This is a genomic window from Brevibacillus sp. SYP-B805 (genome assembly GCF_011059135.1).
Lineage (GTDB): Bacteria > Bacillota > Bacilli > Brevibacillales > Brevibacillaceae > Brevibacillus_F.
In genome coordinates this window covers 1-57671 of the sequence record NZ_JAALGD010000014.1, presented here as the reverse complement: position 1 = coordinate 57671, position 57671 = coordinate 1, and the positions used below count along the sequence as shown (strand labels likewise).

Sequence of the window (57671 nt, the reverse complement as noted above, 5' to 3'; positions counted from 1 at the left end):
ATCAGCACTTCCTTTCCTTCCCGGTTCCATGTTTTGACCGTCACCGCCCGGGCCCTTTTCACGTATCCAACGATCCCGGGCAAGGACAAGCACGCTTCCGGGCCGGTCTGCACGCCTTTTTGGCGGACAATCTGCGGATTGATCAATTCGATGAGACCATCCCCCATATCCAGCACGGCCACGCGTTTGGGTATGCCCACCTGCGGTGCTGCCAGACCCGCCCGCCCCGGTGCGGCATACAGCGTCTCCGCCAGATCGTCCAGCAGCTTGATAACGTTCGCGGTCACGGCGGGGACCGGTTTGCACACTTCCCGAAGAACCGGGTCGCCCAGCTTGCGGATGCTCCGTTCCGCCATGTTGCATCACCTCTCCTGATTTTACGGCGCCGATCATTAAATATACCCGGTACCGCCCGTCAGCGATTGAACAAAATCTCGTTCTGACAGAGAAAAGCGGGGATAACCCCAATTCCACGTGTTCGTCCGTGAAAGGGCATCCCCGCGTTACAACCTGAATCTTCTTCGTCCTATTCCTTCTTCGGAACATCCGCCCCATGGGCGCGCCGCGGCCGAACCGGCTGGGATTGACGCACCTCCGTGCCGTCCGGCCGGTACAGCCGGTCGCGTTCGTAGCGCCATACTTCCCCTTCCGCCGTCCGCAATGTCATGACATCCCTCTTGTCGTCATAGTCAATGGATGTGAGCCGGACATCGCCCAGCGGCAGCCGGGTGATCCCGTCCACGGCATCGTACTTGTATACTTCGCTTCTCTCACCGTTGCGCATCTCCAGGTAAAGAAACTCCAGATAGGGGGAGAAATAGATATGCTCGACCTCCCGTCCGGAGCCATACCAGGTATACATGTGCGTCGGTTTGGGCGCATTCACGTGAAAGATATACCCGGACAGATTGCGGCCGCCAATGAAATAAACAAGCGAGTGGGATTCGCCCAACCACTGGAAATACGTGACCCTGCCGACGGTGTCGCGAAAAATCTCACCGGCGGTGCCGACGATCACCAGCTCGTTTCCTGCTGTCGTATAGGCCGCATATTGATTGTCCGGACTGTACGTGTACCGGACGGCGCCTGCCGGCACATCCGGCCTGCTCGCCCCGGCCGCCTGCGCGAAACCGGCATCATCCCCCTGAGTGAGGGAAGGCGGGCGCAAAAATTGATCAACCCCGAACAGCACGGCAACCTGGAGAAAGGTAATCACGCCCCACAGGACGACAACTCCCCTGCTCTTTTGCCAAAAGGTGTGGATCTTCTTCACCCCCTGCTCCCTCCATCCACCACGAAACTGGTAGCCACGTACCGCTCGCCGAGAGGGTTGGACGGGGAGACCAGAAACCGTCCGTTATAATAAAGTTCCGAACTGTATCCCCCGTCCAGATTGGCGGCAACGTACGCGCCGTGCTGCAGCATCACTTCTTCGACGTCCAGCAGGGTGGCGCCGATCCCGTCATGGCCCCTGCCGGACAGCGCCAGCAGCAGAATCGCCCCATCCTGCCGCTGCCCGATGGCCGACCGCGGCGCAACGCCCCAGGAGCCGTCCGACTCCTTCAGGTACGGCTTGCCGTCACGGACCAGCTGCGGACCAAAGGAGATGGCGTCGGTTACCCCAAGCCTCCGCAGCTCTTCATACGTGTATTTCCCGACCACCAGGGCCCCCTCTTTGGTGATCCCGATCACGGGTTGGGGAGATGTCCGATCTCCGCTGACATAGGTGCCCCGTGAAATCGTGATGCCAAGCGGTGTCCCGCCGGTGCCGCGGCCGCCGCCATCGAAAAAACCGCCGGCATTGATTCCGGCTATCGCATGGGCATCCTTCACCATGTCGGTCACCGTTTGGCCGACGCTGTTCAGATATTTGGTTACCGCCACATGCACCCGCTTCGGATCATGCACCACCAGCAAGCTCCCCGCATATTTGGCGGTCTCGATCGGGATCACTTCCACCCCGTCATCCCGAATCGCGGAAAAGTCGCCCGCCGTCATCCGCCCCTCGCCCATGGCATCCAGTCCGACCGGCCGATATTTGGCAAGCGTGGCCGCCGGGTAGAACGGCTCAATCACCCAGGGATGCCGGCTGGTGAGAATGGCCCCGATCAGGGTGCTCCGGATATTTTCAAACGGCCCGTACAAAACCAAGGCGGCCGTCGACAACAGAACATAGAGGAAGAGCGCTCCCGCCGTCAGGACGATGCGCCCCGCACGGAGCCGCTTCGTCCTGCGGCTGGCCGTCGCCGCTTCCGTGTGCCCCCATTCCACTCCTGTCATACGCTGTGATCATCTCCATGCTGTCTTGCAGAGTAAGATTTTTCTCACCGGATATTGTAGCGGAAATACCAGACGAGTCAATGAAAAGTGGCTGGATACCATCTTTTTACGACAGCGGGGAACCTGCTTCTTGTAAACGTTCCTGCCATAAGAAACAGGCGGGGATCTTCCCGTAACTTCCTGATTTGTCACCCTCGATCTGTCACCGTTTCCGCAGTCGTTTTTTCGTACTTTGCCATTCGCTTCAAGCAGATCAGCAAGAACGTCATGAAAGCCGCAAGCATCCCGAATGCCAAGTCGAACCCCCAACGATCAACCAGTACGCCAAATGCGGGAAACAGAATCATCGTTCCAAGGCTCGTGGCCAGACTGATAAATGAGAAGAAGGTGGCTCGTTGACTGGAAGCGATTTTCGACTGTACATAATGGGAGAATATCGGGTCCAAGACTACAGATAAATTCCCCATGAAGAAAAAGGCTGCAACTGCACTCCACCCGTGCAGAACGGCAAACAGTCCCATGAGGCAGCAAATCAACAGATAAATGGATACCAGCAGTTTCCCAAACGTCCATCGCCTCTCGATTCGATAAGCGAACTTGGCGACGATAACAGCCAGGAGTGATTCCACGGTAAAGATCAACCCGATTTCACTTGAGCGAAATCCCATTCGGGAGAAGAATGCTTGACCGTAAAACATGACGATTACCATTGCGCATGACAGTGTAATAAACAGGATCAAAGGCGACCTCAGCGTGTACTCCTGTTTCCATACACGCCAACTCTCTGCAAATTGATTTTTCCACCGCTGTCTGACAGGAATCTTTTCTTGGTGATTCGGTGACGCTTGGCTATCTCTCGGTGGTTCTTTCATCAACAGTAAAGGAATGAACAGCAGTCCGTTGACCATTAGCATGCCAAGGTAAACCCAGTTCCAGCTAAATTCAGCCACCACACCTCCTAACCACTGGGCTGCACTCATGGCAACCAGGGAAATGGCCAGCATGTTACCTGAAACTTTTGTATAATCCTCCGTTTTCCCGGAATGAAGAAGCGTATCGTAAAGCAGGGCGTTGTCAGCCCCGGAACGGAAGGTACCAGCCAGACCAGCGAGAGCGAAAGCAAGAGAAAATACAAAGAAGTGTCCACCAATCATCATGAGTAAAGCATAGAAAAATGAAAGCAGGCTCCCCATCAGCAAGCTGTGCTTGCGACCATAAAGATCAGCCACCATGCCCGTCGGAACTTCAAAAAGAACAATGACCGCATGAAACAACGATTCAATCAATCCAACCTGAGACATATTTAACCCGCGTTCTACCAAGTAAAGCATCCAAAGGGCACGGTCAAATCGCATGGCAGAAAGAAATGCGAACAGATAAAGCAAACCAATGTTGCCAAATAACTTATTCTTCATAAGCGATTCCTCCTGGTGAACAGAAAAAGAGCCGCAAATGGGAATCAACCCCCATCTACGGCTCCACGCATGAATCAAATCATATGCATTCGCCGCGCTTTAGCTATTCGGTGAGCGTGTAAATCATCCCTTTCCCTTGGGCACATTTAATTCTCTCCTTTTATCTCTACGACAAAAGGAAATGCCCTTACTTTACCGTTTTGTTGAAACTCCGCCCATATTTTATAGATGCCCGGTTGATTGAACTGCGTTTCAAATACCGGTTCGTGATCATTTGCCGGATGCACATGGAGATAATTCTGCGCGTATTCATCCAGAATGACGACATGCCCCATCGCACCCAAATAAGGGGTCAAATTGGTTTGATCCAGGTCAAATGACAAGGTGACGGGTTGATTGGTCTGAAAAGAACTCATATGCAGGGTTACGGTTTCTCCATCCACCTGTTGGATCAGCGCGGTGTCCGGCTGAAGGGGCTGGTGGTTGGCCGCTGCGCTCGGATGGCCGACTACAAACGGAACCGGTGCTGCATGATAAGCCAGGTTTTTCGGCTTGATATCGATAAATGCCTTATAAAACCCTGCCGGCAGGGGATTTGCAATGTGAAATTCCCCCTTCCCCGTCTGTTCCGGATGCAGGTGATAATACTTCTGCAGGGTTTCATCCACAATGATCAAATGAAGAAGCTTCTCATGATTGACCGCCAGCTCGTCAACGGGATTTCCCGCTTTATCTTTCAGGAAAATCTTTAACTCATCCTTATCCGCTTGAACAAACGCACTTACCTCGCTGCTGCCCTCATGCTGCGAATCGCTGCCATGTTCATGACTGCTGCTGCCATTCATGTCAGCGTGGGGCTCCTCATTGTGATCCATTTCCGCAGCTGCCGTTTGTTTGCCATCCGCCCAAAATTGATCATAGACGGTAAACCCTCCGATCAGCACAGCCACATATAACATTGCAGCCATTACCCATTTATCCATGTCAATCACCGCTCCTTAGCATAATGTCCAATCAACTTTTTCCTCAAAGCGAACGCATTGGCTCAACCACATAATACGGTACCCCCCTATAGTATGTCAAGCATAAAAAAGAAAACCCCTAACATTGTTGTTAGGGGAAAATTGGGTAGTTGTGAAAAAGGTTGTTATCACTAGTGATAATCCTATTATAGTACAGCCGTCCTATAAAATCATATATGTTTTGATGGCATTATTGCCAATTATTTATGGCTCCGGTTTCACATGGGGAGAATCGATGTCCTATGCATACGAAAGACATTGATACGGAAATATTAAGCAAAAACCGTAATGAAACAAACGATTGTTATGTCCACTGCCAGAAACGAAAGGGGATACGATGAGAAACATCGCCGCTTTATTTTCAATGCTGATGCCGGGGGTTGGGCAAATATATAATGGTCAGTTCATGAAAGGTGTCTTCCTGATCATCGTTGAACACTTTGATAATGTATTTGGAAAAATCAACCAAGCCATTCATCTTGATTTTAACGGATTCCATCAACAAGCCATCGAGGTGGCCAATTTTGAGTACGTGTTATTTTACCCTGGATTTTATGTTTATTGTGTATGGGATGCATGGTATTACGCCAAACCGAATGCTGACAAAACAAAAACCGCCATTCCTTTTGTGATTGGTGGTTTCCTTGGAGAGATAAGTGCCATATTGGCGAACCGGTTGCCGATACCAACTCTAACCGTCGCCATGTACATGATCATTCCAATGATTTGCGGCATGATTGTATTTCGACATCAATAAGCGCATCTTAGAGCATACTAAAGGATAAACAAATCAACCATAGGAGACGGATGAATCCATGGACAGAATTCTTTTATGGGCATTGCTGATTATTGGCATGGTCTTATTGTTTATTAGTTTACGAAAACCGCTAATCAAAGATATGGTTTTAGTGTACTTAATGAAAGGCTATATTTCCTCATTTTTTGGCATTATCGTTGCAGAAGAAAAATGGGTTGAATACCCTGTAAGGTTTTTAGGTCAATATTTCAAAACGAGCATTATTTTTGAATACTTTCTATACCCGATTATGTGTGTTTATCTTTATCGAACCTCTTATCGTTCCAGCTTTCTAGGCATTATTGTGCAATGTGCATTATATGCTTCTGCTATGACGATCCTTGAGGTTGTTTGTGAAAAATATACGAATTTGGTGAAGTACCATACATGGACGTGGATGTATTCGTTTTTAACCATCTTCCTCCTATCGTTTATGGTGCGTATGCTGATGCAGTGGATCAACAAAAGGGAACAGCAATTAAAAGGCTAGGACTCCTTTCGAACGAAAATGGTGCGCCCACCTTGCCAGAAAGGAGTCCTATTATTTCACGGTTTTCCCGCCCTCACGTTACAAGGGCAGCAAGGCGATTCTCTCTTTCGCCTCCAGCTGTTCCACCATGTCATGCCACGTCTTCGGCTTGTTGGGGAGCACGCTGTAATAACGTTTCAGAAACTTGACGATCAGCTCGGCCGGCAGTTCCTGGAGATCGTCGTCCGTCGGCAGGAAACAGAGGTCAAGACCCGTTACCGCCTCCCCGTCATTGCTCCAGGACGGGTGAACATAGGCGAAATCAAGCCGTTTGTAGCCAAGATGGGACAGGACTTCGCGGCGAACGAACGGGTCCATCGGCTTGATGCCGCCGAATTCATGATCCCCTGCCCGGTACGGATCATAAATTTCCGCAAACATGCCGGTAAGCTCGCTGTTGCTTGCCGCCGCCAGGGAAAGCAGGTCCTCCTGCCTTTTTTTGTAGAGGAAGCGGCCGATCCCCAGCCCCGGCTTTCCGATGATCGTGAAATCGGTCATCGCCACGCGGAAGTCTTCATAGAAACGGTATTCCGTCGCCCCCACGACCTCTCCCTCATGAACGGCGACAAACACACGGATGCCCGGGTCCTCCAACGGCTCTTTCCACAAATCGAATGCCAGCACTTCCTCCGGAGGAAACACCTCTTGCATGAGCTTGTGCATTTTTGCAAACAACGGGTCTTCAATGCTTGTGATTCTGCGGTATTCCATCCTGTATATGCTCCTCCTTCCACGTCATTCATCCTTATTTCCAGTCCGGATAAAGATCGGTGCGGCGATCCCGCCACGTCGTCACCGAGCCGCTTTCGCGCACCTGATACAGCAGGGACAGATCCAGATCCGCCGTGATCACCATATCGTCGTTGATTTCCCCTTCCGCCAAAATGCCGCGGGGTGGGAACGGAATGTCGTTCGGGGTGATAATCGCCGCCTGGCCAAAATTGGCCCGCATGAAGTCGACGGTGGGCAGCGAACCTACCGTTCCCGTCAGCACGACATACACCTGATTTTCCACGGCTCTGGCATGGCTTGTGTAGCGGACGCGGTAAAAACCGTGGCGGTCATCCGTGCAGGACGGGCAGAAGATCACATCGGCCCCTTTGGCCTTCGCCATGCGGACGATCTCGGGGAATTCGATGTCGTAGCAGGTCAGGACGGCAATGGTCCCCTTCGCGGTCTCGAATACCTGCAGGCCTTCACCTGGCGACATGTTCCACTCTTTCACTTCCGTCGGCGTAATGTGCAGCTTGGGCTGTTCCGCCACCCTGCCGTCCGGATAGAACAGATGGGCCACGTTGTATAACCGGTCGCCCTTGCGCAGGACATGGGTGCCGCCGATGATATGCATGTTCGTTTCCCTGGCCAAACGGCTGAACAGCGAACGGTACTGCTCGGTAAAATCGGGCAGATCCTGGATGCTCAGGGCCCTGCCTTGTTGATCGCCGATGGACATCAGCTGGGTGGTGACAAATTCCGGAAACAGGACAAACTCAGAGCCGAACTCTTCGGCGGTTTTGACATAATGTTCTACCTGATTGGCGAAATCGTCAAAGGTCTGGATCGTATGAAGATGATACTGCACCGCAGACACTCTCAGTTTCATAAGCGCCTCCTCCTGGACACAATGGCGATCTTGCTTGACAGCAGATCTCGATATGGTCATTATTCACTATAGAGGTCCCAAAAACAAGTACACACTTATTCGTAAGATAGTATCTTTTTTATACCAAAGGAGCAAAACAGATGGGAGATGCGGTCTTCAAAAAATCGGTGGAAGCTACCTTGAAGGTGATCGGCGGAAAGTGGAAACCTGTCATCCTGTGTCATCTGACAGAAGGGACGAAACGCTTCGGGGAGCTCAGCCGGGACATGCCCGACATCACGCAGAAAATGCTGACCCAACAGCTGCGCGAGCTGGAGCAGGACAAGATTATCCAGCGCAAAGTGTATCACCAGGTTCCCCCCAAAGTGGAATATTCCCTCACCGAATATGGACAAACCATTAAGGAGGTGCTGGATGTGATGGCACATTGGGGCATGAAACATCTGGAGAGAATCGACGAAGAAGATGAAAATCTGCAGGAGGATGTGGAATAAACCAGCTGCCCGGCCGCAAAGTCTTTCATGCCAACCACCCCCACTCTGATCAAGAATGGGGGTGGTTTCGCAACGTGTTCGATTCTGCCGGTTACGCCAAATAAAACACTTCCCTCATGGGCTTGATCGGCTCTGCTTCCCGGAAGTCAAAGGAGCCTTTCACCATCCGGGACGTGATGGCGTTCCAGCGGTTGCACACCTCGCTCCTGGCGATATAGGCGAAAGCGGCTTCCACATCGTCGCACTCGAAACAATAGAAGAACTGCGTGCCGTTCTGGAAGATCGAATAGTTGCGGATCCCCGCCTTGCGGTGTTCCTCCAATACCTCCGGCCAAGGGTCCAGATGCATCTTGACGTATTCCTCCAGACACTCTTCCTTGATCGTCCACGTCCAGGCAAATTTGTTGCTGGGCGTCATAGCTATTCCCTCCCTGCAAACGGCCCCCGGCAATCCATGCCGGGGGCGACCTTGGCTTGTATTTGCATCAGTAAATTTTCTTCCATTCGGCGATGTTGCTCGGATCAAACTTGAACGGATCGCCCAGCATGATCTGGCTGCCTTCGCCGTCCTGGATCACTTCCTTGTCGCCCAGACGGCCTGCCTTGAACTTGTCGCCCGGTTTGCCGGTGATGGTGCCTTTGACGAGAGCGTCGGCCGCATACCCCGCCAGATAGCCGACATCCACCGGATTCCACAGGTACATCCACGGGCAGACACCGCTTTCAATATATTCCGCCATCTCGCTGGGAAGTCCCAGGCCGGTCAGCATTACTTTCCCTTTCAGTCCTTTGTCCGTCAACACCTTCCCGGCCGCCGCGATCCCTACCGTTGTCGGCGCGATGATCCCCTTCAGATCCGGATAGGATTTCAACAACGCTTCCGTCTCGGAGACGCTCTTGTCGCGCAGATCGTCGCCGTAGGCCACCTTGACGAGCTTGATATCCTTGTATTTCGGATCTTCCAGCTCTTTTTTCATCCATTCGATCCAGGTATTCTGGTTGGTGGCTTGGGAGGTGGCGCTCAACACCGCGATCTCCCCTTTGCCGCCGATCATTTCGCTGATCGCCTGCACCTGCACGCGGCCGATCCGCTCAGGGTCGGCCTGGTTGACGTGCACCATCCGGCTCTTGGCATTGACCGCCGAGTCCAGGGACAAAACCTTGATGCCGGCATCCATCGCTTTTTTCAGCGCGGGCTGCAGCGCATCCGGATCGTTGGCCACCACGGCGATGGCATCCACTTTTTGCGAAATGAGTTCTTCAATCATCTGAATCTGCGCTTCCGCCGTCGGTTGGTCAGGCGCTTTCAGAATCGCTTCCCCGCCCAGCTCTTCGATGGCGATTTTAAACCCTTCCATCTCCTTCTCGCCGTACGGATTGCCGGTGTTTTTGAAAATAATGGCAAATCGCTTCTTTCCGCCGCTTGCCCCGCCGGCTTGATCGGACGATTTGGGCGCCGAGGTGCTGCATCCGGCCAGCACAGTTAAGGCCAGGACAAGCGCCATACAAGTTGCAAACCATTTTCTCACTCTGTTCTCCCCCTTTGAATGCATCATCTATACCAAACAGTCGGTGACTGTTGAGTATCTATATCGCTTCCTTGATGCCCGCATCCTCCTTGCGAACGTTCGCCGCCGCGCTCCGCTTTCTTTTCAGGTTGGGTACCATGACGGCCGCGATCAGCATGAGCCCGATGATCACCAGGAGGACTTGGGCGGGGACGTTGATAAGCCCCAAGCCGTACCGTAAAAAGCCGATCAGAAAGACGGCGATGACGGCTCCGATCATTCTGCCCTTGCCGCCTGCGGTGCTGATCCCGCCGAGCACAACCATGGCGATGACATCCAGTTCGTAACCCATCGCCACATTGGGCCGGGTACTGCCCATCCTGGATGTGAGAAAGAGCGCGGTGACCGCTGCCATCAATCCGGCCAAGGTAAAGACGATGATCTTGATCCGGTCCACCTGTACCCCGGAAAACCGGCTCGCGACCGGATTGTTGCCGATGGCGTATATGCGCCGCCCAAACGTGGTCATGTGCAGCAACAGTCCGAAGGCGATGGCGCACACCGCAAAAGCGATCAGGATAAACGGAATGCCAAAGACGTACCCCCACCCCAGAAAGCTGAACCATTCGGGAAACTGGCCCGCCGCCTGATCCTCCAGAATCATGTAGGCGATTCCCCGGTAGATGATCATGGTCGCCAGGGTGACGATCACCGAGGAGAGTTCCTTGAATCGCACGAGCAGCCAGCCATTCAGGAAGCCGCACAGGGTGCCGACCAGCAGGCAGATGACCACCGCCGCTTCCATCGGCACGCCTTTCGCATGCAGGTCAGCCATGATCACGGCGGACAAGGCGACGGTCGAGGCTACGGAGATATCGATTTCACCCAGAATCATGATGAGTACCATGGGAAGGACGATGAACGCTTTGTCGAGAAACGTCATGGTGGCGTCCCGCAGGCTGTCGTAGTTGAAATAGTAGGGTGACAAAGAGACATTGATCGCGTTTACAAGGAGAAAAATCAGCACCAACATCCATTCCCATTGCAGGAAGAAGCGTTTCAGGGAAAATTCCTTTTTACTCATGAGCGCCCGCTGTTCCATAGGCTAGATCTTCCTCCTCGCCAGGTTGTTCCGTTCCACGCCTCTCTTGACGACCGCATTGATCAGGACGGCCAGCAGGATGATGGCGCCTTGGATCGCCATCTGCCAGAACGGCGACACATTGATCAGCGGCAGCGCATTGTTCAGGATGCCCAGCAGGATCGCCCCCAGGAGCAGGCCCGAAATCTTGCCGGAACCGCCGGCGATGCTGACGCCGCCGAGTACGCAGGCCGCAATGACGCTCAATTCGTATCCCATGGCCGTATCGCCCTGCGCGGAGGCGAACTTCGATACCCACAAGACGCCGCAGAGACCGGAAAGCGCTCCCATGATGGTGTAGACCAGCCACAGGATCCGCTCGTTGTTGATCCCGCTGATCGCGGCGGATTCCGGGTTGCTGCCCACCGCATAGATCTGTCTGCCCGTGCGGGTATGGTTGAGAAAATAGAAGAAACACAGGTAAATCAGTATGGCGATAGCGATCAGGGTGTTGACGCCCCAGATGGAACCGGTTGCAATTTCTTTAAAGCTGGGCGGCATCTGATGGGCGCTCACCCATTTTCCCCCGCTGACCATAAAGGTAAGGCCGCGATACGCGTTCATCATGCCGAGTGAGGCAATGATGGGAAGGACCCCGCCTTTGGCGACCAGAAACCCGAGCACCGCGCCGCACACGACTCCGATAAGGGTTCCGAGCAGAATGACCAGCAGTGGATGAAGATCCGGGTAAGCGCCGACCGTCTGGGCCGAAATCATCCCGGACAAGGCCAGGGTCGCCCCGATCGACAAATCAATGCCCCTGGTGACAATCACCAGCATCATGCCCACGGCGAGAATGCTGAGAATGGCCGTATTCGTCATCAGGTCTGAAATATTTTCAACAGTCAGAAAGCTTGGGTTGCGGATCTGTACCGCGATGGAGAGCGCGATGATCACGCCCAACAGCCCCGCTTCCCGGAACCTGGCTATGTTCGCACTGGTTGTTGATGGTTTTAACGCTTTTTCCGTCATACGAGCCTCCGCGTTTTTGATGAAACGGCCTTGTGGGGAAGATCGGGCGGCGCTTTTTTCATCATGGCCGCTTCCAGGATCGCTTCCTGCGTCGCCTCGTCCCGGTCGAGAATCGCCGTTACCCTGCCCTCTCTCATGACGACGACGCGATCGCTCATGCCGATCACCTCCGGCATTTCCGATGACACCAGCAGAATGCCGTACCCCTGCCTGGCCAGGTCATGAATCATCTCGTAGATAGCGGACTTGGCGCCCACATCCACGCCTTTGGTAGGTTCGTCGAGAATAATGACATCCAGTTCGGCCGTCAGCAGCTTGGCGAATACCACCTTTTGCTGGTTGCCGCCGGACAGGGAGCTGACGGGATCAAAGATGCTCTTTGCTTTGACCTGAAGCTTTTCTGCCAGCATCCTGGCCGCTTCTTCTTCCTTCCTGCGGCTGAGCCAGCCTTTTTTGGCATATTTGCCGATGGCGGACAGGGTGATGTTTTCGGCGATGCTCCAAGGCAGCACCAAGCCTTGCATCTGCCTGTCTTCCGGAAGGTAGCCGATTCCCAGCTCCATGGCATGCAGGGGGTTTTTCACGCGCACCTCCGCCCCTTTGAGATAGACCTTGCCCGTATCATAGGGGTGAATGCCGAAAATCGCCTGGCATACCTCGCTGCGTCCGGCACCCACAAGACCCGTCAGTCCCAGGATCTCCCCCCGGTGAAGGGTAAAGGAGACATCTGCGAACAAGCCGGTTTTCCCGAGCCCTTCCACCCGCAGCACCTCTTCCCCGATCTTCGCGTCCTTTTGGGGATACAGCTGGGTGATCTCACGGCCGACCATGGCCATGATCAGCTCTTCCCGGGAAATCTCGTCAATTCCCCAGGTGCCGATGTATCTCGAATCCCGGAACACGGTGACCTGGCTCGCCAGTCGGTACATATCCTCAAAGCGATGGGTGATGAAAATAACGGAGACGCCCTTGTCCCTCAGCTGTTCGGTAATTCTGTACAGCTCTTCGCTTTCCCGTTTGGTCAGCGCGGCTGTCGGTTCGTCCATGATAATGATCCTGGCGTTGGTGGAGAGCGCCTTGGCGATTTCCACGATCTGCTGCTGGGCCACGCTGAGCGCGCCCATCTGCGTTTTGGGATCGAACGATGCTCCCAGTTCCGCCAGCAGCGCTGCGGCCTGGGCGTGCATCTCTTTCCACAGGATCCGCTTCGTCCCCGGCTGGATCCTCTCGTGGCCCATGAAAATATTTTCCGTCACGCTCAAATCCGGGAAGCAGGTAACATGCTGATAGATGGCGGCGATGCCCAGCCGTTGGGCGTCTCTCGGATGCTTGATCTCCACCCGCTGCCCGTTCAGATAAATCTCGCCTGCGTCAGGCTGGTGGACGCCGGTGATGATCTTGATGAAGGTGGATTTCCCGGCGCCGTTTTCTCCCATCAAGGCGTGAATCTGGCCCGGCTTCAGCTGAAAATGAACCTGGTCCAGGGCCCTCACGCCCGGGAACGTCTTGGTGATCCCTCTCAATTCCAGTACATACTCCGACATACTCTGCCCCCATCCGTACGGCAGCCGTCCGGCGCTCTGTTACGCCCTGCCCGCCACCGTTACTTTTACCGCCTTTTCCTTCAATTCCTGAAGATGCAGCGGATCGATCTTGTCATCCGTAATGATTTCATCGATCTGATGCAGTTCGGCGAAATAGGTAAACGCCTGCAGGCCAAACTTGCTGTAATCGGCAAGCAGATAGGTCCGATCGGCAATGGCGATCATCTTTCGTTTGACCAGGGCCTGCATCTCGTTCGACTCGCTGATTCCCCGGTCCAGATGGATGCCCTTGCAGGAAAGGAACGCCTTGCCTACGTGGTATGGATCAAGCGACCGTTCCGCGCTGGGGCCGACGAACGACAGGGAGCGAGGAGCCAGCACACCGCCGGTCGAAATCACCTCCACTTTCTCCTTGCCGCTTAATTCCATCGCCACCTTGATCGAGTTGGTCACCACGGTCAGCGGGATGTCCGGCAGGATGGAGGCCATGTACCAGGCCGTCGTGCTGGCGTCGAGAATGATCCGGTCGTAGGCCTCGATCAGTTTGACGGCCTCCTGCGCGATACGCTTTTTCTCTTCCATGTGGGTGATTTCGCGTTCCATATACGGAACCTCCGGCTGCTGGTCCAGAATGCTGACGGCACCGCCGTGGCTCCGAAGCAGCCGTCCCGCCTGTTCCAGCCGGTCGAGATCCCGCCGGATGGTTTCCTCTGTCACGTTGCAGATTTCACTCAGCTCGGAAACGCGAATGCTTCCCCTCTCATTGACAAGGCGGACAATTTTTTCGTGCCGTTCTGCTACGAGCATCTTCTTCCTCATTCCCTTGCTTGTTTATCCCAGGCCGGTTACGCGCAGAAAACGTCCATATGCCTCGTCCCACAGGGATTGTTCCTCGGGTAAATACGTTTGGACGGGGAACGAATCCCGCACGATCTTCCGGGCTTCCCGGATTCCGGAAATCCGGCCCAGCGTCATATATTGTACCAAGATGTTGCCGATCGCGCTTGCTTCGGCAGGCCCCGCCCATACCGGCCGTTGAATCGCGCTGGCGGTGAATTGGCACAGCAGGGGGTTGTGGATCCCGCCGCCCACCATGTGCAGGCCGGAAAAGCGTTTGCCGGTCAGCGCTTCCGTCCGCTCCAGCACGTACCGGTACTTCAACGCCAGGCTTTCAAACGCGCAGCGCAGGATGGCACTGCGATCCGCCGGCACCGTCTGTCCCGTCTCCCGGCAGTACGCCTGGATTTGGGCGGGCATGTGGGCCGGATTGAGAAACATGAGATGGTCCGGATCGATGAATGATGTAAAGGGTTTCGCCTGACCGGACGCCAGAACCATCTCCTCCAGGGAAACGGGCTCCCCTTCCTTTTCCCATTCCCGGCGGCATTCCTGCACGATCCACAGGCCCATGATGTTCTTCAACAACCGGAACGTATCGCCCACGCCGCCTTCGTTGGTGAAATTGAGCTCCAGCACGCGGTCATTGATCAGCGCTCCCGCTGTTTCCGTCCCCATCAGCGACCAGGTGCCGCAAATGAGATAGGCGAAGTCGCCGCTTTGCGCCGGGACGGCTGCCACCGCCGAGGCCGTATCATGTTCCGCCACCGCGATGACCGGCATCGGCGGAACGCCCAGTTCATCGCAGACGGAAGGCAACAGGCTGCCCACCACGGTGCCCGGCCGCGCCGGCTCGCCGAACAGATGGCGGGGAATGCCCAGCCTATCCAGCAGCGTTCCGTCCCATGTGCCCAGCGCGGGATTGTACAGCTGCGTCGTGGTCGCGTTGGTAAACTCGTTGCGTATCTCCCCCGTCAGGAAGTAGCGGAACAAATCCGGAATCATCAGAAAACGGTTCGCCCGCGCAAGCAGGGACGGATTGGTTTTGACCAGCGCGTACAGCTGGTAGATCGTGTTGAACGGCAAAAACTGAATGCCTGTCTGCCGAAAAATCTCGTGCCGGGGAACGAGGGCGAATACCTCCTCCATCATCCCGTCCGTCCGGTGATCACGGTAATGGCGCGGATTGCCAAGCAGCTCGCCTGTGCTGTCCAGAAGTCCGAAATCGACCGCCCACGAATCGATGCCCATGCTGGCGGGCGAGCATCCCAGCAGCTTCGCTTTGACCATCCCCTGTTTGATCTCATGGTACAGGCGGAGAATATCCCAGTACAAACGGCCTCCCACCTGCACCGGCTCGTTGGGAAAGCGGTGGATTTCCTCCACAAGCAGCCGCCCGTCCGTCAGCGTCCCGATCAACGCCCTGCCGCTGCTTGCCCCGATGTCAAATGCAAGGACGCTTGTCACCAGCTGGCACCGCCCTTGCCGCGCGACAGGATCTTCTGCGGATAACTGCTTTCCAGGTAGGCCTGCATCGGATCGACGGGGACTCCCATCTCCTCCCGCACGGCATGCAGCAGCGGCGTGACGTCAATTTCGAAGGCCCTCCTGACCGCATCCTCCGCGGCCAGCACATCCTGGGCTTCCTGGGCCGCCGCCACCTCATCCAGGTTGATCAGCAGCGCTTTGGCATACTGGGTTTGCACATTGAGCACCGATCGGATCATCGCCGGGATTTTCGGCTCGATGTTATGGGACTGGTCGATCATGTAAGCGATGTTGCGAACGGTCTCCCTGATCCCTTCGTCGGCGTCCGCCGATGCGCTGATGATCTGGTAGAAGATGAGGAAGAGTTCATAAGGATTGATTGCTCCCACGATCAGATCGTCATCGGCATACTTTCGGCTGTTGAAATGAAACCCGCCCAGCTTCTTCTCATCGATCAGATAGGCGACGATATGCTCCACGTTGGTTCCCGGGGCGTGATGGCCGGTATCCACCAGCACCTGCGCCTGGGGGCCCAGCTTGCATGCCATGTTAAACGCCATGCCCCAATCCGCCAGGTCGGTATGGTAAAAGGCCGGTTCAAAAAACTTGTATTCGATCAGCATCCGCATGTCCGGCGTCAACGCCTTGTACATCTCCTGCAGCGCCTCCAGCATCCAGCCTTTCCGCTTGCGCAGATCCGCCTGTCCCGGATAGTTGGTGCCATCCGCAAACCACAGGCTGAGATCCCTGGAACCGGTCTCCTTGGCGATGTCGACACATTCCAGCAGATGCGCGATCGCCTTTCGTCGCACGGCGGGGTCCGCGTTGCACACACTGCCCAGCATGTACTCGTCTTCCTGGAACAGGTTGGGATTGACGGCCCCGATGGAGAGCCCCAGATTCTCGGCATGCGCCCGCAGCGCCCTGTAATCGTCCACCTTGTCCCAGGGGATGTGGATGGCGACGGAAGGACACAGGCCCGTCAGCCGGTGAACCTGCGCGGCGTCCTCCAGCTTTTCGAACGGATTGCGAGGAACGCCCACCTTCTGAAAGGTTTTGAAGCGTGTGCCGGAGTCGCCGTACCCCCAGGACGGGGTTTCGATGCGGAGCGCTTTCAGTTTGGCTTTCACCTGTTCCACATCGATGCCCCGGGCCTTTTGCTGCTCCTCAAACCACGCATAGGCTCGATCTGTCATCTTCTCATCACCTGTTTCCTCTGGTCGTTATCGGCTGAAGGCGGCTGCTACCCCGCCGTCCACCGTCAGCATGCAGCCGGTCGTTTTCTCCGAGCGGGACGATGCGAAGAAGGCGATGCTTTCGGCGATATCCCGCGGGTATACATTGACAAGCAGGGTGGTGCGGTTGCGGTAGTACTCTTCCAGCTGTTCCGGTTCGATCCCGTAGGCGGCGGCCCGTTCCCTGCGCCAGCTGGAATTCCAGATGGCCGATCCCTGCAGGACGGCATCGGGCAGCACCGAGTTGACCCGGATCCCGTATTGGCCGCCTTCGGTTGCGATGCAGCGGGCCAAGTGGACTTCCAACGCTTTTGCGGCGCTGTAGGCGGAAGCGTTTTTGCCGGCGTAGACGGAATTTTTCGAGCCGACAAAGACCATGCTGCCCCCGATTCCCTGTCTTTTCATCTGTTTGAATGCTTCCCGGGCGACCAGGAAGTACCCGGTCGCAAGCACATTCATGTTCAAATTCCACTCGTCCAGGGTCGTCTCGTCAAACGGGCTGGAAGTGGCCAGCCCTGCATTGTTCACCACGATGTCAACGCCGCCGTATGCGAGTGCGGCCGTTTCAAACGCCGCCTGCACCTCGCTTTCCCGGGTCACGTCCATGTTGACGGCGATGGCCCGCCCTTCGCCAACGCTTTCATTGATCTCTTTCGCCACCTGCTCGGCCCCCTCCCGATTGAGGTCCGCCACGACGACATGCGCCCCCTCGGCAGCCAGACGCCGGCACGTTTCGCTGCCGATGCCGCCCGCCCCGCCGGTGACGAAAGCAACTTTGCGGGAGAATTCCGCTTCGGGCGGCGCAAGCGTCAGCTTGTACAGCTCCAGCGGCCAATACTCCACCTGGTAGGATTCCGCTTCGCTGAGGGACACGAAGTTCCCCAGCGTGGTGGCACCGCGCATGACGGCGATAGCCCTGCGGTAAAGGGAGCCGCTCACCTTGGCATTGGACAGGCTTTTGCCCGTGTTGACCATCCCGATGCCGGGAATGAGGATGACCCGCGGACCGGCTTCAAACATCCGGTCCCCTTCGCTGCGGTTGCGCTCGAAATATTGGGTGTACGCTTCCTTGTAGCGGGCGATGCCTTCCCGCAGCGCCCTAGCCAAAGCCTGGGCGTCACGGCTGGCGGGGTCCCACTCGATGTACAGCGGTTTCATTTTGGTGTGAACCAAGTGATCCGGGCAGGCGGCGCCGATCTGGGACAGGACTCCCGCTTCCGCGCTGTTGACAAACTGCAGGATATCCGCCTCATCGTCATAGGAGAGGATCATGCGGGCCTGATCGCTGACCGCCCCGCGAATGACAGGCATCACCTCAGCCAGCAAGCGATGCCGCTCCTCCTTCGGCAGCGGTTCGTATTTGGGCCCGCCAAACAGGGTATCCTCCTTCACCCGCGCCTCGATATACGCTTCCGCCTCCCGAATGATGGCGATGGTTTTCTGGTAGCACGCCTCGGACGTCTCTCCCCAGGTGACCAATCCGTGCTTTTCCATCAGCACCAGCTCGGCTGCCGGATTCTGCCGGACGCCCTCCGCAATCATCTTGGAAAGCGTAAAGCCCGGGCGCACATAAGGCACCCATACGAAGCGGTCGCCGAAAATTTCTGCCGCCACCTCTTTGCCGTTATCGGCACAGCAGATGCTGATGATGGCATCCGGATGGGTATGGTCCACATGCGGGAAAGGAAGAAAGGCGTGCAGCAGCGTCTCGATCGATGCCCGGGGCTGCTTGCTGTCCATCATGCAGTGGGAGAGATAGGCAACCATTTCCTCATCTGTCATCGCATCCCGTTCATAGAGCGGACGGATGTCATCCAGCCGCAGGCAGGTAAAATTGCCCGCTTTCATCGTCGCAAGATCGGAGCCGCTCCCCTTCACCCACATGACTTCCACTTCGCGGCCGCGGAAATCTGTTTCCACCGTCTTCATCGACGTGTTACCGCCGCCCCAGTTGCAGACCCGCCGATCCGTGCCGAGCAGATTGGATCGGTAGACCAGTTCGTCCAGTCCTCCCTGGAGGCGCGCCGCTGTCGACCGATCCCACAAACTGTGCACCATTGTATACCTCCTGAATGTTGCGTCTATTCAGTTTCTTTTGTTTGTTTTTGATTATATATATTTGTTTTTGTTTTGTGAATATATTTTTTTTGTTTATGTTTGATTTTTTCTGCAATATCCTCGATTCAGAGCGTAACGGATTGGCAGCCGAGCAGTTCCGCCACCTTCTCCAGCAAGCCCGCATGATGCCCGACCGCCATAGCGCAGTGGTGAGTCGGGGCTTCCCGGAACCACTGCTCCATATATTCATCCGGATGCTTGCGAAACTTGACCGGCGTCTGGGTGTTGCCGATTTTCATGATCGGCCCGTCCGTCGATTCCCCTTCGCTGATAATCATTTTGAGCCTGCCATCCCCGGTTTGCGTGACATTCAGGGTCGTGACCGGCCCTGTTTTTACCTTCGCCTCTACGGAAACACCCGTGCCCTGCTTGCCGTGGTACAGTCCCATGCCGCGCAGGATCGGCTTTCCCGCCGAGATGGCGATGTGGAAGGGGCCGTCATGGCCAAGCAGGATGGTTTCCGCGTCGTAATCGACAACGACGATTTCCGAGAAGCTGCCGCCGATGCCGAGAATGTCGCAGATCTTCATGGCGACGGCGGTCTTCAGATCCCCTTCGCCCGAGCAGGGGATGCCGCGCGCGGTCAGCAGGGAGTGGCCGACAATAAAGCCGCCCTGCAGTTTTTCATACTCGCTGTCGGGGGCGCCGTGGTAATAGTACGTCAGGGCGTCGAGATCGTATTCCCTGACCAGCTTCTCCTGCGCCGCAGCCACCCGGCAGGACCATTCCATCTGTTCCGCTGTCGGCTTCTTGGCGATCGGGTCCGATGGCGAATCTCCGCTGATCTCAAACATCTCATGGACTTCCGCCAGCTTCTCCTTCACCTCCGCGTCCGTTACCTCCCTGAACAGCCGGGCCAAATCGCACATCTCCAGCACTTCCACATGCAGGCCGGTTTGGGCCTGGATCATGGTAAAGTCGCTGTACATGTCCAGCATCCCGCTGTAGGTGTTGCCGAGAAAGCCGAAGCGGCTGTGGCGAAGCGTCCTGGATACGGAAGCGGCGCGTATCCATTCCTCGATGCTGAGCCATGCCCGGATCGCTTCCTTCCGCTCCCTGGTATGCTCATTGGTCAGGGAGATGGCGGGCGTATAGTCGAGACCGAGCAGCCCGTTGACCACACGGAAGGGGATATTTGCCCGCTGGAAGGCATTGGCGATCTCGGGCACGGGGCAGGCGCCGCAATGGGACAGCCACTCTCCTGTCGTGGTCCTGTCATAATCGATTCTCGCCGCTGGCTGCAGGTTCAGCACGACGACGGGAACCTTGCAGATCTGGTGCACCGGCAGCACGGCGGAACTGGTGCAGTAGGTGCCGGAGTGGCAGAAGACCAGGTCCACGTTCCGGGCATTGAACCACTCTCCCGCTTTTCTGCCTTCCCCTTCCGCATCGACCAAGCCGTAGTTAAACACCTCTCCGTATTGCGACATGCGCTGTTCCAGATAGCGGCCGTATTCGATCAACCGCTCCCGCAGCCCGGGAAACTGGTTCCAGTAGGCCTGCAGACCGATGGTATACAACCCCACACGCGCCCGCTTTGCGGGTTTGATGGGCGTCAATCTAGCCATGATGATCCACCTCCGCGAAATAATCATAACTTTATGACCGTATTGTATTCGCTTACAATAAAGGAAACATCCCAATATCTTGTTCAATCATCACAGAATCTTGCGGGGAGGTGTCCGATCATGAAACCGTATTCGGAAAGAGCGGCCCACGCATGGACGGAAGACTCCGTGCGGATTATCGCCACCCCGAGCGTCACGGCGAAATCCACGTTCTATTACGTCCAGGAAGTGGGCTGGTTCCGCACGCGGCCGCCGTATTTCACCGAGCGGGAAAATCTGAACTCGTACCTTGTGGTGTGCACGCTGGCGGGCAAGGGATACCTGCATTACAAGGGAAAATGGTATACGCTCGGAGCCAACCAGGTATTTTTCATTGACTGCATGGAATACCAGTTCTACAAAACCGACGAACACGAGCTGTGGGAGATGGTCTGGGTCCATTTCAACGGCAGCGGAAGCCGCGGCTATTATGAGCAATTCATGAAAAACGGCTCTCCCGTGGTAACCTTCGAGAAGGGGTGCGACACGGTCGCGTCCATCATCCGGCAGCTGATCGATATCCACCGGCAAAAAGACGTGCGCACCGAACCGCTCTCCTCTTTTCTTCTGGTGCATCTGCTGACCGAACTGTTGCTCGCGGCCAATGCGCCAAGCCATTCGGCCGGGCTGTTTCTGCCTTCCTATCTGGAACAGATCCTGCGCGATCTGGACAAGCGCTTTCACGAAAAAATCTCGCTCGATCAGCTGGCCAAACGGCATGCCGTCAGCAAGTTCCATCTGGTCCGGGAATTCAAGAAATACACTGGCTTTACTCCCAACGAGTACCTGATCAACCGCCGCATCACGTATGCCAAGGAGCTGTTGATTTACTCCGATCTCACCGTTTCCGCCATTGCTTCCCGAGTCGGCATCGACAACGTCAGCCACTTCATCAATCTGTTCAAGGACCGCGTCGAGATGACGCCGCTTGCTTTCCGCAAAAAATGGCAGCGTCCCAGGCAGGAGGCGGACCGGTAAAAGCGATCCTGCATCCGCTCTCATGCGAATGGGCCGGATTGCATCGGCACAGGCACCCCGGCAAGGAAATCAGGAAATGGCAAACCCTAGATCCGAGCGCCTCCTGTATAATAAATGGAGGAACTGTCCTTCCATCATGCAAAAACGAGGTGGCAAACGTGAATCTCACTACCCTGCCCTCCATGCTGGACATCATCGGCGAACTGTTCCCGGAGCACACGTCCATCGCGGTCTCGGACGCCGATCGATACATCTACTACAAGCCAAGCCGTACCATCGATTTGCAGATCCGGCCCGGGGACAAAATCAAGGAGGGGACAGCCACATACAAGGCCCTGACGTCGAGGCAGAAAATCTCCGCCTACATTGACGCCCGGGTGTTCGGCATCCCCTATTTCGGCATGTCCGTTCCCTTTTTCGAGCAGGGCCAGCCAGCCGGCTGCGTGACGGCCATCCTGCCGGCCAAGCCGTCCCCGCTTCCTTTTTTGACGGTCAAAACATCGGACCGCTGGGTACCCGTTTCCTTTGAAACCATCATGTACGCAGAGGCCCAAAACCGCAAAACCCGCATAAAAGCAGAGCGGGTGGAAGGGTTTCACAAGGCGAACCTAAGCGAGCTGGAGTTCCTGCTGCCGGACGATCAGTTCCTGCGTGTCCATCGATCCTATCTGGTGAATCTTCATTATATCCGGGAGATACATCCCGACTCCCATTCCACCTTTTTGCTGTTGATGCACGATCAGAGCAAGATCCCGGTCAGCCAAACCTACGCCAGCTCTTTTCGCCGGAAGCTCCGGTTCTGAATTTGCTGCTTCCCGTCGCAAAATCGCTGGCCTGCTCCCGTTTTGGTGCCTTTCATGCCAAAACGAATGAGTCCTCCTCCAAAGGTTGATAAAATGTTGAAAAAAAAGAATGTTGAAAAACAGCTAAGAGGGGATCATTGTGGAGAAACATCTGTCAACCCGCATACGGATGGCCGGCTTGCTGGATCGGATCGTCTCTGCCGAAGAGGCGGCCTCATGGATTGAAGATGGGATGACTCTCGGACTGAGCGGTTTTACCCGTGCGGGGGATGCCAAGGCGGTACCCATGGCGCTGGCGGCGCGGGCGCACGGCAAACCTTTTCAGGTAAACGTTTACACAGGCGCTTCGTTGGGCTCTGACATCGACAAGGTCATGGCGGAAGCGGGCATCGTCAAAAAACGGCTGCCCTTTCAGGCAGATAGCACCATGCGTCAGAAAATCAACCAGGGCGACCTGCTGTTTGTCGACCAGCATTTGTCACACACCGCAGAACTGATCCGCGCCGATATATTGGAGGAGATTGATTTTGCAATTGTGGAAGCGGTTTCAATCACGGAGGACGGCCTCATCATCCCGACCACTTCGGTGGGCAACTCTTCCATCTTTGTGCAAAAGGCCAAAGCGGTGATCGTGGAGCTGAACCTTGCCCAGCCGCTGGCCTTGGAGGGCGTACATGACATTTACGACGTCGGCCCTCAGGGAAGCCGCAAGCCGATCCCCCTGTGCAAGGTGGACGAGCGGATCGGATCGATCGGCATTCCCGTCGATCCCGCCAAGATCAAGGGGATTGTGGTCACCCAGGCCATGGACTCTCCGTCGACAATCGTCCCTCCGGATGAGGAAACGGCCGTCATGGCCGGTCATTTGATCGATTTCCTGCGCCGGGAGATCGAACGGGGACGGCTTCCCCGCAACCTGGCGCCGCTCCAGTCGGGCATCGGCTCCGTGGCGAACGCGGTGCTGCACGGGCTGCTGGCATCGGGGTTCCGTGACCTGGAGGTATATTCGGAAGTGCTGCAGGACGCCGTTTTCGACCTGATGGATGCGGGGGTGGTCCGCTTCGCATCCGGCTGTTCCATCACCCTCTCCGCCCCGAAGATGGAGGAGGTCTTTTCGCAGCTTGATCGCTACCGGGATCGGCTGGTCCTGCGGCCGCAGGAAATCTCCAACCACCCTGAACTGATCCGCCGCATGGGCCTCATTTCGATCAACACCGCGCTGGAAGCGGATATTTACGGCAACGTGAACTCCACCCATGTGGCTGGAACCCATATGATGAACGGGATCGGCGGCTCCGGAGATTTCGCCCGCAACGCCCGCCTCGCGATCTTCGTGACCAAATCCATTGCCAAGGGCGGCAAGATTTCCAGCATCGTTCCCTTTGTTTCCCATGTGGACCACACCGAACACGACGTGGACGTCCTGGTGACGGAGCATGGCTATGCCGATCTGCGCGGCCTGGCGCCCAAGGAAAGAGCGCCGCTCATCATCGAGCGCTGTGCCCACCCGATGTACCGGGAGCAGTTGCTTGCCTACTACGATGATGCGTGCAAACATGGCGGCCAGACGCCGCACGATCTCGAAAAGGCTTTCTCCTTTCATATCCGCTACAAAAAAGAAGGAACCATGCTGGCTAAAGAGGGAACCATGCTGGCTCCGCTCTGATGCAAACAAAAATGCTGGCAAGCTACTGGCTCGCCAGCATTTTCGCTTTTTTCCAGCTGCCAAACAGGTAATAGACGACGGACAGCACCACCGCAATGGAGAAGCTGATCGGGAAGCTCCACCAGATGGCGTTGAAGCTGTAGGCGTCCGCCAGCCAGTAAGCAAGGGGAATCCGCACGCCCCACAGGGCGATGAAGGTGACGAGCAGGGGAATCATCACGGCGCCCGTCGACCGGATCACCCCCGCCACCACAAAGTTGATGCCGAACAGCACAAACGACCATAGGGTTACCGCGTTGATATGCAGCCCGATGGAGATGGCGGTACCCTCGTCCGGCAGAAACAGTCCCAGGGCCTGCCGGTCAAACAGATACATCAGGGTGGCCAGGGTGCCGGACATGATGAAATTGATCACAATCCCGGCGATCGTCGTCCGGTGAACCCTGTCCCACTTGCCGGCCCCGACGTTCTGGGCCGTCATCGAAGAGACGGCGGCCCCGATGGCCATGGCGGGCATTTGCACGTAGTTGGACAGCTGCGTGGCCGCCCCGAAGGCCGCCGTGGCATCCGCGCCAAAACGGTTTACGAGATGAACCAACGCGATGGCGCTGGACGTCACGACGATCATGTGCAATCCCATCGGTATGCCTTTTTTGATCAGAGCCCCGATGATCTGCCGGTCAAAGCGGAGCAGGTGCCGCTCCTGCCATGTAATGCGCAGCAGATACTTCTTCCGGTAGAGATAAAAGAACAAGGCGAGCAGGCTGATCGACTGGGCGAAAAATGTAGCCAGCGCCGAACCGGTGATGCCCAGCTCCGGAAGCGGCCCGATCCCGAAAATCAGCAGCGGATTTAGCGCGATATCAAGGGCGACGGACAGAAGCAGGAAGTAAAACGGCGTTTTCGAATCCCCCGATCCCCGCAGGATCATCATGATGAAGTTGTACCCGAACAGAAACGGAATCGCGACAAAAATGATCTGGGTATACGACAGCGCAAGCGGAATGACGTTGGGCGGCGTGTTCAACCACCGCAGTATATGCGGGGTCAGGAGATAGCCGGCCGCCGCAATCGCGATGGACAGGACAGCGAAGAACACCGCGCTGGTCCCCACCACCCGCTTTGCCTGTTGGAGATTGTCTGCTCCGATGCTTTGGCCGATCAGGATCGTGGCGGCCATGCCGACCCCGAAAATCCAGCTGAGCAGGAAAAACATGATGATATTGGCGTTGGATGTGGCCGCCAGGGCTTGTTCCCCCAAAAACCGACCGACCCAGATGGAATTGATCGAGCCGTTGAGCGATTGCAGGACGTTGCCCAGCAGCACGGGCAGAGCAAAGAAAAAAAGCGTTTTTCCGATGGGGCCTTCGGTCAGCAAAACCGTTCCCCTGTCATTCGTCTGGGCCATTCGGTTTCCTCGCTTTCACTGGTCCTGATGTTCGCTGCCGCCATACGGACGCGTTCTATCCCGGCCCTTATCAATCGTGATGGAAGCAACGGCTTCAACCATTTTATTATATACTTCCAGTTGATTACAATCATGACGGCCGTCACCCGCAAAGGAGGACGGCCGCGATTAGGGGCAAACCTCCTTCCCCTACGGGCAGGAGGCCGCTTACGCCTTTTTATTTTTTCGTCACCAGTTCCAGGTCAACCGGGATGAAGCTGTCCACTTTCTCCCCTTTCACCACTTTCATTGCCGTTTGTACCGCCGTTTCCCCGATGGCTGCCGGTTTTTGCGCCACGGTTGCCGCCATTTTGCCCTCGTTTACCGCTTTGACGGCGTCGTCGGTGGCATCGAAGCCGACTACGAGGATGTTTTTGCCCGCCGCTTCAATTGCCTGCAGCGCCCCCAGCGCCATTTCATCGTTGTGGGCGAATACCGCCTGGATGTCTTTGTTGCTCTGCAGGATGTTTTCCATGACGCTCAGCCCTTTGGCGCGGTCAAAGTCAGCCGGCTGGGAAGCAATCACTTTCAAGCCTTCCTTGTTGTCCACGGCTTCATGGAAGCCTTTGCCGCGGTCGCGGGCTGCGGAAGTGCCGGCGATGCCCTGCAGTTCGACGATGTTGCCCTTGCCGCCCAGTTTTTCCAGGATGAACTCGCCCGCCATCTTGCCGCCTTTCACGTTGTCGGAAGCGATGTGGGAGACCACCTGGCCCCCTTCCGCCGAGCGGTCGACGGTGATGACCGGAATGTTTGCCTTGTTGGCCGCTTCCACCGCGGTGGCAATAGCTGCGCTGTCGGTCGGGTTGATCAGGATCACGTTAACCTTTTTCTGAATCAGGTCTTCCACGCTGCTGATTTGCTTGGCTGTGTCATCCTGCGCGTCGACGACGATCAGGTCGGCGCCTGCCTCTTTTGCTGCCTTTTCCGCCCCTTCCTTGAGGGAGACGAAGAACGGGTTGTTCAGCGTGGAGATGGCCAGGCCGATCGTTACCTTGCCGGTTCCCGCATTGGTGCCGCCGCCCGCCGATTGCTCCGGCGCCTTGTTTTCCAGGCTGGACGACGTGGAACAGCCCGCCAGCACCGCCAGCATCAGGGACGAAGCCAATGCCATTTTGAGAAACTTCTTCATAAGCTACCTTCCTCCTTCAATGTCAGATTATTTATGGGATTTAGACCGGTCCAGCAATACTGCCACGAGAATGACCGCCCCTTTTACCACCGACTGGTAGAAAGAGGAGACATTCAGCAGATTGAGACCGTTGTCTAACACACCGATGATCATCGCCCCGATCAGGGTGCCGACGATCCAGCCGCGTCCGCCCGCCAGGCTGGTTCCGCCCAGCACGACAGCCGCAATCGCATCCAGCTCGTACGCCGTCCCCGCCGTCGGCTGCGCCGAGTTCAGGCGGGAGGTGAGGATGATGCCGCTCAGCGCGGCAAACAGGCCGCTGATCGAGTAGACCAGCACTTTTACTCTGGCGGTGTTGATGCCGGACAGCTTGGTCGCTTCCTCGTTGCTGCCGAGCGCGTAGACGCGCCGCCCGAACGTAGTGTGGCGCAGGATAAAGTACAGAGCGGCAAACGAGATGAGCATCAGGATCACCGGCATCGGAATCTCGAAGAAAAAGCCCTTGCCCAGCATCGCAAAGTCGGGATTGAGCCCGGTGATCGGCTTCCCTTCCGTGTAAACCAGCGTGAAGCCGCGGAATACCGTCATGGTAGCCAGGGTGCCGATAAACGGCGCTACCTTTCCTTTTGCAATGATGACACCGTTGACCGCCCCCATCGCCACACCGGCCAGGAGGCCGATCAGTACGGCCAGCGTCGTGTCCGTCCCGCCTGCCATCATGCCCGCCGTCAAGGCGCTGGACAGCGCGAGAATGGAGCCGACGGACAGGTCGATGCCGCCCGTCAGGATGACAAAAGTCATCCCGAACGCGATCAGGGCATTGATGGAGACCTGCCGCAGCACGTTGAATATGTTGCTGACGGTTAAAAAGTCGCTGCTGATAATGGACAGTACGATGACGATCAAGGCAAGCCCGAGGAGCGGGCCCATCCGTTGCAAAACGTTAAACCGCATGGCTGTTCGTCCCTCCCGTCGCCGCATGCATGATCAATTCCTGTGTTGCTTCCTCCCGCATAAACTCGCCTGTGATGCGCCCTTCGTGCATGACCAGCACCCGGTCGCTCATGCCCAGCACTTCCGGCAGCTCGGAGGAGATCATCAGAATGGCCACGCCTTCCTGGGCGAGCCGGTTCATGATGTCGTAAATCTCTTTTTTCGCGCCGATGTCCACCCCGCGGGTCGGTTCGTCCAGGATCAAAATTTTCGGCCTGGTGGCCAGCCATTTGCCAATCACTACTTTTTGCTGGTTCCCGCCGGAGAGCGAGACGGCCGCCTGTTCCCCGCCCGCCGTCTTGATCAGCAGCCGCTTGATGGCGTCGTCGCTCAGCTCCCGCTCGGTCTGCGGCTTCATTACGCCCAATGCAGACACTTTTGTCAGATTGGGCAGGGAGATGTTTTCTCTCACGGAAAGCGGCAGAACCAGGCCCTCTTCTTTGCGGTTTTCCGTGACCAGCGCAATGCCCGCCCGGATGGCGTCGATCGGCTGGCTGATGCGCACGGGCTTTCCGTCGACAAAGATTTGTCCGCCGCTGATCCGTTCCGCGCCGAACAGCGCCTTTGCCATCTCGGTTCGGCCGGCTCCCATCAGGCCGGCCACGCCGACGATCTCCCCGCTGCGCACGGCAAAGGAGATGCCGGACAGCTTGCCCTTGACGGAGAGGTTTTCCACACGCAGCCGTACATCTCCGGGGGTGACTTCCACTTTCGGGAAGCGCTCGGTGATCTCCCGACCGACCATCATTTTCACCAGTTCGTCCAGGTTGGTTCGGGCCGTTTCCACCGTTCCCACATACTGACCGTCGCGCAGTACCGTGATCCGGTCGCTGATTTGGAAGATCTCCTCCATGCGGTGGGAGATGTAGATCATACCAACCCCTTTTTGCTTGAGGGAGGCGATCACCTTGAACAGGGCGTCAATCTCCCGTTTGGTCAGCGCCGCCGTTGGCTCGTCCAGCACCAGGATGTCTGCCTGCATCGACAACGCCTTGGCGATCTCGATCATCTGCTGCTGCCCCACCGACAATGCGCCCACCGGCGTGTCCGGGTCCAGCCGGATGGCCAGCTGCTCCAGGCAGCGTTTCGCTTCGGCCCGCATCCGCGGCCAGTTGACCAAGCCGCTTTTGCCGTAGGTAAACTCGCGTCCGAGAAAAATGTTTTCCATGACGGACAGGTGGGGGATCAGGTTCAACTCCTGGTGGATGATGGCGATCCCCCTTTTGGCGGCGATGTCGGGGGTCATTCTCTCCACCATCTCTCCCTTGACGGTAATCGTGCCGCCGTCGCGCTCGTAAATGCCGCCCAGAATTTTCATCAGGGTCGATTTGCCCGCCCCGTTTTCCCCCATCAGCGCCAGCACTTCGCCCCGCTTCAGGTCCAACCGGACGTTGTCCAGCACTTTTACGCCGGGAAACGATTTGCTGATTTCGTTCATTTCCAGCAAGAAGCCGGTCATGCGCTCTCTCCCTCCCTTCCCCCGACTTTAGAAGATCACGCCCGCCTGCAGAATCACGTTGGCGTATGGCGTGCATTCGCCCGTCCGGATAATCGCCTTGGCTTCCCGGGTCATCTGCTTGAACGTCTCATGGCTGACGCTCTGCCGTTCCACACCCGCAAGCGCCGCTTCCACGCGGTTCAACAGCTGCGGATTGGCCTGCTTCCATTCCTCCGCAAGAATGGCCCGCTCCACCTGCATCTCCAAAAGCACCGCTTCCAGCACGTCCATCAACGAAGGCAGGCCGGGAACCACGGCCAGGTCGATCCGCGGCACGAGTGCCGGAATCGGCAGGCCGGCGTCGCAAATGACAATCTGATCCGTATGGCCGAGCCGGCTGATGACCGCCGAAATCTCGCTGTTTAGAATACCCCGTTTTTTCATAATGTCCCCCTTATTCCACGTTGAATTCCCCTACTTGTGCGAGGGTCGGCATGCCCGCCTGCGCACCCAGCCTGGTGACGGCCAGCGCCGCCACTTTGGAAGCGAATCCCACCGCTTCGGCAACCGGCTCTCCACTGGCCAGGGCGCAGGCAAAACCGGCATTGAAGGCGTCGCCCGCGCCGGTCGTATCCACCACCTCCACCTTGTGGCTGGGCACGGTGCCGAACGCACCGTCTGCCGTGAGATAGGCGGCTCCCCGGGCGCCCAGCGTGGCGACGACCGTCCGCACACCTTTGTCCTGCAGGCGGCGCATCGCTGTTTCCAGATCGGACCCTTCGTCCGCTTCTGCCAGCAGATACAGTTCCGATTCGTTCGGGATCATCACGTCCACGTGCCGCAGGAGTTCGTCAGGCAGCGGACGGGCCGGCGCCGGATTAAGCACGACCGTTTTTCCCTGCCGTTTGGCCGTCTCGGCCGCGTACTGGACGGTTTCCAGCGGAATCTCCAGCTGCAGGAGCACCGCGTCCGCCTGGGCAATCTTCTTCCGATGCAGGTCAATGTCTTCCCGCGTGCAGTGTCCGTTTGCTCCGTCAACGACAATAATCTGGTTATCCCCTTCGACCAGCAGAATCGAAGCCACACCGGTGTGCGCGCCGGCGACAGTCTTCACCGTGTCGGTCTCAATGCCTTCCCTCCGGAGCGCTTCCAACAGTTCTTTGCCGAACGGGTCGCAGCCGACCGCTCCGATCATCGTCGTTCGCGCCCCCAGTCGGGCCGCGGCGACCGCCTGGTTGGCTCCTTTTCCCCCGGGGATGAAGTGCACCCGGTTGCCCGCTACCGTCTCCCCCATCTGCGGCGGACGGTCCGCTTCCACAACAATATCCATGTTCAAACTGCCAATCACGACAACGTTGGGGATCTTGTTCATGCCTCTGTTCTCCTTTTTGTGGAATCTCGTGCAACGAGGGCCACTTCCAGCTCGTACAGCCGTGGTTCCGTCACGCCGGTCTCGATGGTTTCAATCAATACCTTAGCCGCCAGCGAACCCATTTCGTAAATAGGCTGCGCGACCGTGGACAGCTCCGGCTGGGTGATTTCGGTGAGGCCGATGCCGTCAAACCCGATCAGCGCCACGTCTTCTGGCACGCGTACGCCCAACTGGTACAACCCTTTCAGCGCGCCGATCGCCATCAGGTCGTTCCCACAAAAGATGCCGTCAATGTCTGGGTGCTTTTCAAACAGTTCCTTGACCGCCCGAAGGCCGCCATCCACACGGAAGTGGCCCGGCACCATCAAGCTCGGCGTATACCAGGGGAAGTGCTTCACCGATTCCTCGTAACCAAGCAGCCGCTTTTTCGCCGTGATCAGCTCTTGCGGACCGTAGATGTGGGCAATTTTCCGGCACCCCATCTCCAGCAGGTGGCGCACCGCCAACCTGGCCCCTTCGTAGTTTTGCGACCGGATGACGCTGCACAGCTGACGGGTGGGCGCGCGGTCCAGTACGACCAGCGGGATATTGTTGCGCCGCATCTGCTCCACGTCAGCCTGTCCCAGCGTGTTGGAGGCGAAAATGATTCCGTCGATGTACTTTTTCTTCAGCATCTCGATGTACGACTTTTCCTTGTGTCCCTGGTCGTCGGAGTTGCACAGGATGACCGTGTAACCGTACGCTTGTGCAACGTCCTCCACGCCCCGGGCCATTTCCGGAAAAAACGGGTTGGCGATATCGGGCAGAATGAGCGCGATGGTGCCCGTCTGCTTACCAGCCAATCCCCGCGCCACCGCATTCGGCTCGTAGTTGAGCTGTGCGATCGCCTTCAACACTTTTTCCTCCGTTTTATTGTTCACGTAGCCGTTTTTGTTGAGAACCCGGGAGACCGTTGCCACGGAGACGCCCGCCAGCTTGGCCACATCGCGGATCGTTGCCATGATTTCTTCACCGTCACCTTTGATATGTAACCGGTTACATATCTTCGCAAAAAAACAAATGATTCTTATCATCATTCATATGTAACCGGTTTCATTTGTCCCTTTCAATATAATCCTCGTCAAAAACGGCTGTCAAGGGGTTTGCCACCATACAAAACATGGCTGCCGCAGGACGGCTGCTGTCGGACCGTCTTGGGCAACCACGCGCATGTTCTTCTCTTTATCCCATGTTTATTCAGCCTGGCTGATGGTGGACCGATGCTGCACGCTTTTCTGCGAGCGGACGGTTGCCACGATGACCCCGGCCACAATCAGTACGGACCCCCCGATTTGTACCTCCGTTACCTTCGAGCCGAGCAGCAGAAAGCCCATCAGCATGGCGACAAACGGCTGTAGATTGAGAAAGATCGCGGCTTTCCCCGTCCCTACAATCTTCAGCTGCTGATTCCACACGATCCCGCAGACGCCCTGCATCAGAATGGCGGTTGCAATCAGCAGCAGCCAGGCCCAGGCTTCGTGGCTGATGCGGGCGGAAGAATCCACCGACAGCAGCGCGGCGGGGGTTAAAAACAGGGTGCCCGCCACGGTCGAATAAACGGTCGCAATAAAAGGGTGCAGGCTCTCGGTCAGCTTGCGGATGATGATCATGGATAGCGAAAAGCTTACCATGGCGATCGCGATGAGAAACACGCCTTTGGAGAATGACAAGCCGGCCCCGTTGCCGACAACGAAAAAAGTACCGGTCAAGGCGAGCAGCGAGCCGATCATCATTTTCGGGGTGAACTTCTCTTTCAGGAAAAATGCTGCCAGCGCAGCGGTCACGATTGGCGCCAGGGAAAGAATCAGCGAGGCGGTCGTGGCGTCGGTTGTCAGCAGACCGTAAAAATACGCGGTCTGATTGGCAAGCGTCCCGATCAGCCCGAGCAAAAACAGCAATCCCCATTCTCTTCGCTTGATTTTGACAAAGGTATGCGTATACCACGCGTATCCCAGCAAGAATAGCGACGTACAGATGAGCCGCGCATCCGCCAGAAACAGGGGAGGAAATTGCTTCACCAGAATGCTGCCGAACACAAAATTGCTCCCCCACGCCGTCACGCAAAACAGCAGCAGCAGATAGGACCGAATCATGGTATTGCCTTCTTTCGCTCGATAGATTTGTGCCTTTTCCAAGCGTAATCGTACCTGAGCGCCAATCAAAAGTCCATAAGACAAACCATCATAAGAAGACATGTACTATACTCGACCATCATATTGTTGAGGGAGGGGGAGCCATGTCCGATTGGCGCTTATGCCAGCCTTCACAGAAAAGGACGAGATGTGCATCCATTTTCCTATGTTTTCCTTCCTTTGCTGCCTCCTGCAGCACACAAGCCATCGGGCAATCGACACAAATTAGGTCATCGTTCATAGTGACAGAATTGGCAAAAAATGGTATATTATTGGCACGGATTGTCCATCAACCATACGCTTGGTGAAGGAGGTTGTTCTGATGTATCAAATGGATCATGCATTGCGCGAACACCTGCACAAGTGCGATTATCCCCTGAAGAAGCACCTGTCCCAAGCAACAGGCCATGAGCAGGAGGTTACCGTATTGCTGCAGCGCAAGCCCGACCTGGATGCTGCCGTCTCTGGAGCCGTCAACCAGTTTCTTGCCGATTGCGGCGCGACCATCATCAAAGAGCTGCCCATCATCGATGCGGTCGTCGTGCGCCTGCCCCTGGGGGTTCTGGGTCAGGTCGCCAGCCATCATCATGTCCACCGCCTTCACCTTGATCGGACGATGCATACCCTGCTTGATGCGGCCGCCCCTACGATCGGCACCACGCAGGAGTGGGAGAACGGGCTGACGGGCAAAGGTGTGACGATCGCAATCATTGACACGGGGATTTATCCCCACCCCGATCTGGTTACCCCGCACAACCGGATCATCGGCTTTTACGATGTGATTCAAGGCAAATCCGATCCTTACGATGACAACGGCCACGGCACGCATGTGGCCGGCTGCGCGGCCGGAGCCGGGACGTCGAGCGGCGGGAAATACCGGGGACCGGCCTGGGAAGCCTCGCTCGTCGGCGTCAAGGTGCTCGATGCGAACGGGCAGGGAGCCGTTTCCGATATTATCGACGGGATACAGTGGTGCCTGCAGCAAAAAGAGAAGCTGGGCATTCGCATTCTCTCCCTCTCGCTCGGCGGCCCGGCCAGCGAATCATACCGCAACGACCCTCTCTGCCAGGCGCTGGAAAAGGCATGGCAGGCGGGCCTCGCCGTATTCGTCGCCGCCGGCAATGAAGGGCCGGGAACCGGCACGATCGGTTCGCCGGCCATCGATCCCGTACTGATCAGCGTAGGCGCTACGGATGACCGGAATACTGCGGGAAACGAGGACGATGCCGTTGCTTCCTTCTCGAGCCGCGGCCCGACGATCGACGGGCTGGTCAAGCCGGACATCGTCGCGCCCGGCGTCAACATCATCTCGCTGCGGGCCCCGGGCTCCACGCTCGATCTCGCCTACCCGCAGAGACGGGTGGACGACCAGTATTTTTCCCTGTCCGGCACATCGATGGCCACCCCCATCTGCGCCGGAGCGGCAGCGCTGCTGTTCCAGGCGAAGCCTGCCGCTACCCCCGATGAAGTGAAAGCGGCGATTCTGGCGGGGGCAAAAGACCTCTTCCACGCTCCCAACAGCGCGGGAAAGGGCTATGTGGACCTGCCGGGAGCCGTCAAAGCGCTCGGGAAAGAGAGCGCGCAGCCGCCTGCGCCGCCGAGCCCGACCCGCACGGCCGTCGCGTACAGTCCGGACATCGCCGAGCTGCTCTGGCAGGAACTGGCCGCAGCGCAGCAATCGATCGACCTGGAGGTTCCCGTTCTCACCGATCTCAACACGGTAACGGCGGTGGCAAACGCGGCCCAGCGCGGGATCAAGGTGCGGCTCCTGCTTGACGCTTCCGCTGCGGAAAACCTGGAAACGATCCGTTATCTGGAAGCGAAAGGCGTTGCCGTGCAGGCATTCAACAGCGGCAGCGGGCAAAGCGGCCTGCTCCACACCGCCATCGCCATTTTCGACCGCACGCGGGTCCTGTTGGGGAGCGGAGCGTGGACATACGAGGACTTTTACGTCGCGCGGGAACATGCCCTGCTGACCGACGATTCCCAGGTGACCGCACCGGTTATCTCCCTGTGGGAAGACGACTGGAGGCTGGCGGAACAGACCTCCCGTTCCCTGTTCCATGCAGTTCGCTCCTGATTGCGGAGAAGAAAGCAAGAGGCGGGTGTTCCCGCCTCAAGCATTTTTATTCGCGCTCTCCAGCTTCTGAAACGCGTAATACCCGGCTCCCAGCAGCCCCGTTGTCTGATCCTGCCGGGCATACGTGATGGTTAACCCTTCCGCAGGGTAAGGCTTGCGGGTGTACTTCAAGATGTATTCCTCCAGCAATTGCTTCGGAAAGTCGTTCATCTGAATCACCCCGCCGCCGATGATCACTTGATCCGGGTCGAAAATGTTGATTTCCGTCGCAATCGGAATGGACAGGGTTTCGACAAACCTGGTGATTTCCGGATGGGTCGCATGCTTGGTAAACAGATCCTTGATGTCGGTCGACGGGAAAAATTGCTCCCGGATTTGCGTCAACCGTTTGCCGGATGCGTATATTTCGATGCATCCCTCATTGCCGCAGCCGCATTTATCCTGCCGGAACAGCACGGGAATATGCCCCAGTTCGCCCGCGACGCCATTTTTTCCGTCAAGGAATCGGTCATGCAGATAAATCGAGTTTCCGAAACCCGTCCCGATGTAAAACCCCAATGTTGTCCCTTTGTTGATCAGATTGTGCTGGGTAATCTCATACTGCAGCAAAAAGTTGACGTCGTTTTCGATGTAGACGGGAACGCCATAGCACTGCTCCAACGGCTCCGCGACATTGATGTCGTCAAAGCCGATCAAGTTGGGAGACGAATAAACGATCCGCTTGTCTTTGCTGACAATGGAAGGAAAGCCGATCGAAATGGCCGCCAGCTTCATGTTGCCGGCGTGCTCTTGGAGATAGGTTGCAATGGCATGTTTCAGGTTTTCCATGGAGGTGCCTTCCCCGTAAAGGGTTGTAGTCGGTTTGATGGTGAAATGATGCAGCTGTCTATCCTGCGTCATCATGCCTAAACGAAAGTTGGTTCCGCCGATATCTATCGCTAAGACAAAGCTTTGTCCACTCATAACGATCCTCCACCGTCGTTCTAGGTTCCAAAAGCGAGGTGTTCGCTGCTTAGACCAGCTTGTAAGAGTCCCCGTCCACAACCGCTTTCTTTTGGAAAGGTTCATCCAACGCGCGCTGGTAGTTGTATCCCGACTGGGCCGGCCAAACCGAAAAAAAGACGAAGGGTTCATGCTGCGAAACGTTCACGGTCCGGTGCCCCCAGCCTGCCGGTATGTAGGCCACGGTACCCGGATTCATCTCGATGGTTTCCGTACGGTCGCCTTTTTGCATGAGCAGCAAACCCTTCCCTTTTTGGCCGTAGTAGATCTCCGCGCAGTCTTCATTGAGATGGTAATGGCCCTTTGTCATAAAGAATTCGCCATCCACATGGCCGGGTTCAATCATGGTGATGCAGTGGAGCAGTTCCCCTTCTTTCAGGGGGACGTCCTGCTTGTAGACGCGATACACGATGGGGTTTCCCTGTTCCTCCATTTGTTGACGGCGTGCCTCGTTGGCGAAATATCCCTTCATGTCGGATAATTTCCGTTCTTCATAACTGCTGTAGCGGGTAAAAGCATTCCGATTTTCATCAAAGATCGTGAAAAATGGCTGCAAGACCTTCTCCATTTCATTTCACCCCTACTTCATGCTGGAAATTTTCCATCATTCGATCCCAGGCGACGGTAACGTCCGGATGCAGATTGAACAGCCCGGACGAACCGACGATGAATACTTCCGTGCCCGCTGCTGCCAGCTGTTTGAAGGTGGCTTTGTTGCAGGAACCGTCCACTTCAATCAGATAGGGATAGCCGTACGTTTCTTTCCACTCCTTGGCCTGTCTGATTTTCTTCAGCATCTCGGGAATAAACGCTTGGCCGGCATATCCCGGATCTACGGTCATGATTGTGATTTTATCAAGCAGATGAATGTATTCCCTGATATACTCGAGCGGTGTGGCGGGGTTTAACGCCACGCCAGCCTTGCAGCCACGGGCTTTGATCCTGTTGATGATCCGAAACGCGTCCCGATTGATCGTTTCCGCATGGGGAGTGATATAATCGGCTCCCGCTTCCGCAGTCATATCGATAAAATCGGCAGGCGATTCCACCATCAGGTGGGCATCGATGGGAAGTTGGGTAATCGATTTCACTTGACTGATAAAAAAAGGAGAAAGCGTAATATTTCGGACATAATGGCCATCCATAATGTCAATGTGGTAGAAATCCGCCCTCTCGTTCAATGCCAGAATCTGCTCCCTGAACTGCACCAGATTCATGCACATCAAAGACGGGGAAAATTTGTACGCCATTTCTCTTCACTCCCTTATTTTTTGGCACTAAACAACTTATCCAGCGTGACGGCGGCGATAATCAGCGAACCCATGACGATTTGCTGATAATAGGTGGATACATTCAGGATATTCAGCCCATTGTTGATGACCCCGATGATCAATCCGCCCATCACCACGCCGATAATGGTTCCCTTGCCGCCAAAGAAGCTGGTGCCGCCAATGATCGCCGAAGCAATCGCAAACGTCTCGAACCCAACGCCGGCCAGGGGTTCAGCCGCCCCCAAACGGGCTGTCATCACCACTCCGGCAATCCCGGCGCAGATGCCCGAGATGATAAAGACAATCAGTTGGTGCTTCTTGATATCAATGCCGGAGAACCAGGCGGATTGAGCGTTTCCCCCCAGTGCGTAGATGTTCCTGCCCAGAATCGTCTTGGTCGTGATGAAGTGGAGGATGAGCGCTACTGTCAGGGCAATGATCACCGGAATGGGAATATGGAAAATCCAGCCCGCCACCCCTTCCTTGAAGGACTGCGGAAAGCCGAAGATCGGCTTGGCATCCGAAATGATCAGCGTGATCCCGCGATAGATGGACATGGTCCCCAAGGTGATGATAAACGGGTGCAGCCCGGTTTTATTTACCAAAATCCCGTTAACAGCCCCCAACAAGCCGCCCACCAGAATGCCGCCGATCAAAATGGCAAGGACAACAGGCGTTCCGGATACAAGCAGCTTGCCGGTGATCACACCGGTCAATGCAATGACGGAGCCGACGGAAAGGTCGATGCCCGCAATTAAAATGGTAAAAAACTCGCCGCATGCAATCAAAATGGTAATCGCACTCTGCAGAACCACCTGGGTCAAGTTATTGGTGGTCAGAAAGTATTCAGGGGAGAGAATCCCCAGAGCCGCAACGATCAAGATGAATATCCCGAATATCCCAAACTTCTGCCAACTTTCGCGAAACCGATTTACCATGGGTGGTTCTCCTTCCTTACATGTCAGAGGTTGCAGCCAACATGATTTTTTCTTCCGTTGCTTCTTCATTCGTGAATGTCGCCCGCAGCCTGCCATCTTTAAAAACAATGATGCGATCGCATACCGCCAGCAATTCAGGCAGCTCCGAGGAAACCATGAGGATGCCTTTCCCTTCATTGGCAAGCTTCCGCATGATGGCATAAATCTCGCTTTTGGCTCCTACGTCGATGCCGCGAGTCGGTTCGTCGAAGATCATCAGTCTTGCTTGAGCCGCCAGCCATTTGCCGATAATCACCTTCTGCTGGTTGCCGCCCGATAACTCCGTAATATTTTGAAGAATGGAAGAACATTTGATCCGCAAGACCTTCTTTTGTTCTTCCGCCTGCTGCTGTTCAGCTTGCTTATTGACGAACCCCCAGATGCCTCCCCATTTTGACTTGCGAACCAGTGAGGAGATGGAGATGTTTTTCCATATCTCGAAATTGTGGAAAAACCCCGTTTCCCTGCGGTTTTCCGTAATGAAAGCCAACCCCTTTTTCACCGCGTCGTGCGGACTTTTGATGATGACCTTCTCGCCAAACAGGGTCATGTCGCCGCTCTCCAATTCTGCTGCTCCGAATATCGCGTTCATCAGTTCCGTCCGTCCCGAGCCGATCAACCCGGCAAAACCCAGGATCTCTCCCCGGTAAAGCTTGAAACTGACATCCTGCACGGCCCGGTCTTTTCTTGTCAGGTGTTGAACCTCAAAGATCACCTCGTTGGTTTCGGCCCGATGGGGATTGAGGTTCTTGGCGTTCAATTCCCTGCCGACCATCATGGAAACCAACTGATCGGTGGTCACATCCTTTAACGGTTTGGTGCCGACATGTTTTCCATCCTTCAGAACGGTGACGCGATCGCCAATTTCAGCAAGTTCCTTCATCTTGTGGGAGATGTACACGATGCCGACGCCTTCTTTTTTCAACTGCCGGATAATCGCAAACAGCTTGTTTACTTCCTCCGTCGTCAAGGACGAGGTCGGTTCATCCATAATGATTACTTTGGCGTCGGAGGCCAGCGCTTTGGCGATTTCCACCTGCTGTTTTTCGGAAATCGGAAGCTCTCCGACCAGGGTGGACGGACTGCGATTCAAACCGACCCTTTTCAGCAATTCGGCCGTTTTTTCATGAATGTGCGCAAAATCCACGACGGGAATGCCCATCACTTTTTTGGTCGGCAGCTTGCCTACAAACAGGTTTTCGGCAATGGACAACTCGTCGATCAAGCTTAATTCCTGATAGATGATGCTGATTTTGTTTTCAGCGGAATCCGCCGGGGTCAATTTGCTGTATTCCCTGCCGGACAGAATGATGCTCCCTTCGGTAGGTTCGTAGATTCCGCTCAGGATTTTCATCAAGGTCGATTTTCCTGCTCCATTTTCGCCAAGCAGAATGTGGACTTCCCCGCTCAAAATATCAAAATTGATATTTTCCAGGGCAGTGACACCGGAAAACTTCTTGGTGATATTTCTCATCTCCACCAAAGGTTTCATCATCCACCCTCCTTATGGGGTTTTCTCATCCCTGACAGAGGCAGGGATGAGAAAACCTGTCTCCGACTGGGGTCACTTCGTGATCAGTTGGGAATCGACGGCAATGGTTTCCGGCTCTGCATCTATCGAGAACGGTACCTTTTTGTCAACCGCCTCTTTCAGCTTATCCAAGCTTGTCGCGCCGATCTGGGCCGGATCCTGAGCGACCGTGGCGGCCAATTCGCCTTTCTTGACGGATTCAACCGCTTCCGGCGTGCCGTCCGTCCCTACGACCAGGATTTTTTTGTTCGCGTTTTTCACGGCTTCCAGCGCACCCAGTGCCATGGTGTCGTTCGCCGCATAGATCGCTTTCAGTTCCGGATACCGCTGAATCAGGTTCGTGGTGACATCGAGCGCCTTGATGCGGTCCCAATCGGCCGGCTGGCTCGCCACCAATTCAATTCCTTTGGCGGATTTGAATACTTCTTCCGCTCCCTGTTTGCGGGCTTCACCCGACGCGTTGCCGGCTTTCCCCTCGATGATGGCGACTTGTCCGCCTTCTGCGCCCAAGGTGTCCACGATATACTGGGCCCCTTTCGCTCCCACCTTGACGTTATCCGTGGTGACGAAAGCGTATACATTTCCACCGGCGTTTTTCAGTTCCTGCATGTCTAATTTTTCATCGATGTTGACAACGGGAATCCCTTTTTGATTGGCCGCCACGATTTGGGGAATCACGTTTACCGGCGATAACGGCGCAACCCCGATGCCCGCGTAATCTTTATTTAACAAATCTTCAAACAATTTCAGCTGGCCTTGTGTATCATCCTCCGAAGAAACAGCCAGAATATCAACCTGAATCCCCAGCTTGGCCGCCTCTTTTTCAATCCCTTCCTTCATGGAGACCCAGAAAGGATTAGATAACGTTTTCAAGATCATGGCGTATTTGGGTTTTTGCCCACCCGCTTGGGCTGCTGCCTGATCCTGCTGGCCGGGTTGATTCGTCCCCTGGCTGCATCCAAACGCCGCAAGCGATAAGGCGCCAACCAGCAAAGCAGATAACCAAACATTTTTCTTCATATACGAACTCCTCCTTTTAATTGGGTAAACGATTACTCATCTGCAGAAACAGACGAGTATGCGTTTACATTTTTCTATTGATATGTGTTTTGAGAAAACGATTACCCAACCGAAAATAACAGAAGGGTAATCGATTACTCTTCCAATAATTACAGGGTCGTATTCCTTTTTACCAAGGATACGGGGAGCACAATATTTTGTTTCTGTGGTTTTTTCTGATCGATCATGTCCAGGAGAATCTGTGCTGCGATTTCACCCAATTTGGTCTTATCCTGCTCCACTGTCGTAAGCGGGGGATAACTGTGCTGCGCGACGGAAATATTATCGAAGCCGATGATCTTTACTTCATCGGGAATCAGGATCTGATGTTGATGCAAAGCGTTGATCGCGCCAATCGCCAACCAGTCGGTGCAGGCAAAGATCGCATCAAACGCTGTCCCCCTGCTGATCAGGTGTTGGACCGCCTTGGTAGCTTCATGGACATCGACCTTGACATTCACCACCAGATTTTCATCCAATGGAATCCCGTGCTTCTGCAAAGCTTCCCGATATCCGCGGTATCGTTCGGCCATCGGCGAAACGTCCCGCTCGTCTTTGATGATGACGATCCGTTTGCAGCCTTGTTGAATCAATTCTTCCGTGGCGATAAAACCGCCGCTGAAGTTGTCCGACTCGACTACGACAATCTCCTTGTTGCCCGGATTGCGGTCAATACAAACCGTGGGAAGATGCTTGCTTGTCGTCTGCTCCGGTATTTGCTTGTTGCCGGACAGATAGATGATGCCATCTACGCCTTTGGCCTCCAGATCCCTGACGAACATCTTTTCCTTTTCATGGTCTTCACTGGTGTTACAGATGAAAATCGAATAGCCGTTCGGCACGGAATAATTTTCAATGGCCAACACGATGTTTGCGAAGAATTCGTTCGTGATATCAGGGACGATCACGCCGATTGTTTTCGATTTGTTCGTGCGCAGGCTTTTGGCTACCACGTTTGTCCGGTAATTGTAATCCCGGATAATCTCCAGAACGCGCTCCTTAGTTTCTTCCGAATACCTCCCCGTATTGTTCAGTATTCTTGAAACCGTTGCGCTTGACACACCAGCCAGTTCAGCAATTTTTTTGATCGTAATGTTCGACATGGTCACCACCTTTGTTGGTTAATCGATTACCCAAAAAGTGATTTGTAATCTAATTATAGAGGATGTCATGGGAATTTGTAAACGCTTTTTTCCAAAATTCGAGTTTTTTCGTCAAAGGGTTGTGAACAATTTTCCATAGAAAACAGGGCCAAGCAAGGGTTCGCTTGGCCCTTCCGATGCTTACGCGCGGCCGATACAGCCGCACAGCTCCATTTTTTCTTTCGCCAGCTGTTTGACCGCCTCCTTGGCCGGCGCCATATACTTGCGCGGGTCCAATTCGGAGGGGTTTTGCAGGAAGAATTGCTTGATCGATTCCGAGAAAGCGTTTTTCAATTCCGTCGCCACATTCATCTTCGCCATTCCCAGGGAGACGCAGCGTTTCACCTGTTCGGCCGGAATGCCGGACCCGCCGTGCAGCACAAGCGGCACCTCCACCCTGCGGGCGATTTCCTCAAGCCGTGCGAAATCGATGTTCGGTTCTCCCTTGTAAATGCCGTGGGCCGTGCCGATCGCCGGAGCCAGGGTGGGAACGCCGGTCCGCTCGATAAACTCCTGGCACTCCGCCGGATCTGCCAGGAGGGCGTGCTCTTCCTCCACCACGATGTCGTCCTCGACTCCGCCCACCTTGCCCAGCTCCGCTTCGACATTGACATTAAGCGCTCTGGCGATTTCCACCACCTTTTTGGTGCGCTGCACATTTTCCTCAAACGGATGCATGGAGGCGTCAATCATCACCGATGTGTATCCCGCCCGCATGCACTGCACGATCAAGTCAAAATCCTGGCAGTGGTCAAGATGGAGCGCGATCGGCACGCTTGCCTTCTCGGCGGCCACTCTTGCGTTTGCCGCAATATACTCGATTCCCAGATGCTTCACCGTGCCAACCGTCGTTTGCAGAATAAGCGGCGAGCGGCACTCTTCGGCCGCTTCCACCACGGCCTGCATCATTTCCAGCGTATGAACGTTGAAAGCAACGATCCCGTAGCCGTTTTTTCTTGCCTCTTGCAAGAGAGGAGTAGATGATACCAAACCCAATTGCTTGCACCTTCCTTTTCTAGAGTCTCGTAATCCTCACCTTGGGGAGAAAGGTTGTCACTTCCTGCAACCGCACAAAACCCGCTTCCCGATGCAGGGCGTTGGATGCGGCGGCAGCCGTTCCGAGGCGCAAGGCCTCCGGCAGTTCGTCCGGCAGCGCGCTTCCCCCGCGATCCAGATGGCACGCAATCCCCGCCACCATCGCATCTCCGCAGCCAACGCTGTTTACCGCTTCAATTGGCGGCGGGGCGATATGCCATGCCGCGTGAGCTGTTACGGCAATCGCTCCTTCCCGGTCCATGGAGACGATGACCGCCTGCACGCCCTTGTCGATCAGTTTCGCAGCCGCGCGCAAGAGCTCGCGCCGGCTGTCCGGACGGTATCCCAGGAGCTGCCCGATCTCCTCCCGGTTGGGTTTGCAGATCGCAGGCGCAGCATCGATCCCTCTCGCCAGCGGCTCACCGCTTGCATCCAGAATGGTGAGCGCCCCTTCCCGCTTCGCGGCCTGAATCAATGCGGCATAAAAATCGGCTGGCACTCCCCGGGGCAAACTTCCGGAAAAAACAACCACCTTGCTTGCTTTGGCCAGCGCGGCGATTTTTTCCGCCAGCTGGTGCTGGGCGGCTTCTGCAACCACCGGCCCCGGCTCCAGCAGTTCCGTCGGGGTGCCCCCCGCTTCGTCGAGGATCGCAATCGTTTCCCGCGAGTTGCCCTCCACCCGGACAAAATCGCTGGCAATCCCCCGCTGCTCAATCCCCTGATGAATGAATTGCCCGTTGGTTCCTCCGAGAAAACCGCTGGCTGTCACCCGGGCCCCCAGAGTACGGGCTACTTTCGCCACATTAATCCCCTTTCCGCCGGGTACCGCGACCACTTCCGCGACCCGGTTCACATCGTGCAGGGCGATTCGCTTGACATGATAGGTTTTGTCGATCGCCGCATTGGCGGTGACGGTTGTGATCATCCCCGCTCCCTTCTCTCCTGGAGGAATGCTTCCAGCTGCGCAAGCGTGGCCGTGCCTTCCATCGGCCCTTTTCTGGATACGGCGTATGCGCCGGCGGCATTGGCATAGGTGACGGCCTCCCGGATGGATCTGCCCTGATTGATCAGCGACACAAACGTTCCGGCAAAGCAGTCTCCCGCTCCGGTTGGATCCACTTCCTCCGTCGGATACGGCTCGACATCATAGACGGCATCCCGTTCATACACCGTGCAGCCCCGGCTGCCCCGCTTCACGATCATGCAGCGCACCTGCTGCGCGAAAACCGCTTCAGCCGCTTCCCGTTCATCCGCCAAGCCCGTGATGATTTTCAGCTCTTCTTCCCCCGGGAGGAAGATGTCGCAGCTGCGCAGGGCATACAGGATAAACGCCTTCACCCGCTCGTTTTCCATCAGCTCTTTGCGGATATTGGGGTCAAAGGTAATCTTCACCTGCTTGTCCTTCGCGATGGATATGGCTTTGGTCAGCGCCGCGATCATCCCTGCGTTAAAAGCGGAACAGCCCATGATATGAAAGTAATTGCAGCCCTCAAACATCTCTTCGCGAACATCTTCGGGGGTCACGCAAGCTGCCGCCGAATCCTTAAGCGTAAAAATAAAGTCCCGGTCACCATTCTCCTTGTAGGTGACAAACGCGATGCCTGTCGTCTTGTCGGCCACCGTGCCGATGTAGCGGACATCCACTCCGTCCCGTTTCAGCCGCTCCACATTCAGCCGACCGAACCCGTCGCGTCCCACCTTGGAAACGATTGCGGTGGAGCTGCCCGTCTTGGTTGCCTGATCTATAAAGATAGCCGGGGCCCCGCTGGGAAAGGGACCGATGAATTCCCCCGTTTGCTCGAAGGTTTGCCCCAGGCTTTTCGCCATGACTTCCACCAGAATCTCACCGATTGTGATGATTTCCGCCATTCAACGCTCTCCTATCCTTACGTCAACCGTTTTTTGTTTTTTACGTCTACATACACCGCAATCAAGATGACGACTCCCTTGACAATCAATTGATAGAAATACGGAACGTTCATCAGATTCATGCCGTTGTTGATGACGCCGATAATGATGGCACCGATCAATGTCCCCAGAATTTTCCCGCTGCCCCCGCTCAGGCTGGTTCCTCCCAGCACGGCGGCCGCGATGGCGTCCAGCTCATAGCCGGAGGCCGCATTGGGCTGGGCGGAGAACAAGCGGGAGGCCAGAATCAACCCGCTGATCGTCGCCATGACGCTGGTGATCACGTACACGCCGATTTTCAGGCGGGAAACATTGATGCCGGCGTAGACCGCCGCTTCTTCGTTGCCGCCCGTGATATAGGCGCGCCGGCCGAATTTGGTTTTGGACAGGATGACATGGTTGATCACAAAAAGAAGCAGCAGGATCAGAATGGGAATGTGAATCCCCGCGATGGAGCCGTTCCCCAGTTCCAGAAACGCCTGGTTTTGGATGGCAACCGGCACACCGTCTGTCGTGATATAGGCAATGCCGCGATAAATGCCCATTGTCGCAACCGTCACGATAAAAGCGGGAATATGGAGCTTGGAGATCAGCACCCCGTTGAAGGCGCCCAACAGGACACCGATCGCCAGCACGATCAGGATCGCGGGCAAAAACGGCACATTGTGTTGCAGCAAAAGCGCCGCCGCCGTTCCGGAGAGGGCAATGGTGGAACCGATCGACAGATCAATGCCGCCGATGATCAGCGCAAACGTCATGCCGAATGCGCTGATTGCAATGATCGAAACCTGCAGGACGATGTTCAGCAGGTTGTTGACTTTGAGAAAGTGCGGGGAAAACAGGGAGAAAAACAGCACAAGAACAAGCAGCCCCGCCAAAATCCCGCCGTATGCTCGCAAAAATGCCAGGCCTGGTTTGGCAGACATCGTTTTTTGGTTGGCCGCCATCCGGGATACGTTCGCCATGGTTATTTCCCTCCAGTCGCGTAAAGCATGACTTCATCCTGGGTCGTTGCGCTTGGATCCAGTTCCTTGACAATCTTCTTGTCCCGCATGATCAGCATGCGGTCGCTCATGAACAGCACCTCGGAAAGCTCGGACGAGATCATGATGATGCCGACTCCTTCGCTTGCCAATTTTCGCATCAGCCGGTAGATTTCGTTTTTGGAGCCGATGTCGATCCCCCGCGTGGGTTCATCGAGGATGAGAATGTCCGGCTGTGTTTCCAGCCACTTCGCCAGGACGATCTTCTGCTGATTGCCGCCGCTCAGTTGATTGACGGTTTGGTCGATACCCGCTGTTTTTATCTGGAGCGCGGCGACCGCTTTTCGGGCAACGTCGCTTTCCTTTTTGTCACTGATCAGCCCCAGCCTGGAAAGCAGGTTGTCGATGCTGACCATGGAAATGTTTCGTTTTACGGTATCGGAAATCACCAGTCCCTGCTCGCGCCGGCTTTCCGTAATAAAGGCAATTTTCTGCGAAATGGCGTCCTGGGGCCGCGTAATGGTTACCGGCTTCCCCTTGATCGTCATGGTGCCGGAGTCCGGCGGGGTAATGCCGAAAATCGCTTTTGCCACATCGGAGCGGCCCGCCCCCATCAAGCCGAAAATGCCGAGAATCTCTCCTTTTTTCAGGTGCAGGTTGATGTTGTCAAACAGGCCTTGCTTGGTAAAGCCCTTTACTTCCAACAGCGTATCGGGACCGATGTCATAGCTGCGCTTCGGATAGATGTCCTTCAGTTCCCTGCCGACCATCATCCGGATCAGACCATTGATATCGGCTTCGCTTTTTTTCACGGTGCCGATATAGCTGCCGTCGCGCATCACCGTAATTTCATCCGAGATGCGGAGCAGCTCATCCATCCGGTGGGAGATATAGATAATGGCAACCCCTTTTGCTTTCAGCTTGTCGATGATGCGAAACAATACCTCTGTTTCTCTGCTGCTCAATGCCGACGTCGGTTCATCCATGATGATCACTTCCGATTGAAGAGAAAGCGCTTTGGCGATCTCCACCATCTGTTTCTGGGAAATGCTCAACGCTTTCACCGGCGTCGTCGGGGGCAAATCCAGCTCGATTTGTGCAAGCAGTTCCTGAGCCGCCCGGTTCATTTGGCGATCATTGATAAACCATCCCGTCATCGGCTCCCGATTCGCGAAGATGTTCTCCGCAATGCTCAGGTTGGGGCAAAGGCTGAGCTCCTGATAAATAATGCTGATTCCCCTCATCTGCGCATCTTTTGGGGTAGCCAGCCTGATGCGCTCTCCTTTAAAGAGAATCTCCCCTTCATCCGGCTGATGAACGCCGGAGATGATTTTCATCAGTGTCGATTTTCCGGCTCCGTTCTCCCCCAGGAGAGTGTGGACCTGGCCTTTCTTGATTTGCAGTTGTACGCCTGAGAGAGCGGTTACGCTACCAAAGGACTTCTTGATGTTCTTCAACTCCAGAATGATCTCTTCCGCCATCGCGATCCCTCCAAGTACGATGCCTTCCCGGATGAGTGGGCCGGGAAGGCATGCAGGTACAGTTACTGTTTCTCTCCCTCTTTGGAAAAGATGCCAGGTTTCACAGGAATCACTTTGTCGACCGCTTCTTTCTTGATGATCTTCACGGCAGCTTGGACACCCTGTTTCCCGATTTGATCCGGATGTTGGGTAATGACCGAATAGAATGACTTTTCGTTTTTCACCGCGTTGCGCGCTTCTTCCATTCCGTCAAAACCGATCACCTTGATTTGATCTTCTTTGCCCGCTGACTTGATTGCCGCCACGGCCGCCAGTGCGGCGTCATCGCCGAAACCGAAGATGCCTGCCAAATCGCCATTGGCCTGGATCATGTTTTGGGCGGCCGTCAGTGCTTCCGGTCGGGTAATGCCCGGTTGGATGGCAACGATTTCAATATTGGGGTACTTGGCTATCGCTTCTTTAAAACCGTTGACGCGGTCGATGACCGATTGAACCGTCGGATAATCGATGATCGCCACTTTCCCTTTTTCGCCAATCGCTTTTGCCATCTCTTCCCCGGCCATTTTTCCGCCTTCATAGTTGTCGGTCGCCACATGGGCATCCGGCTCAACGCCGTTCGCCGCAATGTCAACGGTTACAACCGGGATGTTGGCCGCTTTCGCCTTGCTGATCGCGCCCGCCACTCCTTTGGAATCGACCGGGCTCAGGATGATGGCATCCACGCCTTTGGTGATAAAATCTTCAATGTCCGACAACTGCTTGTTCAAATCCTGGTTTGCCACCGAGACCTGGAGATTGACGCCTTCCGCTTTCGCTTCTTCTTCCATGGCGTTTTTCAAGGAAACATAGAACGGATGCTGCTGTGTCAGCAGCGAAGCGCCAATCACGATTTCCTTCTGTGCGGCGTCCGGCGCCGAACCGTTTCCTCCTGGCGCAGCATTTTGGCCCGCAGGCTCCTGGCTGCCGCATGCGGCCAAAAAGAGCAAGCTGGACACCATAAGCGTTGTTGCTGTCAACTTCCCAAACCTTCGCATTTCATAATTCCCCCTCTTGTTCAGCAGATGTAAATGAATGCGCTTTAATTAGCGGCTATTTCAATTCGATCAAAACAAGGTTTTGACCGAATCGGTAACGATTAATTGGGTCTTCAAGCGCTGGATCTGAGGAAATCGGCTGTAATCCCCATTGATCCGTTTCAGCAGGATCTCTGCCGCATTGATCCCGATTTCACGGGAAGGCTGAACCACTACAGAGACCGGCGGATTAAACATCTGGAAAAGTTCCGTCTGGTCATAACCGCAAAGGGAAATATCCTCTCCCATCCTGAGCCCCTGTTCCATCATCACCTTCATCGAGTTCACGGTGGTGGGATAGTTGGTGGAGAAGATGGCCGTCGGACGGTCCGGCAGGCTCATCAGCTGGCGAAAGGCGTCAATCCCGCCGGTCTTGTTGTACTGCGCATGAACGATGTACGCTTCGTTAATCTCGATATTGTAATCCTCCAGCGCCCGCAGATAGCCGGTCAGGCGTTCCTGCGCCGTATAGATTTCCTGCGGACCGGCAATGATGCCGATCTTCTGGTGCCCTTTGTTGATGATCATCTCGACGGCGGAATAAGCGCCGTTTACGTTGTCGCAGACGACCGCATCCAGCTCGCAATCCTTTACCAGACGATCGATCAGCACCACCGGGATACCGCTGTCCACAATGCCCGTGACATCAAGCTCGGCCGACGTTACCGGCATCAGGATGATGCCATCCACGCACTTGTTTTTCAGGTAGGCGAGCTTTTCCGTCTGCCCCTGCAGGCTGTCATTGGCGCTGCAAATCACGATGCCGTAGTTGAGCGGATTGAGGACTTCCTCGATGCCTTCAATGACCTGGGTGCAAAAGATGTCGCTGATGCGCGGAATCAAAACCCCGACCGTAAACGTCTTGTTGGTTCGCAGACCCCTCGCCATCGGATTTGAGGTGAATTGCAGACTCTCGATCGCCTCTTCGATTTTTTTGCGGTTCTCTTCCTTTATCTTGTAACCATTCAGATAGCGTGACACCGTACCGACAGATACGTCGGCAAGCTTCGCCACGTCTTTGATCGTCTTCATATACCACCCCAAAAATTGAAACGTTTCAATTTTAATAGTAAAAATAATTAAAACGTTTTTACTTGATACGATCTTACACTCAAAAAATCAGTTGGTCAATACTGATTTTTTGATTTTTTTGCACAAATCATGAATGATTTCATCGCCAAAAAACTTCTGAAAAGCAAATTCGCATTTGGTGATTCAATTTTTTACCATCCAAACAATTAAATCGTTTCAATTTTTTCCGAGGTGCTCTCCTCCCAAGAGCCGCCCGCCTCATGCTGCCGCTTCCACCGAACAGACAAGAGAGCCGGGTCATCCCCCCGGCTCAGTGTGCAGACAAAGTCGGTCATCATGGGTGATGGTTCCTGCTCGCTCTCTTGACGACCAGCGAAGAAGTTTGCCCTGTCCGCTCCGAAACGCGACGCGGGCGGGGGCTCAACATCTGGGCGTTTCAGGGATGTGAGACTCACGCCCCCTTTGCTCCCGCGTCTTCGTTTCTTCGCTGAGTCTGTCGTCAAAGGAGCTCGCTTGGCCCCATCACGCCATGCCTCTAACAGAAGTTCATCCTTTCTTCTTCACGGCAGCATCCAGGAAAGCACATTTGTCTGCAAGTAGGTCAGCACGCAGATGATCAGCAGCAGCAGAATGCTGTGTTTAAACGTAAACCGGAACAGCTCGGCGTCCTTGCCCGCCAATCCCACCGCAGCGCAGGCGACCGCGATCGATTGCGGCGAAATCATTTTGCCGGTGACGCCGCCGCTGCTGTTGGCCGCAATCGCCAGCGCCGGGCTCATGCCCAGCTGCGTCGCTGTCACCTTTTGCAGATTGCCAAACAACAGGTTGGAAGAGGTATCCGATCCCGTGAGAAATACCCCCAACCAGCCCAACATGGGCGCGAAGAACGGGAACAGCACCCCTGTCGCCGCCAGCGCCATGCCGAGCGTCGTGCTCATCCCGGAAGCGTTGGCCACGTACGCAAAACCGACGACAGCCGCGATCGTGGTGATGGCGAACCGCAATTCGCGCAAGGTCTCGCCAAACGTCTTCCCCCACTCTTTCCACGAGATCCTGGCGATAAACTTGGTGATGACCGCTGCAAACAGGATCGCCGTTCCCGCTGCCACCAGCAGTTCCAGCTTAAACAACGCTTCGATCGGCTTGCCGTTTGCGCCGATGACGAGTTGGTTCAGGCCGGGCACCGGCGGGTAAAAGCTGAGCGCTTTGCCGAGCGGATTGATCGCGGACAGGAGCGCGTTGGCTCCCTCGTATTTGCCGATCAATGCCTTTTTTATCGAGGGAACGCCCCACAGCGAGATCAGCGCCGTCAGCACCAGAAACGGAGACCAGGCGTACAACACCTGCTTCGCCGTATAGGTGCGCCTGCTGCCCTTCCCAAGCCTCCCAGCCTGATCGGAAGGAGCCGTTTGCATGCCCGCCGTCTCCGCCTGAAACCGGAAGATGGACGCGGGCTGCCACACCTTCAGCAGCAGGGTGAGGCAGACCATCGACACCAGGGCGGAGAGAATGTCGGGAAGCTCCGGTCCCATATAGTTGGAGGTGATGAACTGGGTGCACGCAAAGGAAATGCCGGAGACCAGGATGGCGGGCATCACCTCGAGGGTTCGTCTGAATCCGCACATCAGCACGACCAGATAAAACGGCACAAAAATGGAGAGCAGCGGCAGCTGGCGGCCGACGATCTGGGATATATCCATCGCCGGGATCCCCGTCGGGCCGGATACGGCGATAATCGGCGTTCCGATGGCGCCGAACGCGACGGGCGCGGTGTTGGCGAGCAGACAGATCCCCGCCGCATAGATCGGATGAAATCCCAGTCCGACCAGCAGTGCCGCCGAAATGGCGACCGGCGCGCCAAAACCGGCAGCCCCTTCCAGAAACGCCCCGAACGAAAAGGCGATCAGGAGCGCCTGCAGGCGGCGGTCCTCCGTAACCGAGACCACGGATGCGCGGATGATATCAAACTGTCCCGACTTAACCGTCAGCTTATACAAAAAGACCGAAGCGATAATGATCCATCCGATCGGGATCACCCCGTACACGGCTCCCTGTACGGCCGACATCACGGCCATCCCGGCCGGCATGCCATACACCACCATCGCGACCAGAACAGCGACCAGCAGGGTGGTGGAGCCGGCAATATGTCCCTTCATGCGCTTCACGGCCAACGCCCAGAAGAAATAAAGAATCGGAATCAGTGCCACCAGGGCGGAGAGAGCCAGGCTCCCTCCTACCGGCGTATAAATCTGCGACCACGCCATAACCGAACACCTCGCTTGAACAGAAGTTGGTGATTCAACGGGCCTCCCCGGGGGCTGTCCTCATTTCCGCACAGCGGCCCGGCTTGGGGAACAGCTTGTCGGGATTCAACAGATTCTGCGGATTGAACACATCGCGAATCCCGATCTGCGCGGCAATCTCCTCGTCCGTGAAGATATACCGCATCTCCTCTTTTTTCTCGATGCCGACGCCGTGCTCGCCCGTAATCGAGCCTCCCGCATCCGCACACGCTTTCAGCACCTCCGAGCCAACCTGGACGGCCCGTTCCGTTTCCCCGGGAATTCTTGCGTCAAACAGGATCAGCGGGTGCAGATTGCCGTCCCCGGCGTGAAAGACATTGGCGATCCGCAGCCCGGAGCGCGCGCTGATCCGGCTGATCTTTTCCAGGACTTCCGGCAGGCGGCTGCGGGGAATCACGCCATCCTGCACCAGATAATCCGGCGAGATCGCCCCCATGGCGGGGAAGGCCGTTTTCCGGTTGGCCCACCATCTCGCCCGTTCCTCCTCGCTGGCTGCCACCTTCACCTCCGACACGTTCCGGTTTTGACAAACCTCCACGATCCGCGCGATTTGATCGTCAATCCCGGCGGAAATCCCGTCCACTTCAATCAGCAGCAGCGCTTCCAACCCTTTGGGGTGGCCGACCGGATAATTGCCCGCTTCCACCCCTTCGATCGCCGTCTTGTCCATCATCTCCAGCGCCGCCGGCACGATGCCGGCTGCCACGATGTCGGAAACCGCCCGGCTGGCTTCCTCCACGCTGTCGAAATAGGCCAGCACCGTCTTTTTGCCTTCGGGATTTTTCAGGATGCGCACCGTGATCTTTGTCACAATCCCCAGGGTTCCTTCCGACCCGGTGAGAAGCCCCAGCAGGTCGTAACCCGGTGTGTCGGGCACGCCGCCGATTTCCACAATCTCTCCGTCGGCCAGCACCACCTCCAGCCCCAGCACGTGGTTGGTGGTCACCCCGTATTTCAGGCAGTGCGCCCCTCCCGCGTTCTCCGCCACATTGCCGCCGATCGTGCAGGCGTATTGGCTGGAAGGATCGGGCGCGTAATAGTAGCCTTTGGCGGCGACGGCATTGGTCAGCTTCAGATTGACGAAGCCCGGTTCCACCACAGCCAGCCGGTTTTCGTAATCGACATGCAGCAGCCGCTTCATCCTGACCAGGCTGATGATCACTTCACCGCCCAGCGGGATGGCGCCGCCGCTCAGGCCCGTCCCCGCCCCCCGGGGAATAAACGGGATGTGTCGTTCATGCAGGTGCTTGACAACCGCGGACACCTCCGCCGTACAGGAGGGAAACACGACGGCACGGGGCGGCTGTTTCCGGACGGTGTAGCCGTCGCATTCGTAGGCGATCAGATCCTCCCGGCGGTACAGGACGGCATCCGGGCCGACAATCTGTGACAGTTCACGGACAAGCGGATCGATGGCGGCCATCGGCTACATCCCCCTTTCCTCTTGCGGTGCCGCTTCCCGCTGGTAGGCCCAATCGAGCAGTTGGACGGTATGGACAACCCGCTGTGTGCGGCCGTGCCGGTGAACCCCCATCATCATCTGCAGCATGCAGCCCGGATTTCCCATCGCGATGATGTCCGCCTGCTCCGGAACCGCTTTCATTTTTTCGTCGAGAATCTTGCCGGCCATCTCCGGATGGGTCAGGTTGTAGATGCCGGCACTTCCGCAACAGCGGTCCGCGAGCGGCATCTCCACCCATGCCACGCCGGGAATCTCGCGCAGCAGCTGCCGGGGTTCCGCACGAATGCCCTGCCCGTGGGCGAGATGGCAGGCATCGTGGTAGGCCACGCGCGCTTCTACCCGGCCTGTCGGCTTTTCATAGCCGTGCGCAGCCAAAAATTTCGAGATGTCCGCCACTTTTTCGGCGAATTGTACCGCCTTCTCGCGATAAGCGGGGTCATTTTGCAGCAGTTCGGGGTATTCCTTCAGCGCGCATCCGCAGCCCGCCGCATTGACGATCACGCTGTCCACACGGGCGTGCAAAAAGGCGTCGATGTTCCGCCGTGCCAGGATCTTGCCCTGCTCCCGGTCACCGGCATGGATATGCAGCGCTCCGCAGCACCGCTGGTCGCGCGGCACCACCACTTCATACCCGTTGCGGGTCAACACGCGCACGGTCGCCTCGTTGATATCGCCGAACAGGACATCCATCACGCACCCGGTGAGCAGGGCGACCCGCCCCCGAGGAGTCCCTTGGGCCGGAATGACTTCCGGGTATCTTTTCATCACCGGATCGGGAACGGCGGGCACGACGCGTTCCATCGCCTGCAGATGCCCGGGCAGCAGGTTGAGCAGCCCCGTTTTTCGCGCCAACGCTTGCAGGCCGCTTCGCTGATAAAGCTTCATCAGCTTTCCCAGGGCGAACAAGCGGGAAGGATGCGGAAACACGCCTCTCAGGAATACGGCATGAAGCAGGGCCCTCCAGCCCGTTAATGGCATTGCCTTGCGGATTTGTCCGCGCGCCGCTTCAATCAGCGAACCCACCTGCACGCCGGATGGGCAGGCCGTTTCACAGGCACGGCAGTCCAGACAGGTGAAAACCGGTTGTTCAAAGCCTGGGGACAGCGGAATTTTCCCTTCCGCAACCGCTTTGATCAGATGGACCCGTCCGCGCGGGGACTGCTGTTCATGCCCCGTCTCCAGATAGGTGGGACACGATTCCAGGCACAGCCCGCAGTGGACGCAGGCGGAATACTTTTCCTCGTCGGGCGGATCTTCCCAGAGATAATGGCTTTTCGTTGCAGGCGCACTCACTTATATCCCCCCTACAAAACGGTTCGGGCTGCACACCTGGCGCGGATCGATGGCACGCTTGACCCCCTGCATCAGGGAAAACCCGGCAGGCGGTCTTCCCCACACGTCCAGTTGGCGGCGCACTGCAAGGGAGGCATGCTGCACCACCGCATAGCCGCCCCGCTCTTCGGCCGCCGTGCGCACCTCCTGCAGATAAGCGGCAAAGCGCGCCGGATCTCCTTTGACATAGACGCGGGAAATGCCGTGCCCCAGACCGCCGTGTCCCTCCACAGCCAGGCCGTGCCGCTCGCCGAGGTCGTGGCAGGTCTTGACCAACTCCAGCACATCCAGGTTGCGGCTGCCGATTTTCAGGGCCATTTCCGCCGCTTGCCGGTCGGCGGGGGAAACGCCGGAAGGAAACATCCGGTAGAACCGGGACCACCAATGCGCCGCCTCTTCCTGCCGCCATGACCGGATCTCCGTTCCCGGCGGCGCGTGCGCGATGAGCCATTCTTCCTGGTAGCGGACCGCTTTCTCCCCGTCTTCCAGGGCGATCGCCAGGGCATAGCCGTCTCTCCCGTTCATGGCCTGGTGGAGTGCGGGACTCAGGAGTTCCAGCGAGACCGGTTCCATGGTCGAGTCGAGCACAGCAAGCACAAAGGAGCGGATCGCGGGAAAATCGGCATTGGGGAATGCGAGCAGCAGCAGCGACTGGCAGGGCGGCACGGGGCGCAGTTTCAGCGTGATTTCGCTCATGACGCCCAATGTGCCCATGGAACCGATAAACAGTTTGCTCATATCGTAGCCGGCCACATTTTTCACCACCTTCCCGCCCGTCCGGATGACGCGCCCGTCGGGATACACCACGCGCAGCCCGATCACATGGTCTCGGGCCGAACCATAGCGCAGCCGCTTCGGCCCGCTGTCATTGGCGGCCACCACGCCGCCGATCGTCGCTGCGTCGGGCCAGAACGGGTCGAGCGGAAGCATCTGCCCGTGGACGGCCAGCTGTTCGGCGATCTCCCGGATCGTCGTACCCGCCTTCACCGTCACGGTCATGTCGCCGGGCGAATATTCCACGATCCCCCTGCAGGAGGAGAGGCAAAGCAGGATGTCCGCCTTTTCCAGGGTCCCGCCCCATCCTCGTTTTGTCCCCCCTCCCATCGGAATCACGGATAGCGAATGGGCATGGGCCGCCTGCAATACGGCCGCAATCTCTTCCTCGGTTTCCGGAAAGACCTCGTACGCGCCGTGATTCCCGAGAACATGCAAGGGTTCCGCGGCCGGCCGGATCTTTCCCACCGTAATGGCTTTCGTGATGGCCATCGCTGCCATGTTCATCCCCCTTTGGTAAGCGCCGCTTCCATCCGTTCCCTCTCCTGTGTCAATCCAGATACGGCAGCCCAAGCAGCGTGAGAAATTCGACGAATTCGTCGTCTGCAACCAGCTGCGTGAACAGCCGGGCCGCATTCCCGTAGTTTCCACTCTCATACGCTTCCGCGCCGATGGACTGCCTGATCTTCTCCAGCTCTTCCTCCCGCAGCTGTTCCACCAGTTCCAGCGTGATCTTCCGGCCGTCATCGAGGATGCCCTGGGGATGGCGGATCCACTGCCAGACCTGGGCCCGGGAGATTTCCGCAGTGGCGGCATCCTCCATCAGGTTGAAGATGGGGACGGCGCCGGAACCGCCCAGCCACGCGGCGATGTATTGGATGGCGACGCTGATATTGGTGCGCAGGCCCGCTTCCGTGATCGTCCCTTCCGGCACATCAAGCAGCTGCTCGGCGGTCACCGCCAGATCCTCCAGCTTCCTGTCAATCTGATGGGGAGACGGCATGTGCGCGTCAAACACTTCCAGCGCCACCGGCACCAATCCCGGATGGGCCACCCAGGTGCCGTCGTGTCCGTCGCTGGCTTCCCGCAGTTTATCTGCCCGCACCCGCTGCATCGCTTCCTCGTTTGCCGTCGGATCGTGTTTCACCGGGATATAGGCGGACATCCCCCCGATCGCATGGGCATTCCGCTTGTGGCACGTCTGGATGGTGAGCAGGGAATACGCCCGCATAAACGGCACCGTCATGGTAACCTGCGAGCGGTCGGGCAGAATCACGTCCGGATGATGGCGGAACTTCTTGATATAGCTGAAAATGTAGTCCCACCGCCCGCAGTTCAACCCGGCCATGTGGTCGCGCAGCTCATAGATGATTTCGTCCATTTCAAAGGCGGCCAGAATCGTTTCGATCAGGACGGTAGCCTTGATCGTGCCCTGCGGAATGCCCAGCTGATCCTGCGCCCAGACAAACACATCGTTCCAGAGCCGCGCCTCCAGGTGGCTCTCCAGCTTGGGCAGGTAAAAATACGGACCGGAGCCGTTGGCGATCAGCGTTTGGGCGTTGTGGAAGAAGTAGAGTCCGAAATCGAACAGACTGCCGGAGACAGGTTTGCCATCGATGAGAACGTGCTTCTCTTCCAGATGCCAGCCGCGCGGACGGACGATCAGGGTCGCCACCTGATCGTGGAGGGCATACACTTTTCCCTCCGGACCGACATGGCGGATCGTCCGGTTGATGGCGTCGCGCAAATTGATCTGCCCCTGGATGGTGTTGGCCCAAGTGGGCGAGTTGGCGTCCTCAAAATCGGCCATGAACGCCTTGGCCCCGGAATTCAGGGCGTTGATCACCATCTTCCGATCCCCGGCCGGCCCGGTGATCTCCACCCGCCGATCCTGCAGATCCGGCGGGACCGGCGCAATCGTCCAAGCGCCCTGGCGAATGTGCGCCGTCTCCGGCAGGAAACCGGGCTTCTTCCCCGCGTCCCATTCGGCCTGCCGTTCGGCCCGTTTGCGCAGCAGCGCTTCCCGGCGATCCCCGAATGTTCGGGTCAACCCGGCGACAAACTGCAGGGCCGCAGGCGTCAATATCTCGGCGAACGCCGGCGTCATGCGCCCTGTCAGCTGAACGCCGTCCATTCGTTGGTAGGCTTCCGTTCCCATGCTCTTCCCCCCATCCCTTCATGGTTTGAGCTAACCCCTGTTTAGTTATCAGATATGTGGGCAGCGTACCAATCATGTCCATCCAATTAGCGGGCGGGCGAATTTTTTTGCCGCTTCGTTCCCTGTTGAAACCGGAAATTGAACCAGGGCTGATGCTAACCCGTTCACACACAAAAAAAACCGGTCCCTGTTTGACGGGGACCAGTCAGACTGATGACAAACTTCTGTTTGAGGCATGGAGGAATGGGGCCAAGCGAGCTCCTTTGACGACTGACTCAGCGGAGAAACAAAGACGCGGGGGCCACAGGGGGCGTGAGTCTCACTTCGCTGAACCAGCTAATATCTTGTCAAGCCAAATTAATTAAATAGCATCATTATTTGTGGTATACTTTAAAAAGGGTATAACAAACCAGCCTTCCAAATTCAGTTGGAAGGATCTGGTTATCAGTCCTATCCGTTATCGTTATACGGTCTGTTCTTGA

General features: G+C 56.3%; 51 protein-coding genes (1 of these 51 running past the window's edge). 7 read left to right on the top strand and 44 right to left on the bottom strand.

Going from position 1 to position 57671, the window contains the following annotated elements; genetic code table 11:
* The 5 genes from def to G3578_RS16325 form a co-directional block, all read right to left on the bottom strand.
* Positions 1-356, bottom strand: partial view of a peptide deformylase gene (def, locus tag G3578_RS16345; RefSeq protein WP_165214042.1) — the 5' portion only. Its footprint begins 169 nt before the window's first position; only the first 356 of its 525 coding nucleotides appear in the window; its start codon is at positions 354-356; its stop codon lies off the left edge, out of view.
* A gap of 170 nt (positions 357-526) precedes the next feature.
* Positions 527-1273, bottom strand: coding sequence for a hypothetical protein (locus tag G3578_RS16340; RefSeq protein ID WP_165214041.1), 747 nt, complete (start codon positions 1271-1273; stop codon positions 527-529).
* Positions 1270-2280 (bottom strand): phosphodiester glycosidase family protein, encoded by a 1011-nt coding sequence (locus G3578_RS16335; protein WP_165214040.1) that lies wholly within the window; start codon positions 2278-2280, stop codon positions 1270-1272. The genes G3578_RS16340 and G3578_RS16335 overlap by 4 nt, the downstream gene beginning before the upstream one ends.
* Positions 2281-2468: 188 nt before the next feature.
* Positions 2469-3695, bottom strand: a complete 1227-nt coding sequence (locus G3578_RS16330) for an MFS transporter (RefSeq protein WP_165214039.1) — start codon at positions 3693-3695, stop codon at positions 2469-2471.
* Between the two features lie 146 nt (positions 3696-3841).
* Positions 3842-4678 (bottom strand): hypothetical protein, encoded by an 837-nt coding sequence (locus G3578_RS16325; RefSeq protein WP_165214038.1) that lies wholly within the window; start codon positions 4676-4678, stop codon positions 3842-3844.
* Between the two features lie 376 nt (positions 4679-5054).
* On the opposite strand from G3578_RS16325, the gene G3578_RS16320 reads away from it, so the two are divergent.
* Both G3578_RS16320 and G3578_RS16315 read left to right on the top strand, forming a co-directional pair.
* The gene (locus G3578_RS16320; RefSeq protein WP_165214037.1) at positions 5055-5474 is read left to right on the top strand and encodes a hypothetical protein; all 420 of its coding nucleotides are present in this window, start codon (positions 5055-5057) and stop codon (positions 5472-5474) included.
* Between the two features lie 58 nt (positions 5475-5532).
* The gene (locus tag G3578_RS16315) at positions 5533-6003 is read left to right on the top strand and encodes a CBO0543 family protein (protein ID WP_165214036.1); all 471 of its coding nucleotides are present in this window, start codon (positions 5533-5535) and stop codon (positions 6001-6003) included.
* 78 nt (positions 6004-6081) lie between these two features.
* Here G3578_RS16315 and G3578_RS16310 read toward each other — a convergent pair whose 3' ends face one another.
* Together G3578_RS16310 and G3578_RS16305 are read right to left on the bottom strand one after the other, a co-directional pair.
* Complete coding sequence (locus G3578_RS16310; protein WP_165214035.1) at positions 6082-6753, bottom strand: GNAT family N-acetyltransferase; 672 nt, start codon at positions 6751-6753, stop codon at positions 6082-6084.
* 34 nt (positions 6754-6787) lie between these two features.
* Positions 6788-7645 carry a carbon-nitrogen hydrolase family protein gene (locus G3578_RS16305; RefSeq protein ID WP_165214034.1) on the bottom strand — a complete coding sequence of 286 codons (858 nt, stop codon included), beginning with the start codon at positions 7643-7645 and terminating at the stop codon, positions 6788-6790.
* A gap of 140 nt (positions 7646-7785) precedes the next feature.
* On the opposite strand from G3578_RS16305, the gene G3578_RS16300 reads away from it, so the two are divergent.
* Complete coding sequence (locus tag G3578_RS16300; protein ID WP_165214033.1) at positions 7786-8139, top strand: winged helix-turn-helix transcriptional regulator; 354 nt, start codon at positions 7786-7788, stop codon at positions 8137-8139.
* Between the two features lie 91 nt (positions 8140-8230).
* On the opposite strand, the gene G3578_RS16295 is transcribed toward G3578_RS16300, so the two are convergent.
* The 10 genes from G3578_RS16295 to G3578_RS20960 all read right to left on the bottom strand — a co-directional run bounded on the left by G3578_RS16295 (position 8231) and on the right by G3578_RS20960 (position 20550).
* A complete protein-coding gene (locus G3578_RS16295; RefSeq protein ID WP_165214032.1) occupies positions 8231-8557 on the bottom strand; it encodes an L-rhamnose mutarotase in 327 nt (108 codons plus the stop codon).
* Between the two features lie 67 nt (positions 8558-8624).
* Positions 8625-9668, bottom strand: a complete 1044-nt coding sequence (rhaS, locus tag G3578_RS16290) for a rhamnose ABC transporter substrate-binding protein (protein ID WP_346774024.1) — start codon at positions 9666-9668, stop codon at positions 8625-8627.
* A 58-nt stretch (positions 9669-9726) separates the two neighbouring features.
* Positions 9727-10749: an ABC transporter permease gene (locus G3578_RS16285; RefSeq protein WP_165214031.1), complete on the bottom strand. Its 1023-nt coding sequence runs from the start codon at positions 10747-10749 to the stop codon at positions 9727-9729.
* A 3-nt stretch (positions 10750-10752) separates the two neighbouring features.
* Complete coding sequence (locus G3578_RS16280) at positions 10753-11760, bottom strand: ABC transporter permease (RefSeq protein ID WP_165214030.1); 1008 nt, start codon at positions 11758-11760, stop codon at positions 10753-10755.
* Positions 11757-13304, bottom strand: coding sequence for a sugar ABC transporter ATP-binding protein (locus G3578_RS16275; protein WP_165214029.1), 1548 nt, complete (start codon positions 13302-13304; stop codon positions 11757-11759). The genes G3578_RS16280 and G3578_RS16275 overlap by 4 nt, the downstream gene beginning before the upstream one ends.
* Before the next feature lie 39 nt (positions 13305-13343).
* A complete protein-coding gene (locus G3578_RS16270) occupies positions 13344-14111 on the bottom strand; it encodes a DeoR/GlpR family DNA-binding transcription regulator (protein ID WP_165214028.1) in 768 nt (255 codons plus the stop codon).
* Positions 14112-14135: 24 nt separating this feature from the next.
* Positions 14136-15608: a rhamnulokinase gene (gene rhaB, locus G3578_RS16265; protein ID WP_165214027.1), complete on the bottom strand. Its 1473-nt coding sequence runs from the start codon at positions 15606-15608 to the stop codon at positions 14136-14138.
* Positions 15605-16825, bottom strand: coding sequence for an L-rhamnose isomerase (gene rhaI / locus G3578_RS16260; RefSeq protein WP_165214026.1), 1221 nt, complete (start codon positions 16823-16825; stop codon positions 15605-15607). The genes rhaB and rhaI overlap by 4 nt, the downstream gene beginning before the upstream one ends.
* A 27-nt stretch (positions 16826-16852) precedes the next feature.
* Entirely contained in the window at positions 16853-18922 is a 2070-nt protein-coding gene (locus G3578_RS16255; protein WP_165214025.1) for a bifunctional aldolase/short-chain dehydrogenase, read from the bottom strand.
* Between the two features lie 125 nt (positions 18923-19047).
* On the bottom strand, positions 19048-20550 hold the full coding sequence (locus G3578_RS20960; RefSeq protein WP_165214024.1) for an L-fucose/L-arabinose isomerase family protein: 1503 nt from the start codon (positions 20548-20550) through the stop codon (positions 19048-19050).
* A gap of 120 nt (positions 20551-20670) precedes the next feature.
* On the opposite strand from G3578_RS20960, the gene G3578_RS16245 reads away from it, so the two are divergent.
* From G3578_RS16245 to G3578_RS16235, 3 genes are all read left to right on the top strand, one after another.
* Positions 20671-21567 (top strand): AraC family transcriptional regulator, encoded by an 897-nt coding sequence (locus G3578_RS16245; RefSeq protein ID WP_165214023.1) that lies wholly within the window; start codon positions 20671-20673, stop codon positions 21565-21567.
* Positions 21568-21725: 158 nt separating this feature from the next.
* A complete protein-coding gene (locus G3578_RS16240) occupies positions 21726-22370 on the top strand; it encodes a LytTR family transcriptional regulator DNA-binding domain-containing protein (protein WP_165214022.1) in 645 nt (214 codons plus the stop codon).
* Between the two features lie 169 nt (positions 22371-22539).
* Positions 22540-24036: an acetyl-CoA hydrolase/transferase family protein gene (locus G3578_RS16235; protein WP_206529767.1), complete on the top strand. Its 1497-nt coding sequence runs from the start codon at positions 22540-22542 to the stop codon at positions 24034-24036.
* Between the two features lie 22 nt (positions 24037-24058).
* Here G3578_RS16235 and G3578_RS16230 read toward each other — a convergent pair whose 3' ends face one another.
* The 8 genes from G3578_RS16230 to G3578_RS16195 all read right to left on the bottom strand — a co-directional run bounded on the left by G3578_RS16230 (position 24059) and on the right by G3578_RS16195 (position 32547).
* On the bottom strand, positions 24059-25444 hold the full coding sequence (locus G3578_RS16230; protein WP_165214020.1) for an MATE family efflux transporter: 1386 nt from the start codon (positions 25442-25444) through the stop codon (positions 24059-24061).
* Positions 25445-25661: 217 nt separating this feature from the next.
* Positions 25662-26612: a ribose ABC transporter substrate-binding protein RbsB gene (gene rbsB / locus G3578_RS16225; protein WP_165214019.1), complete on the bottom strand. Its 951-nt coding sequence runs from the start codon at positions 26610-26612 to the stop codon at positions 25662-25664.
* A 27-nt stretch (positions 26613-26639) separates the two neighbouring features.
* A complete protein-coding gene (locus G3578_RS16220; protein ID WP_277603157.1) occupies positions 26640-27566 on the bottom strand; it encodes an ABC transporter permease subunit in 927 nt (308 codons plus the stop codon).
* Entirely contained in the window at positions 27556-29064 is a 1509-nt protein-coding gene (locus G3578_RS16215) for a sugar ABC transporter ATP-binding protein (RefSeq protein ID WP_165214017.1), read from the bottom strand. The genes G3578_RS16220 and G3578_RS16215 overlap by 11 nt, the downstream gene beginning before the upstream one ends.
* 27 nt (positions 29065-29091) lie before the next feature.
* Positions 29092-29487, bottom strand: a complete 396-nt coding sequence (gene rbsD, locus G3578_RS16210; RefSeq protein ID WP_165214016.1) for a D-ribose pyranase — start codon at positions 29485-29487, stop codon at positions 29092-29094.
* Between the two features lie 10 nt (positions 29488-29497).
* A complete protein-coding gene (gene rbsK, locus G3578_RS16205) occupies positions 29498-30415 on the bottom strand; it encodes a ribokinase (RefSeq protein WP_165214015.1) in 918 nt (305 codons plus the stop codon).
* Complete coding sequence (locus G3578_RS16200; protein ID WP_165214014.1) at positions 30412-31416, bottom strand: LacI family DNA-binding transcriptional regulator; 1005 nt, start codon at positions 31414-31416, stop codon at positions 30412-30414. The genes rbsK and G3578_RS16200 overlap by 4 nt, the downstream gene beginning before the upstream one ends.
* Before the next feature lie 231 nt (positions 31417-31647).
* The gene (locus G3578_RS16195) at positions 31648-32547 is read right to left on the bottom strand and encodes a DMT family transporter (protein WP_165214013.1); all 900 of its coding nucleotides are present in this window, start codon (positions 32545-32547) and stop codon (positions 31648-31650) included.
* Positions 32548-32908: 361 nt separating this feature from the next.
* Between G3578_RS16195 and G3578_RS16190 the strand changes: the two genes are divergently transcribed.
* Positions 32909-34666, top strand: a complete 1758-nt coding sequence (locus G3578_RS16190; RefSeq protein WP_165214012.1) for a S8 family serine peptidase — start codon at positions 32909-32911, stop codon at positions 34664-34666.
* A gap of 36 nt (positions 34667-34702) precedes the next feature.
* Here the strand turns inward: G3578_RS16190 and alsK are convergent, their stop codons facing one another.
* From alsK to aceB, 19 genes are all read right to left on the bottom strand, one after another.
* Complete coding sequence (gene alsK / locus G3578_RS16185; protein WP_165214011.1) at positions 34703-35629, bottom strand: allose kinase; 927 nt, start codon at positions 35627-35629, stop codon at positions 34703-34705.
* Positions 35630-35678: 49 nt separating this feature from the next.
* Positions 35679-36236, bottom strand: a complete 558-nt coding sequence (locus G3578_RS16180) for a glucose-6-phosphate isomerase family protein (RefSeq protein WP_165214010.1) — start codon at positions 36234-36236, stop codon at positions 35679-35681.
* A gap of 1 nt (position 36237) precedes the next feature.
* On the bottom strand, positions 36238-36918 hold the full coding sequence (gene alsE, locus G3578_RS16175; protein ID WP_165214009.1) for a D-allulose 6-phosphate 3-epimerase: 681 nt from the start codon (positions 36916-36918) through the stop codon (positions 36238-36240).
* Between the two features lie 14 nt (positions 36919-36932).
* On the bottom strand, positions 36933-37877 hold the full coding sequence (alsC, locus tag G3578_RS16170) for a D-allose ABC transporter permease (protein WP_165214008.1): 945 nt from the start codon (positions 37875-37877) through the stop codon (positions 36933-36935).
* A gap of 16 nt (positions 37878-37893) precedes the next feature.
* Positions 37894-39408 carry a D-allose ABC transporter ATP-binding protein AlsA gene (alsA, locus tag G3578_RS16165; RefSeq protein ID WP_165214007.1) on the bottom strand — a complete coding sequence of 505 codons (1515 nt, stop codon included), beginning with the start codon at positions 39406-39408 and terminating at the stop codon, positions 37894-37896.
* A 72-nt stretch (positions 39409-39480) separates the two neighbouring features.
* Positions 39481-40467 carry a D-allose transporter substrate-binding protein gene (gene alsB, locus G3578_RS16160; RefSeq protein WP_165214006.1) on the bottom strand — a complete coding sequence of 329 codons (987 nt, stop codon included), beginning with the start codon at positions 40465-40467 and terminating at the stop codon, positions 39481-39483.
* Positions 40468-40616: 149 nt separating this feature from the next.
* Positions 40617-41609, bottom strand: a complete 993-nt coding sequence (locus G3578_RS16155) for a LacI family DNA-binding transcriptional regulator (RefSeq protein WP_165214005.1) — start codon at positions 41607-41609, stop codon at positions 40617-40619.
* Between the two features lie 180 nt (positions 41610-41789).
* The gene (gene fba, locus G3578_RS16150) at positions 41790-42644 is read right to left on the bottom strand and encodes a class II fructose-1,6-bisphosphate aldolase (RefSeq protein ID WP_165214004.1); all 855 of its coding nucleotides are present in this window, start codon (positions 42642-42644) and stop codon (positions 41790-41792) included.
* 19 nt (positions 42645-42663) lie between these two features.
* Positions 42664-43608 carry a 1-phosphofructokinase gene (gene pfkB / locus G3578_RS16145; protein ID WP_165214003.1) on the bottom strand — a complete coding sequence of 315 codons (945 nt, stop codon included), beginning with the start codon at positions 43606-43608 and terminating at the stop codon, positions 42664-42666.
* The gene (locus G3578_RS16140) at positions 43605-44552 is read right to left on the bottom strand and encodes a sugar kinase (RefSeq protein WP_165214002.1); all 948 of its coding nucleotides are present in this window, start codon (positions 44550-44552) and stop codon (positions 43605-43607) included. Before G3578_RS16140 ends, pfkB begins: the two co-directional genes overlap by 4 nt.
* Before the next feature lie 17 nt (positions 44553-44569).
* Positions 44570-45556, bottom strand: coding sequence for an ABC transporter permease (locus tag G3578_RS16135; protein ID WP_165214001.1), 987 nt, complete (start codon positions 45554-45556; stop codon positions 44570-44572).
* A 2-nt stretch (positions 45557-45558) separates the two neighbouring features.
* Positions 45559-47055, bottom strand: a complete 1497-nt coding sequence (locus tag G3578_RS16130) for a sugar ABC transporter ATP-binding protein (protein ID WP_165214000.1) — start codon at positions 47053-47055, stop codon at positions 45559-45561.
* A gap of 62 nt (positions 47056-47117) precedes the next feature.
* Complete coding sequence (locus G3578_RS16125) at positions 47118-48089, bottom strand: substrate-binding domain-containing protein (protein WP_165213999.1); 972 nt, start codon at positions 48087-48089, stop codon at positions 47118-47120.
* A 69-nt stretch (positions 48090-48158) separates the two neighbouring features.
* Positions 48159-49160, bottom strand: coding sequence for a LacI family DNA-binding transcriptional regulator (locus tag G3578_RS16120; protein WP_165213998.1), 1002 nt, complete (start codon positions 49158-49160; stop codon positions 48159-48161).
* Positions 49161-49720: 560 nt separating this feature from the next.
* Positions 49721-51424, bottom strand: a complete 1704-nt coding sequence (locus G3578_RS16115) for an L-lactate permease (RefSeq protein ID WP_165213997.1) — start codon at positions 51422-51424, stop codon at positions 49721-49723.
* Between the two features lie 34 nt (positions 51425-51458).
* Complete coding sequence (locus tag G3578_RS16110; protein ID WP_165213996.1) at positions 51459-52886, bottom strand: FAD-linked oxidase C-terminal domain-containing protein; 1428 nt, start codon at positions 52884-52886, stop codon at positions 51459-51461.
* Positions 52887-52889: 3 nt separating this feature from the next.
* Positions 52890-54218 carry a heterodisulfide reductase-related iron-sulfur binding cluster gene (locus G3578_RS16105; protein WP_165213995.1) on the bottom strand — a complete coding sequence of 443 codons (1329 nt, stop codon included), beginning with the start codon at positions 54216-54218 and terminating at the stop codon, positions 52890-52892.
* Entirely contained in the window at positions 54219-55532 is a 1314-nt protein-coding gene (locus G3578_RS16100; protein WP_165213994.1) for an FAD-binding oxidoreductase, read from the bottom strand.
* Positions 55533-55581: 49 nt separating this feature from the next.
* Entirely contained in the window at positions 55582-57189 is a 1608-nt protein-coding gene (gene aceB, locus G3578_RS16095; protein ID WP_165213993.1) for a malate synthase A, read from the bottom strand.
* Between the last annotated feature and the right edge of the window lie 482 nt (positions 57190-57671).

What these genes read in the sequence shown, in the direction of transcription:
- G3578_RS16335 (WP_165214040.1), bottom strand. Translation starts at nt 2,280, where the DNA reads ATGACAGGAGTGGAATGGGGGCACACGGAAGCGGCGACGGCCAGCCGC.
- G3578_RS16330 (WP_165214039.1), bottom strand. Translation starts at nt 3,695, where the DNA reads ATGAAGAATAAGTTATTTGGCAACATTGGTTTGCTTTATCTGTTCGCA.
- G3578_RS16325 (WP_165214038.1), bottom strand. Translation starts at nt 4,678, where the DNA reads ATGGATAAATGGGTAATGGCTGCAATGTTATATGTGGCTGTGCTGATC.
- G3578_RS16320 (WP_165214037.1), top strand. Translation starts at nt 5,055, where the DNA reads ATGAGAAACATCGCCGCTTTATTTTCAATGCTGATGCCGGGGGTTGGG.
- G3578_RS16315 (WP_165214036.1), top strand. Translation starts at nt 5,533, where the DNA reads ATGGACAGAATTCTTTTATGGGCATTGCTGATTATTGGCATGGTCTTA.
- G3578_RS16310 (WP_165214035.1), bottom strand. Translation starts at nt 6,753, where the DNA reads ATGGAATACCGCAGAATCACAAGCATTGAAGACCCGTTGTTTGCAAAA.
- G3578_RS16305 (WP_165214034.1), bottom strand. Translation starts at nt 7,645, where the DNA reads ATGAAACTGAGAGTGTCTGCGGTGCAGTATCATCTTCATACGATCCAG.
- G3578_RS16300 (WP_165214033.1), top strand. Translation starts at nt 7,786, where the DNA reads ATGGGAGATGCGGTCTTCAAAAAATCGGTGGAAGCTACCTTGAAGGTG.
- G3578_RS16295 (WP_165214032.1), bottom strand. Translation starts at nt 8,557, where the DNA reads ATGACGCCCAGCAACAAATTTGCCTGGACGTGGACGATCAAGGAAGAG.
- G3578_RS16285 (WP_165214031.1), bottom strand. Translation starts at nt 10,749, where the DNA reads ATGGAACAGCGGGCGCTCATGAGTAAAAAGGAATTTTCCCTGAAACGC.
- G3578_RS16280 (WP_165214030.1), bottom strand. Translation starts at nt 11,760, where the DNA reads ATGACGGAAAAAGCGTTAAAACCATCAACAACCAGTGCGAACATAGCC.
- G3578_RS16275 (WP_165214029.1), bottom strand. Translation starts at nt 13,304, where the DNA reads ATGTCGGAGTATGTACTGGAATTGAGAGGGATCACCAAGACGTTCCCG.
- G3578_RS16270 (WP_165214028.1), bottom strand. Translation starts at nt 14,111, where the DNA reads ATGCTCGTAGCAGAACGGCACGAAAAAATTGTCCGCCTTGTCAATGAG.
- rhaI (WP_165214026.1), bottom strand. Translation starts at nt 16,825, where the DNA reads ATGACAGATCGAGCCTATGCGTGGTTTGAGGAGCAGCAAAAGGCCCGG.
- G3578_RS16255 (WP_165214025.1), bottom strand. Translation starts at nt 18,922, where the DNA reads ATGGTGCACAGTTTGTGGGATCGGTCGACAGCGGCGCGCCTCCAGGGA.
- G3578_RS20960 (WP_165214024.1), bottom strand. Translation starts at nt 20,550, where the DNA reads ATGGCTAGATTGACGCCCATCAAACCCGCAAAGCGGGCGCGTGTGGGG.
- G3578_RS16245 (WP_165214023.1), top strand. Translation starts at nt 20,671, where the DNA reads ATGAAACCGTATTCGGAAAGAGCGGCCCACGCATGGACGGAAGACTCC.
- G3578_RS16235 (WP_206529767.1), top strand. Translation starts at nt 22,540, where the DNA reads ATGGCCGGCTTGCTGGATCGGATCGTCTCTGCCGAAGAGGCGGCCTCA.
- G3578_RS16230 (WP_165214020.1), bottom strand. Translation starts at nt 25,444, where the DNA reads ATGGCCCAGACGAATGACAGGGGAACGGTTTTGCTGACCGAAGGCCCC.
- rbsB (WP_165214019.1), bottom strand. Translation starts at nt 26,612, where the DNA reads ATGAAGAAGTTTCTCAAAATGGCATTGGCTTCGTCCCTGATGCTGGCG.
- G3578_RS16220 (WP_277603157.1), bottom strand. Translation starts at nt 27,566, where the DNA reads ATGCGGTTTAACGTTTTGCAACGGATGGGCCCGCTCCTCGGGCTTGCC.
- G3578_RS16215 (WP_165214017.1), bottom strand. Translation starts at nt 29,064, where the DNA reads ATGACCGGCTTCTTGCTGGAAATGAACGAAATCAGCAAATCGTTTCCC.
- rbsD (WP_165214016.1), bottom strand. Translation starts at nt 29,487, where the DNA reads ATGAAAAAACGGGGTATTCTAAACAGCGAGATTTCGGCGGTCATCAGC.
- rbsK (WP_165214015.1), bottom strand. Translation starts at nt 30,415, where the DNA reads ATGAACAAGATCCCCAACGTTGTCGTGATTGGCAGTTTGAACATGGAT.
- G3578_RS16200 (WP_165214014.1), bottom strand. Translation starts at nt 31,416, where the DNA reads ATGGCAACGATCCGCGATGTGGCCAAGCTGGCGGGCGTCTCCGTGGCA.
- G3578_RS16195 (WP_165214013.1), bottom strand. Translation starts at nt 32,547, where the DNA reads ATGATTCGGTCCTATCTGCTGCTGCTGTTTTGCGTGACGGCGTGGGGG.
- G3578_RS16190 (WP_165214012.1), top strand. Translation starts at nt 32,909, where the DNA reads ATGTATCAAATGGATCATGCATTGCGCGAACACCTGCACAAGTGCGAT.
- alsK (WP_165214011.1), bottom strand. Translation starts at nt 35,629, where the DNA reads ATGAGTGGACAAAGCTTTGTCTTAGCGATAGATATCGGCGGAACCAAC.
- G3578_RS16180 (WP_165214010.1), bottom strand. Translation starts at nt 36,236, where the DNA reads ATGGAGAAGGTCTTGCAGCCATTTTTCACGATCTTTGATGAAAATCGG.
- alsE (WP_165214009.1), bottom strand. Translation starts at nt 36,918, where the DNA reads ATGGCGTACAAATTTTCCCCGTCTTTGATGTGCATGAATCTGGTGCAG.
- alsC (WP_165214008.1), bottom strand. Translation starts at nt 37,877, where the DNA reads ATGGTAAATCGGTTTCGCGAAAGTTGGCAGAAGTTTGGGATATTCGGG.
- alsA (WP_165214007.1), bottom strand. Translation starts at nt 39,408, where the DNA reads ATGAAACCTTTGGTGGAGATGAGAAATATCACCAAGAAGTTTTCCGGT.
- alsB (WP_165214006.1), bottom strand. Translation starts at nt 40,467, where the DNA reads ATGAAGAAAAATGTTTGGTTATCTGCTTTGCTGGTTGGCGCCTTATCG.
- G3578_RS16155 (WP_165214005.1), bottom strand. Translation starts at nt 41,609, where the DNA reads ATGTCGAACATTACGATCAAAAAAATTGCTGAACTGGCTGGTGTGTCA.
- pfkB (WP_165214003.1), bottom strand. Translation starts at nt 43,608, where the DNA reads ATGATCACAACCGTCACCGCCAATGCGGCGATCGACAAAACCTATCAT.
- G3578_RS16140 (WP_165214002.1), bottom strand. Translation starts at nt 44,552, where the DNA reads ATGGCGGAAATCATCACAATCGGTGAGATTCTGGTGGAAGTCATGGCG.
- G3578_RS16135 (WP_165214001.1), bottom strand. Translation starts at nt 45,556, where the DNA reads ATGGCGAACGTATCCCGGATGGCGGCCAACCAAAAAACGATGTCTGCC.
- G3578_RS16130 (WP_165214000.1), bottom strand. Translation starts at nt 47,055, where the DNA reads ATGGCGGAAGAGATCATTCTGGAGTTGAAGAACATCAAGAAGTCCTTT.
- G3578_RS16125 (WP_165213999.1), bottom strand. Translation starts at nt 48,089, where the DNA reads ATGCGAAGGTTTGGGAAGTTGACAGCAACAACGCTTATGGTGTCCAGC.
- G3578_RS16120 (WP_165213998.1), bottom strand. Translation starts at nt 49,160, where the DNA reads ATGAAGACGATCAAAGACGTGGCGAAGCTTGCCGACGTATCTGTCGGT.
- G3578_RS16115 (WP_165213997.1), bottom strand. Translation starts at nt 51,424, where the DNA reads ATGGCGTGGTCGCAGATTTATACGCCGGTAGGAGGGAGCCTGGCTCTC.
- G3578_RS16110 (WP_165213996.1), bottom strand. Translation starts at nt 52,886, where the DNA reads ATGGCCGCCATCGATCCGCTTGTCCGTGAACTGTCACAGATTGTCGGC.
- G3578_RS16100 (WP_165213994.1), bottom strand. Translation starts at nt 55,532, where the DNA reads ATGGCAGCGATGGCCATCACGAAAGCCATTACGGTGGGAAAGATCCGG.
- aceB (WP_165213993.1), bottom strand. Translation starts at nt 57,189, where the DNA reads ATGGGAACGGAAGCCTACCAACGAATGGACGGCGTTCAGCTGACAGGG.